At 39.0% G+C, this 57,671-nt stretch carries 50 protein-coding genes and 3 pseudogenes (1 of these 53 running past the window's edge); 42 read left to right on the forward strand and 11 right to left on the reverse strand.

Annotated features, from left to right (window positions below):
- Positions 1-475: 475 nt before the first annotated feature.
- The 8 genes and pseudogenes from HT711_RS11130 (at position 476) to HT711_RS00045 (ending at position 9,582) form a co-directional block, all read left to right on the forward strand.
- The gene (locus HT711_RS11130) at positions 476-1,390 is read left to right on the forward strand and encodes a hypothetical protein (protein ID WP_240148972.1); all 915 of its coding nucleotides are present in this window, start codon (positions 476-478) and stop codon (positions 1,388-1,390) included.
- Positions 1,391-1,488: 98 nt separating this feature from the next.
- Entirely contained in the window at positions 1,489-2,088 is a 600-nt protein-coding gene (locus tag HT711_RS00015; protein ID WP_173235054.1) for a DUF6088 family protein, read from the forward strand.
- A gap of 234 nt (positions 2,089-2,322) precedes the next feature.
- Positions 2,323-3,714 (forward strand): peptidoglycan-N-acetylglucosamine deacetylase PgdA, encoded by a 1,392-nt coding sequence (pgdA, locus tag HT711_RS00020; RefSeq protein ID WP_173235052.1) that lies wholly within the window; start codon positions 2,323-2,325, stop codon positions 3,712-3,714.
- A gap of 113 nt (positions 3,715-3,827) precedes the next feature.
- Complete coding sequence (locus HT711_RS00025; protein ID WP_173235050.1) at positions 3,828-4,670, forward strand: aldo/keto reductase; 843 nt, start codon at positions 3,828-3,830, stop codon at positions 4,668-4,670.
- A 272-nt stretch (positions 4,671-4,942) separates the two neighbouring features.
- Positions 4,943-5,704, forward strand: a pseudogene (locus HT711_RS11135) (elongation factor Tu).
- Between the two features lie 364 nt (positions 5,705-6,068).
- Positions 6,069-6,986 carry a glycine--tRNA ligase subunit alpha gene (gene glyQ / locus HT711_RS00035; protein ID WP_000038736.1) on the forward strand — a complete coding sequence of 306 codons (918 nt, stop codon included), beginning with the start codon at positions 6,069-6,071 and terminating at the stop codon, positions 6,984-6,986.
- Between the two features lie 259 nt (positions 6,987-7,245).
- Positions 7,246-9,282: a glycine--tRNA ligase subunit beta gene (glyS, locus tag HT711_RS00040; protein WP_173235048.1), complete on the forward strand. Its 2,037-nt coding sequence runs from the start codon at positions 7,246-7,248 to the stop codon at positions 9,280-9,282.
- A gap of 42 nt (positions 9,283-9,324) precedes the next feature.
- Positions 9,325-9,582: a DUF896 family protein gene (locus tag HT711_RS00045; RefSeq protein WP_119941992.1), complete on the forward strand. Its 258-nt coding sequence runs from the start codon at positions 9,325-9,327 to the stop codon at positions 9,580-9,582.
- Positions 9,583-9,697: 115 nt separating this feature from the next.
- On the opposite strand, the gene HT711_RS00050 is transcribed toward HT711_RS00045, so the two are convergent.
- Genes HT711_RS00050 through HT711_RS00060 form a run of 3 tightly spaced genes read right to left on the reverse strand, consistent with a single transcriptional unit; the run spans position 9,698 to position 12,543 of the window.
- Positions 9,698-10,936 carry an NAD(P)H-dependent oxidoreductase gene (locus HT711_RS00050; protein WP_173235046.1) on the reverse strand — a complete coding sequence of 413 codons (1,239 nt, stop codon included), beginning with the start codon at positions 10,934-10,936 and terminating at the stop codon, positions 9,698-9,700.
- Between the two features lie 18 nt (positions 10,937-10,954).
- Positions 10,955-11,560 (reverse strand): NADPH-dependent FMN reductase, encoded by a 606-nt coding sequence (locus tag HT711_RS00055; RefSeq protein WP_033677008.1) that lies wholly within the window; start codon positions 11,558-11,560, stop codon positions 10,955-10,957.
- A gap of 59 nt (positions 11,561-11,619) precedes the next feature.
- A complete protein-coding gene (locus HT711_RS00060) occupies positions 11,620-12,543 on the reverse strand; it encodes an FAD:protein FMN transferase (protein ID WP_173235044.1) in 924 nt (307 codons plus the stop codon).
- Between the two features lie 295 nt (positions 12,544-12,838).
- Between HT711_RS00060 and HT711_RS00065 the strand changes: the two genes are divergently transcribed.
- The 3 genes from HT711_RS00065 (at position 12,839) to pdxT (ending at position 15,828) form a co-directional block, all read left to right on the forward strand.
- The gene (locus HT711_RS00065; RefSeq protein WP_112444188.1) at positions 12,839-14,218 is read left to right on the forward strand and encodes an FAD-dependent oxidoreductase; all 1,380 of its coding nucleotides are present in this window, start codon (positions 12,839-12,841) and stop codon (positions 14,216-14,218) included.
- 152 nt (positions 14,219-14,370) lie between these two features.
- Entirely contained in the window at positions 14,371-15,246 is an 876-nt protein-coding gene (gene pdxS, locus HT711_RS00070; RefSeq protein ID WP_000138517.1) for a pyridoxal 5'-phosphate synthase lyase subunit PdxS, read from the forward strand.
- Positions 15,247-15,828 carry a pyridoxal 5'-phosphate synthase glutaminase subunit PdxT gene (pdxT, locus tag HT711_RS00075; RefSeq protein ID WP_112444186.1) on the forward strand — a complete coding sequence of 194 codons (582 nt, stop codon included), beginning with the start codon at positions 15,247-15,249 and terminating at the stop codon, positions 15,826-15,828.
- Positions 15,829-15,848: 20 nt separating this feature from the next.
- Here pdxT and HT711_RS00080 read toward each other — a convergent pair whose 3' ends face one another.
- The gene (locus HT711_RS00080; RefSeq protein WP_049509562.1) at positions 15,849-16,496 is read right to left on the reverse strand and encodes a hemolysin III family protein; all 648 of its coding nucleotides are present in this window, start codon (positions 16,494-16,496) and stop codon (positions 15,849-15,851) included.
- A complete protein-coding gene (locus HT711_RS00085) occupies positions 16,493-16,939 on the reverse strand; it encodes a DUF1836 domain-containing protein (RefSeq protein ID WP_112444184.1) in 447 nt (148 codons plus the stop codon). Before HT711_RS00085 ends, HT711_RS00080 begins: the two co-directional genes overlap by 4 nt.
- A 134-nt stretch (positions 16,940-17,073) precedes the next feature.
- Here HT711_RS00085 and HT711_RS00090 point away from each other — a divergent pair, with 134 nt between their 5' ends.
- The 7 genes from HT711_RS00090 to trxB all read left to right on the forward strand — a co-directional run bounded on the left by HT711_RS00090 (position 17,074) and on the right by trxB (position 21,428).
- A complete protein-coding gene (locus HT711_RS00090) occupies positions 17,074-17,568 on the forward strand; it encodes a GNAT family N-acetyltransferase (protein WP_112444182.1) in 495 nt (164 codons plus the stop codon).
- Complete coding sequence (locus HT711_RS00095) at positions 17,568-18,086, forward strand: methylated-DNA--[protein]-cysteine S-methyltransferase (protein WP_050971675.1); 519 nt, start codon at positions 17,568-17,570, stop codon at positions 18,084-18,086. Before HT711_RS00090 ends, HT711_RS00095 begins: the two co-directional genes overlap by 1 nt.
- Positions 18,087-18,091: 5 nt before the next feature.
- Positions 18,092-18,448 carry an arsenate reductase family protein gene (locus tag HT711_RS00100; RefSeq protein ID WP_000889091.1) on the forward strand — a complete coding sequence of 119 codons (357 nt, stop codon included), beginning with the start codon at positions 18,092-18,094 and terminating at the stop codon, positions 18,446-18,448.
- A gap of 157 nt (positions 18,449-18,605) precedes the next feature.
- Positions 18,606-19,406 carry an amino acid ABC transporter permease gene (locus HT711_RS00105; RefSeq protein ID WP_050313437.1) on the forward strand — a complete coding sequence of 267 codons (801 nt, stop codon included), beginning with the start codon at positions 18,606-18,608 and terminating at the stop codon, positions 19,404-19,406.
- A complete protein-coding gene (locus HT711_RS00110; RefSeq protein WP_000590982.1) occupies positions 19,406-20,149 on the forward strand; it encodes an amino acid ABC transporter ATP-binding protein in 744 nt (247 codons plus the stop codon). The genes HT711_RS00105 and HT711_RS00110 overlap by 1 nt, the downstream gene beginning before the upstream one ends.
- 77 nt (positions 20,150-20,226) lie before the next feature.
- The gene (locus HT711_RS00115) at positions 20,227-20,451 is read left to right on the forward strand and encodes a DUF4059 family protein (RefSeq protein WP_164226726.1); all 225 of its coding nucleotides are present in this window, start codon (positions 20,227-20,229) and stop codon (positions 20,449-20,451) included.
- A 65-nt stretch (positions 20,452-20,516) separates the two neighbouring features.
- Positions 20,517-21,428: a thioredoxin-disulfide reductase gene (gene trxB, locus HT711_RS00120; protein ID WP_112444175.1), complete on the forward strand. Its 912-nt coding sequence runs from the start codon at positions 20,517-20,519 to the stop codon at positions 21,426-21,428.
- A 39-nt stretch (positions 21,429-21,467) separates the two neighbouring features.
- Here the strand turns inward: trxB and rlmB are convergent, their stop codons facing one another.
- The gene (rlmB, locus tag HT711_RS00125; RefSeq protein WP_138703006.1) at positions 21,468-22,196 is read right to left on the reverse strand and encodes a 23S rRNA (guanosine(2251)-2'-O)-methyltransferase RlmB; all 729 of its coding nucleotides are present in this window, start codon (positions 22,194-22,196) and stop codon (positions 21,468-21,470) included.
- A 44-nt stretch (positions 22,197-22,240) separates the two neighbouring features.
- Positions 22,241-22,852 (reverse strand): peptide deformylase, encoded by a 612-nt coding sequence (gene def / locus HT711_RS00130; RefSeq protein ID WP_004260025.1) that lies wholly within the window; start codon positions 22,850-22,852, stop codon positions 22,241-22,243.
- A gap of 174 nt (positions 22,853-23,026) precedes the next feature.
- Between def and HT711_RS00135 the strand changes: the two genes are divergently transcribed.
- The 6 genes from HT711_RS00135 (at position 23,027) to HT711_RS00160 (ending at position 28,478) form a co-directional block, all read left to right on the forward strand.
- The gene (locus HT711_RS00135) at positions 23,027-24,346 is read left to right on the forward strand and encodes a CapA family protein (RefSeq protein ID WP_173249651.1); all 1,320 of its coding nucleotides are present in this window, start codon (positions 23,027-23,029) and stop codon (positions 24,344-24,346) included.
- Between the two features lie 21 nt (positions 24,347-24,367).
- On the forward strand, positions 24,368-25,195 hold the full coding sequence (locus HT711_RS00140; protein ID WP_173249652.1) for an HAD family hydrolase: 828 nt from the start codon (positions 24,368-24,370) through the stop codon (positions 25,193-25,195).
- A gap of 1 nt (position 25,196) precedes the next feature.
- Positions 25,197-25,832 (forward strand): GDSL-type esterase/lipase family protein, encoded by a 636-nt coding sequence (locus HT711_RS00145; protein WP_173249653.1) that lies wholly within the window; start codon positions 25,197-25,199, stop codon positions 25,830-25,832.
- Positions 25,833-25,915: 83 nt separating this feature from the next.
- Positions 25,916-26,641 (forward strand): CppA N-terminal domain-containing protein, encoded by a 726-nt coding sequence (locus HT711_RS00150; protein WP_050313441.1) that lies wholly within the window; start codon positions 25,916-25,918, stop codon positions 26,639-26,641.
- On the forward strand, positions 26,638-27,573 hold the full coding sequence (locus HT711_RS00155; protein ID WP_173249654.1) for a serine hydrolase domain-containing protein: 936 nt from the start codon (positions 26,638-26,640) through the stop codon (positions 27,571-27,573). Before HT711_RS00150 ends, HT711_RS00155 begins: the two co-directional genes overlap by 4 nt.
- Before the next feature lie 8 nt (positions 27,574-27,581).
- The gene (locus HT711_RS00160; protein ID WP_173249655.1) at positions 27,582-28,478 is read left to right on the forward strand and encodes a DMT family transporter; all 897 of its coding nucleotides are present in this window, start codon (positions 27,582-27,584) and stop codon (positions 28,476-28,478) included.
- 42 nt (positions 28,479-28,520) lie between these two features.
- Here the strand turns inward: HT711_RS00160 and HT711_RS00165 are convergent, their stop codons facing one another.
- On the reverse strand, positions 28,521-29,219 hold the full coding sequence (locus HT711_RS00165) for a GntR family transcriptional regulator (protein WP_000936191.1): 699 nt from the start codon (positions 29,217-29,219) through the stop codon (positions 28,521-28,523).
- 139 nt (positions 29,220-29,358) lie between these two features.
- Here HT711_RS00165 and guaA point away from each other — a divergent pair, with 139 nt between their 5' ends.
- Both guaA and HT711_RS00175 read left to right on the forward strand, forming a co-directional pair.
- On the forward strand, positions 29,359-30,921 hold the full coding sequence (gene guaA, locus HT711_RS00170) for a glutamine-hydrolyzing GMP synthase (protein WP_173249656.1): 1,563 nt from the start codon (positions 29,359-29,361) through the stop codon (positions 30,919-30,921).
- Between the two features lie 91 nt (positions 30,922-31,012).
- The gene (locus HT711_RS00175; protein WP_173233297.1) at positions 31,013-31,843 is read left to right on the forward strand and encodes a type II restriction endonuclease; all 831 of its coding nucleotides are present in this window, start codon (positions 31,013-31,015) and stop codon (positions 31,841-31,843) included.
- Positions 31,844-31,861: 18 nt separating this feature from the next.
- Here HT711_RS00175 and HT711_RS00180 read toward each other — a convergent pair whose 3' ends face one another.
- Positions 31,862-32,776, reverse strand: a complete 915-nt coding sequence (locus HT711_RS00180; protein ID WP_173233299.1) for a Dam family site-specific DNA-(adenine-N6)-methyltransferase — start codon at positions 32,774-32,776, stop codon at positions 31,862-31,864.
- Positions 32,777-33,874: 1,098 nt separating this feature from the next.
- Between HT711_RS00180 and HT711_RS00185 the strand changes: the two genes are divergently transcribed.
- The 9 genes and pseudogenes from HT711_RS00185 (at position 33,875) to HT711_RS00225 (ending at position 44,233) form a co-directional block, all read left to right on the forward strand.
- A complete protein-coding gene (locus tag HT711_RS00185; RefSeq protein ID WP_023934621.1) occupies positions 33,875-35,161 on the forward strand; it encodes a U32 family peptidase in 1,287 nt (428 codons plus the stop codon).
- A 357-nt stretch (positions 35,162-35,518) separates the two neighbouring features.
- A pseudogene (locus HT711_RS00190) lies at positions 35,519-36,389 on the forward strand (ABC transporter ATP-binding protein).
- Between the two features lie 15 nt (positions 36,390-36,404).
- Complete coding sequence (locus HT711_RS00195; protein ID WP_000773482.1) at positions 36,405-37,133, forward strand: ABC transporter permease; 729 nt, start codon at positions 36,405-36,407, stop codon at positions 37,131-37,133.
- Positions 37,134-37,518: 385 nt separating this feature from the next.
- Positions 37,519-37,728 carry a helix-turn-helix transcriptional regulator gene (locus tag HT711_RS00200; RefSeq protein WP_050201387.1) on the forward strand — a complete coding sequence of 70 codons (210 nt, stop codon included), beginning with the start codon at positions 37,519-37,521 and terminating at the stop codon, positions 37,726-37,728.
- Positions 37,718-38,206, forward strand: coding sequence for a DUF6773 family protein (locus HT711_RS00205; RefSeq protein ID WP_000247411.1), 489 nt, complete (start codon positions 37,718-37,720; stop codon positions 38,204-38,206). The genes HT711_RS00200 and HT711_RS00205 overlap by 11 nt, the downstream gene beginning before the upstream one ends.
- A 115-nt stretch (positions 38,207-38,321) precedes the next feature.
- Complete coding sequence (locus tag HT711_RS00210) at positions 38,322-39,782, forward strand: nicotinate phosphoribosyltransferase (RefSeq protein ID WP_173249658.1); 1,461 nt, start codon at positions 38,322-38,324, stop codon at positions 39,780-39,782.
- The gene (gene nadE, locus HT711_RS00215; protein WP_173249659.1) at positions 39,779-40,603 is read left to right on the forward strand and encodes an ammonia-dependent NAD(+) synthetase; all 825 of its coding nucleotides are present in this window, start codon (positions 39,779-39,781) and stop codon (positions 40,601-40,603) included. The genes HT711_RS00210 and nadE overlap by 4 nt, the downstream gene beginning before the upstream one ends.
- A 344-nt stretch (positions 40,604-40,947) precedes the next feature.
- Entirely contained in the window at positions 40,948-41,499 is a 552-nt protein-coding gene (locus HT711_RS00220) for a GNAT family protein (RefSeq protein ID WP_173249660.1), read from the forward strand.
- Between the two features lie 631 nt (positions 41,500-42,130).
- Complete coding sequence (locus HT711_RS00225) at positions 42,131-44,233, forward strand: PspC-related protein choline-binding protein 1 (RefSeq protein ID WP_173249661.1); 2,103 nt, start codon at positions 42,131-42,133, stop codon at positions 44,231-44,233.
- A 572-nt stretch (positions 44,234-44,805) separates the two neighbouring features.
- On the opposite strand, the gene queA is transcribed toward HT711_RS00225, so the two are convergent.
- On the reverse strand, positions 44,806-45,834 hold the full coding sequence (gene queA / locus HT711_RS00230; protein ID WP_173249676.1) for a tRNA preQ1(34) S-adenosylmethionine ribosyltransferase-isomerase QueA: 1,029 nt from the start codon (positions 45,832-45,834) through the stop codon (positions 44,806-44,808).
- A 150-nt stretch (positions 45,835-45,984) separates the two neighbouring features.
- On the opposite strand from queA, the gene HT711_RS00235 reads away from it, so the two are divergent.
- Together HT711_RS00235 and rpsU are read left to right on the forward strand one after the other, a co-directional pair.
- Positions 45,985-46,692, forward strand: a complete 708-nt coding sequence (locus HT711_RS00235) for a glucosamine-6-phosphate deaminase (RefSeq protein WP_173249662.1) — start codon at positions 45,985-45,987, stop codon at positions 46,690-46,692.
- A gap of 138 nt (positions 46,693-46,830) precedes the next feature.
- Positions 46,831-47,007: a 30S ribosomal protein S21 gene (gene rpsU, locus HT711_RS00240; RefSeq protein WP_000048054.1), complete on the forward strand. Its 177-nt coding sequence runs from the start codon at positions 46,831-46,833 to the stop codon at positions 47,005-47,007.
- A 61-nt stretch (positions 47,008-47,068) separates the two neighbouring features.
- On the opposite strand, the gene HT711_RS11140 is transcribed toward rpsU, so the two are convergent.
- Positions 47,069-47,239 carry a hypothetical protein gene (locus HT711_RS11140; protein ID WP_240148973.1) on the reverse strand — a complete coding sequence of 57 codons (171 nt, stop codon included), beginning with the start codon at positions 47,237-47,239 and terminating at the stop codon, positions 47,069-47,071.
- A gap of 96 nt (positions 47,240-47,335) precedes the next feature.
- Between HT711_RS11140 and hprK the strand changes: the two genes are divergently transcribed.
- The 5 genes and pseudogenes from hprK to HT711_RS00265 form a co-directional block, all read left to right on the forward strand.
- Positions 47,336-48,271: an HPr(Ser) kinase/phosphatase gene (gene hprK / locus HT711_RS00245; RefSeq protein WP_173249663.1), complete on the forward strand. Its 936-nt coding sequence runs from the start codon at positions 47,336-47,338 to the stop codon at positions 48,269-48,271.
- Positions 48,264-49,052 carry a prolipoprotein diacylglyceryl transferase gene (lgt, locus tag HT711_RS00250; RefSeq protein ID WP_173249664.1) on the forward strand — a complete coding sequence of 263 codons (789 nt, stop codon included), beginning with the start codon at positions 48,264-48,266 and terminating at the stop codon, positions 49,050-49,052. Before hprK ends, lgt begins: the two co-directional genes overlap by 8 nt.
- Positions 49,053-49,479: pseudogene (locus tag HT711_RS00255) on the forward strand (DUF948 domain-containing protein).
- A complete protein-coding gene (locus HT711_RS00260; protein WP_173249665.1) occupies positions 49,452-49,841 on the forward strand; it encodes a YtxH domain-containing protein in 390 nt (129 codons plus the stop codon). The pseudogene HT711_RS00255 and the gene HT711_RS00260 overlap by 28 nt, the downstream one beginning before the upstream one ends.
- 480 nt (positions 49,842-50,321) lie before the next feature.
- Positions 50,322-57,671 carry the 5' portion of a YSIRK-type signal peptide-containing protein gene (locus HT711_RS00265; protein ID WP_173249666.1) on the forward strand. 3,183 nt of this gene lie beyond the right edge of the window, so only the first 7,350 of its 10,533 coding nucleotides appear in the window; its start codon is at positions 50,322-50,324; its stop codon lies beyond the right edge, outside the window.

Here is a 57,671-nt window from a genome sequence, read left to right on the forward strand (position 1 = left end):
GAGAAGCTCTCGCTCAAGCGGTTGCCTTCCTAGCCAATGAGAAAGAGTCTGACCACACAGAAGATGAGTTGATTGAGAAACTCAAAGCTATTCTTGCTCAGTTAAGATAAGCGACATGTGAAATATCGCAGGCGACCATAGAAGTTACTATATTGCTGGATAATAACTATAGGAAAAGTTAGTCGCAAACCTGTAGTGGGAAGTTGCCAGCTTCTAGCGGGGAAGTGGTTCTGGGAACAGGACACCATCTTTTGGATGGGAATGCTTCCTCCTTTAGTACAAGTAGAAGTCTTCGATGGCAGAGTAAGATAAAGAAGAAACACGAGACAAGTAAGATAGTTCATGAAATGGAACTGAAAATTGCTGGTGTGGACTCTTGAAGGAAGTAATGGATAGAAAGAAGTTGAGAAGCGTCTTTCTATCCATCTTTCTTTAGAGTGTATGTAAGCGCTTTAAAAATAGAAAGGGTAATGGAATGGGGAAACATGAAAGTAGAAAAAACAAACCTATTTTATTAGTAGGGAATGGAATCAATAGATTATTTGCAAGCGAGCCAGAAAATGATGATTTCTTTAATGTCGACAAGTTTAGAGGTGAAAAAGAGGCGGAGAAACGTTCATTACATGCTGAGATAAGCGATTCTTTAAGTTTTCCGATGAGGATTTCAGTAAACTATGAGGGGAAAGAAGAAACTGTCGCAGAGGAACTAACTGATTTTTTGAAGGATAAGATGACGATTTCAAAAAGAAAGAAAGAGTTTCTTGAGGACTTATTAACGTTAGAAGTAGAGAATATTTTGACGACGAATTACAGCTTTGAATTTGAAAAAACAATCTGTACTAATCCATCTATTGGAAAAATCTTAAATCTATATGGATATGGGAAGGAGGGTGAAATCAGTAAAAAGGAAAAGGAGCTAGGAATTTACCAGTATATAAAATTAGGTGATCGAAAAAAACTATGGCATATACATGGAATAGCAACCAGAAAAAAGTCTATTATACTAGGACAATACTATTATGGCTATTTGCTTTCGCAGGTGATAGGATATACGTCTGAATTATTAAGGAGATGGAATTCTAAAAATGATTTTTATCATCATTCATGGATTGATTGTTTTGTAAGCAATGATGTTCATATCCTTGGTTTTGCTTTAGATTTAGCTGAAATCGATTTGTGGTGGCTACTCGCATACAAGAAGAAACATTTTGAATTTACAAAGGTATATTTTTACTCTAAAGTTGGAGACTTAGATGTTACTGTGAGAATACTCTTGTGTACATATGGCGGTATTATAAAAGAAATAAATACGGCTGACTATCATGATTTTTATAATCAAGCTATTACTGAAATAAGAAATAGGATAAAAATGGATAGAGATGTTACATAAGAAATTGTAAGAGGTCTGTTCCCTCTTGATAAAATGACTCTCATTTGACTTTTTGCACCAAAAATAGCATCATATTCGGTGCAAAGGAGGCGTGATAGATGAACTATAAGCAGGAAATAGTAAACAGGATAGAAAATTTTGAATCGAATCAAGTTTTTATAGCAAATGATTTCTTTGATATTGCAGGATATGAAACTGTTCGTAGTACATTAAATCGTCTTGTAAAAGACAAAAAGGTTACTCGCATTTTGAAAGGTATTTATTATAAACCAAAATATATAGAACTGATTGGAGAGTATGCAATGGCGTCTGTGGATGAAGTTGCTGATGCTATTGCTAGAAAATATAATTGGACCATTGCTCCATCGGGAAACACAGCCCTTAATTTACTTGGTTTATCTACGCAGGTACCAGCAAAATGGACCTATATATCAGATGGAAGGTATGCCAGTTTTAATGTTGGTAAGGCAAGGATAGAATTTAAGCATAGAAATAATGGAGATATTTCAAATATGTCAACCTTAACTGCAATGGTGATACAATCTGTCAAGGCAATGGGGAAAGAGAACATTACTTCTCAGCAGATTGACTACTTACGGAAAAAATTATCTGAAGAAGAAAAGTCAACATTACTAGCTGAAGGTAAAACTACAAGTGTCTGGGTATATAGTATTATCAAGAAAATATCAGAGGTGTAGGGATGTTTGAGGATAAATAGATTGAGAAAAATAAATCAATTTCTCAGAATGTTTTTAGAAGTCACGGTGTCTATTCTAGCTTCAATCCACTAGAAATTCCATAGATAGAAAACTACATAATCTCTACAGATAGGGCTGATCGAGTTGATGTGAGATGATTTGGCTTTCTAGGGGAATTGTGGATTGCCAAACTGTATCATTGAAATTATTGCTCAAATTTGTTATGATATAAATATGAATAAAAGTAGACTGGGACGTGGCAGACACGGGAAAAAGAGACATGTATTATTGGCTTTGATTGGTATTTTAGCAATTTCTATTTGCTTATTAGGCGGATTTATTGCTTTTAAAATGTATCAGCAAAAAAGTTTTGAGCAAAAAATTGAATCGCTCAAAAAAGAGAAAGACGATCAATTGAGTGAGGGAAATCAGAAGGAGCATTTTCGTAAGGGTCAAGCCGAAGTGATTGCCTATTATCCTCTCCAAGGGGAACAAGTGATTTCGTCTGCTAAGGAGCTGATAAATAAAGACATTAAGGACAAGCTAGAAAGTAAGGACACTCTTGTTTTCTACTATACAGAGCAAGAAGAGTCAGGTTTAAAGGGAGTCGTCAATCGTAATGTAACCAAACAAATCTATGATTTAGTTGATTTTAAGGTTGAAGAGACTGAAAAGACCAGTCTAGGAAAGGTTCACTTAACAGAAGATGGGCAACCTTTTACACTTGACCAACTGTTTTCAGATGCTAGTAAAGCTAAGGAACAGCTGATAAAAGAAATCACCTCCTTTATAGAGGATAAAAAAATAGAGCAAAACCAGAGTGACCAGATTGTAAAAAGCTTCTCTGACCAAGACTTATCTGCATGGAATTTTGATTACAAGGATAGTCAGATTATCCTTTATCCAAGTCCTGCGGTTGAAAATTTAGAAGAGATAGCCTTGCCAGTATCTGCTTTCTTTGATGTTATCCAATCTTCGTACTTACTCGAAAAAGACGCAGCCTTGTACCAGTCTTACTTTGATAAGAAACATCAAAAAGTTGTCGCTCTAACCTTTGATGATGGTCCAAATCCAGCAACGACTCCGCAGGCATTAGAGACTCTAGCTAAATATGGTGTTAAAGCCACTTTCTTTGTGCTTGGGAAAAATGTTTCTGGGAATGAGGACTTGGTGAAGAGGATAAAATCTGAAGGTCATGTTGTTGGAAACCATAGTTGGAGCCATCCGATTCTCTCGCAACTCTCTCTTGATGAAGCTAAAAAACAGATTACTGATACTGAGGATGTGCTAACTAAAGTGCTGGGTTCTAGTTCAAAACTCATGCGCCCGCCTTATGGAGCCATTACAGACGACATTCGCAATAGCCTCGATTTGAGCTTTATCATGTGGGATGTGGATAGTCTGGACTGGAAGAGTAAAAATGAAGCAGCTATTTTGACAGAAATTCAGCATCAAGTAGCTAACGGCTCTATCGTTTTGATGCATGATATTCACAGTCCGACAGTCAATGCCTTGCCAAGGGTCATTGAGTATTTGAAAAATCAAGGTTATACCTTTGTGACCATACCAGAGATGCTCAATACTCGCCTAAAACCTCATGAACTGTATTATAGTCGTGATGAATAAGCAAGAAAAAATAGGTCTGTCAGATATGTGATAGACTTATTTTTTACAAAAGATAGTACTAATTAGCAAAAAAATTATGCTATAAATGATAAAGAAAATAGAAGGAGAAGCATATGAATACCTATCAATTAAATAATGGAGTAGAAATTCCAGTTCTGGGATTTGGAACTTTTAAGGCTAAGGATGGAGAAGAAGCCTATCGTGCAGTGTTAGAAGCCTTGAAGGCTGGTTATCGTCATATTGATACGGCGGCGATTTATCAGAATGAAGAAAGTGTTGGTCAAGCAATCAAAGATAGCGGAGTTCCACGAGAGGAATTGTTCGTAACTACCAAGCTGTGGAATAGCCAACAAACCTATGAGCAAGCTTGTCAGGCTTTTGAAGAGTCTTTAGAGAAGCTAGGACTGGACTATTTAGATTTGTATTTGATTCATTGGCCGAACCCAAAACCGCTTAGAGAAAATGACCAATGGAAAATCCGAAATGCTGAGGTCTGGAGAGCGATGGAAGACCTCCATCAAGAAGGGAAAATCCGTGCTATCGGCGTTAGCAATTTTCTTCCCCATCATTTGGATGCCTTGCTTGAAACAGCAAAAATTCTTCCGGCGGTCAATCAGGTTCGCTTGGCACCAGGTGTGTATCAAGAGGAAGTCGTAGCTTACTGTCGAGAAAAAGGAATTTTGTTGGAAGCTTGGGGACCTTTTGGTCAGGGAGAACTGTTTGATAGCAAGCAAGTCCAAGAAATCGCAGCAAATCACGAAAAATCGGTTGCTCAGATAGCCTTGGCCTGGAGCTTGGCAGAAGGATTTTTACCACTTCCGAAATCTGTTACAGCCTCTCGTATTCAGGCTAATCTTGATTGTTTCGGAATTGAATTGAGTCAAGAGGAACGAGAAACTTTAAAAACGATAGCGGTTCAGTCGGGTGCTCCACGAGTTGATGATATGGATTTCTAGAAAATCATAAAAAGAATTGTACATTATTCTAATTTTTGATATAATAGTCAGCAGGAAAGAAAGTCTTATGGCGTTCTTCAAGCGAGCTTGGGATAGTGGGAGCCAAGTAGGGCAAAATAAAGAACTGGCGCTTTCTGTAGTATTTTCAAAAACAATGAAGTAATAAATTAGGGTGGAACCGCGTTTCTGACGCCCCTAGGTTAAGTCAACCTAGGATTGTCGGACGCGGTTCTTTTGCTTATTCAGTCTATTGTGTGAAAGAAAGGAGAGACGTGGAAAACCTTTATCTTGTAAAAGACGATAGTCAACTAGCTGCATTTCGTGATTTTGTAGTAAGAAATACTGAAAAGTTGAAAGATTATCAATCTTTTTTAAAGAATGAACTTGCAGTCTGTGATTTACCGCAAGCCGTTATTTGGTCAAGTTTTAATGCTGCTACACAGATTATTAGGGAAAGCGCTGTTCCAGCCTATACAAATAATAGACGAATGGTTATGACGCCTGAATTAGCTGTTTGGAAAGAGTTGTATTTGTATCAGTTGATGGACTACGAGTGTTCTCAGCAAACTCAAGCAATAGAAAGTCACTATCATTCTTTATCTGAAAATTTCCTCTTACAGATTGTAGGACATGAGTTAGCTCATTGGTCGGAGCATTTTTTAGATGATTTTGATGATTATGACTCTTATATCTGGTTCGAAGAGGGGATGGTTGAATATATTAGTCGCAAGTATTTCTTGACAGAAGAGGAATTTCAAGCGGAAAAAATTTGTAATCAATCTCTCGTAGAACTTTTTCAGAAGAAGTATGGTTGGCATTCATTGAATGATTTTGGTTCTTCGACTTATGATAAGAACTATGCAAGTATTTTTTACGAATACTGGCGTAGTTTTTTGACAATAGATAAGTTGGTAGAACATCTAGGTAGTGTATAAGCGGTCTTCGATTCTTATCATTTATGGGCAAATACAGATAAAACACTTCCCTTGTTAAATTGGTTTGTTCAGCAGAAGTTAATTGAAAAAGAAATATAAAAACTAAAGGAGTAAAAAATGTCTAAGAAAATAACATTTCACTGCGTCAGTGGCAGAGACCTCCTTACAGTCGGACTGCCCCACGCTCAGCACTAGAGTGCCTGAGCTAGACGCAGTACTAACTCGTCTTGCCTCGTATGATCGATGAGGCAGACTCGTGTCGCAAGTAATTTATAAAAAAGGAGTAAACAATGTCTAAAAAATTGACTTTCCACTGCGTCAGTGGCAGAAACCTCCTTCAGTCGGACTGCCCCACGCTCAGCACTAGAGTGCCTGAGCTAGACGCAGTACTAACTCGTCTTGCCTCGTATGATCGACGAGGCAGACTCGTGTCGCAAGTAATTTATATAAAAAGGAGTAAACAATGTCTAAGAAATTAACATTTCAAGAAATTATTTTGACTTTGCAACAATTTTGGAATGACCAAGGTTGTATGCTTATGCAGGCTTATGATAATGAAAAAGGTGCGGGAACGATGAGTCCTTACACTTTCCTTCGTGCTATCGGACCTGAGCCGTGGAATGCGGCTTATGTAGAGCCATCACGTCGTCCTGCTGACGGTCGTTATGGGGAAAACCCTAACCGTCTCTACCAACACCACCAATTCCAAGTGGTCATGAAGCCATCTCCATCAAACATCCAAGAACTGTACCTTGAGTCTTTAGAAAAATTGGGAATCAATCCTTTGGAGCACGATATTCGTTTCGTTGAAGACAACTGGGAAAATCCTTCAACTGGTTCAGCTGGTCTTGGTTGGGAAGTTTGGCTTGATGGGATGGAAATTACTCAGTTCACTTATTTCCAACAAGTCGGTGGATTGGCAACTGGCCCTGTGACTGCGGAAGTTACCTATGGTTTGGAGCGTTTGGCTTCTTACATCCAAGAAGTAGATTCTGTATATGATATTGAGTGGGCTGATGGTGTAAAATACGGAGAAATCTTCATCCAGCCTGAGTATGAGCACTCAAAATATTCATTTGAAATTTCAGATCAAGAAATGTTGCTGGAAAACTTTGATAAGTTTGAAAAAGAAGCTGGTCGTGCATTAGAAGAAGGCTTGGTGCACCCTGCCTATGACTATGTTCTCAAATGTTCACACACCTTTAACCTGCTTGATGCGCGTGGTGCCGTATCTGTAACAGAGCGTGCAGGCTATATCGCTCGTATCCGTAACTTAGCTCGTGTCGTAGCCAAAACCTTTGTCGCAGAACGCAAACGCCTAGGCTACCCACTTTTGGATGAAGAAACACGAGCTAAACTCTTAGCAGAAGACGCAGAATAGTGAGTAATACTGTGCTCTAAAATCGTTAGAGGCAAGTCGAAGACTTGCTAGAGGGATATGCACCGCCGTACTGTTATGTGGGGATTTTTGAAACCTTAGGTTCAAAAATCAGTCAGCTAAATCCACTTTGATGAGACTGTTGGAAATCTTGATCAATTTAGCATTAGATTTCCATACAGACTCACAAAGTTAGTTAGCGACGTCCCCAGTACCTAAGGTGCATATCAAAAAAGATTGAAGAAAATGTAAAGGAAAAAACATGACAAAAAACTTATTAGTAGAACTCGGTCTTGAAGAATTACCAGCCTATGTTGTCACACCAAGTGAAAAACAACTAGGCGAAAAAATGGCAGCCTTCCTCAAGGAAAACCGTCTGTCTTTTGAAGCCGTTCAAACCTTCTCAACACCACGTCGTTTGGCTGTTCGTGTAACTGGTCTTGCAGACAAACAGGCTGATTTGACAGAAGATTTCAAGGGTCCAGCAAAGAAAATTGCCTTGGATAGTGATGGAAACTTCACCAAAGCAGCTCAAGGATTTGTCCGTGGAAAAGGCTTGACTGTCGAAGATATCGAATTCCGTGAAATTAAGGGCGAAGAATATGTCTATGTCACTAAGGAAGAAATTGGTCAAGCAGTTGAAGCCATTGTTCCAGGTGTTGTAGATGTCTTGAAGTCATTGACTTTCCCTGTCAGCATGCACTGGGCTAACAACACCTTTGAATACATCCGCCCTGTTCACACTTTAACTGTTCTTTTAGATGAAGAAGAGTTTGATTTGGATTTCCTTGATATCAAGGGAGGGCGTGTGAGCCGTGGCCATCGTTTCTTGGGAAAAGAAACTAAGATTCAGTCAGCATTGAGCTATGAAGAAGATCTTCGTACACAATTTGTAATAGCAGATCCACGTGAACGAGAGCAAATGATTGTTGACCAAATCAAAGTAATCGAAACTGAGCATGGTGTACATATCGAAATTGATGCGGACTTGCTTAATGAAGTCTTGAACTTGGTTGAATACCCAACTGCCTTTATGGGAAGTTTTGATGCCAAATACCTTGAAGTTCCAGAAGAAGTTTTGGTGACTTCAATGAAAGAACACCAACGTTACTTTGTTGTTCGTGATCAAGACGGTAAACTCTTGCCAAACTTCATTTCTGTTCGTAACGGAAACGCAGAGCATTTGGAAAATGTCATCAAAGGAAATGAAAAAGTCTTGGTAGCTCGCTTGGAAGACGGAGCATTCTTCTGGCGTGAAGACCAAAAATTGGTGATTTCTGACCTTGTTGAAAAATTAAACAATGTAACCTTCCATGAGAAGATTGGTTCCCTTCGTGAACACATGATTCGTACTGGTCAGATTGCTATTCTCTTGGCAGAAAAAGCTGGTTTGTCAGCGGATGAAACGATTGACCTAGCCCGTGCAGCAGCCATTTACAAGTTTGACTTGTTGACAGGTATGGTTGGTGAATTTGACGAGCTCCAAGGAATTATGGGTGAAAAATATGCCCTTCTTGCTGGGGAAACTCCAGCGGTAGCAGCTGCTATTCGTGAACACTACATGCCTACATCAGCCGAAGGAGAACTTCCAGAGAGCAAGGTTGGAGCCATTCTAGCCATTGCAGACAAATTGGATACGATTTTGAGTTTCTTCTCAGTAGGCTTGATCCCATCAGGTTCTAATGACCCTTATGCCCTTCGTCGTGCGACCCAAGGTGTGGTTCGTATCTTGGATGCCTTTGGTTGGTACATTGCTATGGATGAGCTGATTGATAGCCTTTATGCTTTGAAATTTGACAGCTTGACTTATGAAAATAAGGCAGAAGTGATGGACTTTATCAAGGCTCGTGTTGATAAGATGATGGGTTCTACTCCAAAAGATATTAAGGAAGCAGTACTTGCAGGATCAAACTTTGTTGTGGCGGATATGTTGGAAGCAGCAAGTGCTCTTGTAGAAGCAAGCAAGGAAGAAGACTTTAAATCATCAGTTGAATCACTTTCTCGTGCCTTTAACTTGGCTGAGAAGGCAGAAGGAGTTGCTACAGTTGATTCAGCTCTCTTTGAGAATGAAGAAGAGAAAACCTTGGCAGAAGCAGTAGAATCACTCGTTTTGTCAGGGACTGCCAGTCAGCAATTGAAACAGCTCTTTGCTCTTAGCCCAGTCATTGATGCCTTCTTTGAAAATACTATGGTAATGGCTGAAGATCAGGCTATCCGTCAAAATCGTTTGGCAATCTTGTCGCAATTAACCAAGAAAGCAGCTAAACTTGCACGTTTTAACCAAATCAATACCAAATAAAATTTGTTAAACGAATTAAATCTTATCATAAAGGAGAGAAACATGGATCCGAAAAAAATTGATCGTATCAACGAGCTTGCTAAAAAGAAAAAAACAGAAGGCTTGACCTCAGAAGAAAAAGTAGAACAAGCCAAACTACGTGAGGAGTACATCGAAGGTTATCGTCGCACTGTTCGTCACCACATCGAAGGAATTAAAATTGTGGACGAAGAAGGAAACGATGTTACACCAGAAAAACTACGCCAAGCCCAACGTGAAAAAGGCTTACATGGCCGTAGTCTTGATGACCCAAATTCATAATGAGTATTCTTTCTTTTAACAAAGATAGATGAACTAATACCAAAAGACTAGCAGACACAAACTGCTAGTCTTTTGTCACTTAAAAAGGAACCATAAAGGTTCCTAAAAACTATCATTAGTAACTTGCACCGGCTGTAGCGTCTGCGCCACCACCGTGACCCCCAGCATCACCTGCATCAGAAGCTCCAGATGTAGCATCTGCGCCACCATGTCCTCCAGCAGGAGCTGCAGTATTTCCACCAACTAGACGTTGACCAGTTGTTTCCAAGTACCAATCGAGCCATGGTTGGAAATTGAAGATGATTTCATTGATTCCAGCATATGAACCATCTGGATAGTACATTGCCTTGTAGTTATGTGTATTGATAACACCTTCAGGTGTTCCCGGCACAATTGTACGGACATATTCTTGATCTCCGTTACGTAGTACACCGACAACCCATTCAACGTTTTTCATTCTTTCAGGTGGTAGGGAAGCATGTACTGTTCCTAGTCGGCTACCTGCTTGAACGCGCACACGTTTACCATACATTGTATTTGGATCTTGGTGGGCGTTATTATAGTACAAGAATTGGTTATTATCATCAGCATATGTCAACTCAAATGGCATTGCTTTCAAGAACATATCAATTTGGTTAACTGTCAAGATACCGTGGTCTAATTTAACGTAAGTATCACCAGAAACAGCTCCAACAAGCTCAGCTGCTTTTTCTACCCATTCAGGATCATCAGGGTCAACACCTTGAATGGTAGTTGCGATTGGATTTGTACAATATAAATCTTCTGGTGCAATTGGTTTTGGTTTTTTCAATTTTGAAACGACTCCCACATATTTTACAAAGTTGTCTAAACATGTTTCAAGGAAATTAACAGTTCCTTCATTTGTGATATTCCCATTAACATCAAAAGCTTCTTTGGCTTTACCAAGAAGGAATTCATTTCCTGGAAGCGTATAGGCATTGACACCTGGAGCGTCAAGAATCTTACGAAGGTGAACTTGGGCACGAGAAGTACCTTGGTCATAGTAAGAAGCTCCTACAATCATAACTGGTTTGTTTTCAAATGGATGAACTTCGTATGAAAGCCATTCAAGAACAGATTTTAGAGATGCTGAGATTGTGTGGTTGTGCTCAGGAGTAGCGATGATGACACCATCAGCACGAGTAATTTTGTTATATAAATAACGCAATTGGAAACTTTCATCCCATTTTTCGTCTTGGTTGAATATTGGAACTTCGTCAATTTCGAGAACTTCTAATTCAAATTTGAGTTTGAAGTGGCGACGGATAAATTCCAAGAGCTTACGGTTATATGATTGATCGTAGTTTGATCCTACAAGTCCAACAAATTTCATTCTTTTTGGTCTCCTATCTTACAAATTTTCCCAGTCAAAGTCTTCAGCATCTTTGCGAAGTAGGGCTTGTGCGTTGCGCAATTTTTCTGTGATTTTTACAAAGATACGGAAGTCGTCAAAAGTAGCATCCAGTTTTTTAATAACATCAAGATCTACTAGATCTCCACTTGGGTTAAAAGCTTGAAGAGAATGTGAAAGCAAGAATTCATCTGGAAGGACACTTGCTTTGATTTCTGGAGCATTCAAGATTTGGCGAAGTTGCATTTGAGCACGTGATGAACCAAGCGTACCGTAAGAAGCACCTGTAATCATGATTGGTTTGTTCAAGAGTGGGTAAATACCATAAGACAACCAAGCAAGAGCGCTCATCAAAACAGCTGGGATAGAGTGGTCGTACTCAGGAGTACCGATAATAACACCATCTGCCTCTTCAATTTTAGCAGCAATTTCCAGAATTTCAGCAGGTACTTGCTTGTCAGCTGGTTTGTTGAAGACAGGAATGTCTTTAATTTCAACAAGTTCAATTTCAGCTTTGTCAGCAAAGTGTTTTTGCATGTATTGAAGCAATTGACGGTTTGTAGAACGTTTTGAATTTGTTCCAACAATAGCAATAAGTTTTAACATGAGATTTCCTTTCTCTTTTTACATAATACGATTTTAAAACTCCATTGAAACAGTTGTCTCTATAGAGTAGGAATTCCTGAAGAACAGCTTAGGTGGCCTTTTTTATCGATGAGGATGGCTTCGATGCCCTCCAAACTTTCGACTTGCCAGAGGATAGAAGCAGGTCTTTCTCCAAAGAGTCGAGTCGTCCAGATTTCGCCATCGACTGATTTATCAGAGATGATTGTTAGACTCGCTAGTTCCGTTTCAACAGGATATCCTGTCTGGCTGTCAAAAATATGATGGTAATCTTTTCCATCGACTGTCAGGTGACGTTCATAAATGCCTGAAGTCACGACAGATTGATTGACAACAGGGATGGTCATTAAGTGATTTCCCCTCGGATTGTCTGGGTCTTGAATCCCGATTTGCCAAGGCTGATTTCCTCTTGCCTGATTTTTTCCAATGGTCAGGATATTCCCTCCCAGATTGATTAAGGCAGATGTCACTCCCTCTTCTCTCAGAAATTGGGCAACCTTATCCGCACTGTATCCTTTGGCTAAACAACCAAGATCGATCTTCATTCCTTTCTGTTTTAAAAACACAGTAGAAGTAGAAGAATCTAACTCGATAAAATGAGGATTGATTAGAGGCAGAACCGATTCAATTTCTTGAGGTTGGGCGACTTTGGCATCTGAAAAACCGATGCGCCAGGTTTGAATTAGGGGACCAATGCTGATATTGAGATAGCTAGAGGGTGCTAGGCTATGCTCTAACCCAAGTGAAATCAATTTAAACAGGTCTGGATGAACTTTGACTGGAGCTATTCCAGCTTGATGATTGATTTCCATCAACTCCGATTTCTGACTATTGGCATTGAAGCGGTATTCTAGCTCTCTGAGTAAATCAAAGGATTTTTGGAGCAAGCCATCGGCTCGCTCATCTACTAATGAAATAGTGATAGTAGTCCCCATTAGCCGTTCGGAATGTGAACTTAGAGGCAAGCTACCAACTCCTTTCTCTTATAGAAAATAAGTTGTAATATCAAGTAATTATCTAAATTGAAGCCCTTACATTTTATTTTCATGTTATTAGAATACCATAAAGTTAGACTTTTCACAAATAAAATTTGGAAAAAGTCAAGAAATATGCTCATAAAATTCATGAGGCTTGAAAACAGGATAAATGGAGAATTATTTTTGATAAAAAATCCTGAAATAATAGTAAACCACTTGTAAACGCTAACAGTAAATGTTATACTAGTAGAGTAAATTTAAAATTGAAGGTAGGAATTTTTCTATGAGTAAAATCGTTGTAGTCGGTGCTAACCACGCTGGTACAGCATGTATCAATACCATGTTGGATAATTTTGGAAATGAGAACGAAATTGTTGTATTTGACCAAAACTCTAACATCTCTTTCCTAGGATGTGGAATGGCCCTTTGGATTGGGGAACAAATTGACGGTGCTGAAGGCTTGTTCTATTCTGATAAAGAAAAATTGGAAGCTAAAGGTGCTAAGGTTTATATGAATTCACCAGTTCTTTCAATCGACTATGATAACAAAGTAGTTACAGCGGAAGTTGAAGGAAAAGAGCACAAAGAATCATACGAAAAATTGATTTTCGCTACAGGTTCTACACCAATCTTGCCACCAATCGAAGGTGTTGAAATTGTTAAAGGAAACCGCGAATTTAAAGCAACTCTTGAAAACGTACAATTCGTGAAATTGTACCAAAATGCAGAAGAAGTCATCGAAAAACTTGCTGACAAGAGCAAGCACCTAGAGCGCATCGCTGTTGTTGGTGGTGGTTATATCGGTGTTGAACTTGCTGAAGCCTTCGAGCGTCTTGGAAAAGAAGTTATCCTTGTTGATATCGTAGATACTGTCTTGAACGGTTACTATGACAAGGACTTCACACAAATGATGGCTAAGAACTTGGAAGACCACAACATCCGCTTGGCGCTTGGTCAAACAGTAAAAGCTATCCAAGGTGATGGAAAAGTAGAACGTTTGGTAACAGACAAAGAAACATTTGATGTGGATATGGTTGTTCTTGCGGTTGGTTTCCGTCCAAATACAGCTCTTGCTGATGGTAAGATTGAACTCTTCCGCAACGGTGCCTTCCTTGTAGACAAGAAACAAGAAACATCAATTCCAGGTGTATTTGCAGTTGGTGACTGTGCGACTGTCTATGATAATGCTCGTAAAGACACTAGCTACATTGCCCTTGCTTCAAATGCTGTTCGTACTGGTATTGTTGGTGCCTACAATGCTTGTGGACATGAATTGGAAGGAATCGGTGTGCAAGGTTCAAACGGTATCTCAATCTATGGTCTTCACATGGTTTCAACTGGTTTGACTCTTGAAAAAGCGAAAGCTGCAGGTTACAATGCGACTGAAACAGGCTTTAACGATCTTCAAAAACCAGAATTCATGAAACATGATAACCATGAAGTAGCAATCAAGATTGTCTTTGATAAAGATAGTCGTGAAATTCTTGGCGCTCAAATGGTATCACGTGATTCTGCTATCAGTATGGGAATCCATATGTTCTCACTTGCTATCCAAGAGCATGTTACAATTGATAAATTGGCATTGACAGACCTCTTCTTCTTGCCACACTTCAACAAACCATACAACTACATCACAATGGCTGCCCTTACAGCTGAAAAATAAAATTTGATGAGCTATCTGGCCTTAAGTTAAGGTCAGATAGTTTTTTTAGTCAATGTGTACCCATACAATTATCCATTTTTTATCTTGTGATTCCTTCTAATCTAACTTAAAATGAAATAGTAGCTACCAATACAAATGATGAGGATAAAGAAATGACTGAAAATCGTTATGAATTAAATAAAAACTTGGCACAGATGCTCAAGGGCGGTGTAATCATGGACGTTCAGAACCCTGAACAGGCCCGTATTGCAGAGGCTGCTGGTGCGGCAGCTGTGATGGCCTTGGAACGGATTCCAGCTGATATTCGTGCAGCTGGTGGCGTTTCCCGCATGAGTGATCCAAAGATGATTAAGGAAATCCAAGAAGCGGTTAGTATTCCAGTAATGGCTAAGGTCAGAATCGGGCATTTTGTGGAAGCTCAGATTTTAGAGGCTATTGAAATTGACTATATCGATGAGAGTGAAGTTCTATCGCCAGCTGACGACCGTTTCCATGTGGACAAGAAAGAATTCCAAGTTCCTTTTGTCTGTGGGGCTAAGGACTTGGGTGAAGCCTTGCGTCGTATCGCTGAAGGTGCTTCTATGATTCGTACAAAAGGAGAACCGGGGACAGGGGATATCGTCCAAGCTGTTCGTCATATGCGTATGATGAATCAGGAAATTCGCCGAATTCAAAACCTACGTGAGGACGAACTTTATGTTGCTGCCAAGGACTTGCAAGTTCCTGTAGAATTGGTTCAATATGTCCATGAACATGGGAAATTGCCAGTTGTAAACTTCGCAGCTGGAGGCGTTGCAACGCCAGCAGATGCTGCGCTGATGATGCAATTAGGGGCAGAGGGCGTCTTTGTCGGTTCAGGTATTTTTAAGTCAGGAGATCCTGTTAAACGAGCGAGTGCCATTGTCAAAGCAGTAACCAATTTCCGAAATCCTCAAATCCTAGCTCAAATCTCTGAAGATTTAGGAGAAGCCATGGTTGGTATTAATGAAAATGAAATCCAAATTCTCATGGCTGAGAGAGGAAAATAGATGAAAGTCGGAATATTGGCCTTGCAAGGTGCCTTTGCAGAACATGCAAAAGTGCTAGATCAATTAGGTGTCGAGAGTGTTGAAATCAGAAATTTAGAGGATTTTCAGCAGTATCAGAATGGTTTGTCGGGTTTGATATTACCTGGTGGTGAGTCTACAACCATGGGCAAGCTCTTACGAGACCAGGACATGCTGATTCCCATTCGAGAAGCCATTCTTTCTGGATTACCAGTATTTGGAACCTGCGCGGGCTTAATTTTGCTGGCTAGGGAAATCACTTCTCAGGACGAGAGTCATCTTGGAACCATGGATATGGTGGTCGAGCGCAATGCCTATGGGCGCCAATTAGGAAGTTTCTACACGGAAGCAGAATGTAAGGGAGTCGGTCAGATTCCAATGACCTTTATCCGTGGTCCGATTATCAGTAGTGTTGGAGTGGGTGTAGAAATTCTAGCAAGAGTTGATAATCAAATCGTTGCAGCCCAAGAAAAAAATATGCTGGTAACTTCTTTTCATCCAGAATTGACTGATGATGTGCGCTTGCACCAGTATTTTATTAATATGTGTAAAGAAAAAAGTTGAGATTGAATTTCTCAACTTTTTTACATGTAATAAACAATGGCGATGTATTGGAGTGCGGACGCAGCTAGGATAAAGAGATGCCAAATCATGTGGAAATAAGGTTTTTTCTTGGCATAAAATCCAGCTCCAACTGTATAAGAAAGTCCGCCAGTTACCATGAGGCTCCAAAAGATTGGTGTTGTTTGACTGATAATGGCAGGAATGATAGCCAGAACCAACCAGCCCATAATCAGGTAAAGAGCAAGGCTGAATTTCTCATTGACCTTTTTAGCAAAGATTTTATAGAGAATACCAAAGATGGTCGTTCCCCATTGGATGGCAATAATTAGATAGCCAAACCAGTTATTCATCAAGGTTAAGACGACTGGCGTATAAGAGCCTGCGATAGCCACATAAATCATCGAATGGTCGATGATTCTCAAGACGTATTTGTGGGTTGAACCGTAGGCCATAGAGTGGTAAATGGTGGATGATAGGAACATGAGAAAGAGACTGATGACGAAAATGGAAACGCCGATAGAGGATAAAAATCCGTGTGCTTCATAACTATAGGTGGATGAAATAGGGAGCAAGATGAGCATGATGACTGCCCCCACAGCATGGGTCACGCTATTAGCAATCTCCTCTCCAAAACTGAGTTGTTTGCTGAGTTTAAGACTAGTGTTCATCGGCTTACCTCCTCTTGAGTATGATGGATTAAGTCTAGAGTTTGATGATAGAGTTTAACTGTTTGGCAGCTACTTTGGATAATAGGGTTTGCTGGGTCAATCTCTTGGTTCATGTAATCTACAAAGGCGTCGTAGAGTTGCTCTGAACTAGCCTGACTTTGTAGAGTATTCAGTGTCTGGGCTATTTCTTGAATAGAAAATACAGACTTGAGGGTTGTGATAGCAATCAGACGGGCAATCTGTTGGCGTTGGTATTTTTTCTTGTCAGGCTTTGTAAGATAACCATGTTTGACATAGTTATTGACCATGGATGCTGTTAGCCCCTTATCTTTATCTGGAGAGACAGGAGCGCAGACCTGATTGACATAGAGCAAAACCTGGTCCAGATAGAGGTCAATGTTTGGAATTTCTGCCCATTTTGGGTAGGAAAAGGTAGTTTTCATTTTAAACTCCTTATAATCTAGTTTTAATAACTAGATTATAAAATAATAAAAACAGAAAGTCAAGTTTTAACTGCTTGTGAAAAGGCTTGAATTATGCTATGATGGGAGAAACTAGTCAGAAATGAGGAGAAAAGATGGAGATTCGTTTAGCTTTTCCAAATGAAGTAGATACCATCATGCAGGTGATGGAGGAAGCCAAGAAATGTTTAGCAGATGCTGGTAGTGACCAGTGGCAAAATGGTTATCCAAATGCGGACATTATTATCGATGATATTATCTCAGGTCAAGCCTACGTAGCCTTGGAAGAGGGAGAACTACTAGCCTATGCAGCTGTGACCAAAAGTCCAGAGGCAGCCTATGAAGCTATTTATGAAGGAAAATGGCAAGCTGGAGAGTCAGAGTACCTAGTCTTTCACCGTATTGCTGTGGCAGCAGATGTGCAGGGACAAGGAGTTGCTCAAACCTTCTTAGAGGGCTTGATTGAAGGATTTGATTATCTAGATTTTCGCTCAGATACGCATGTTGCAAACAAGGTCATGCAACATATTTTTGCAAAACTTGGTTTTAGACAAGTTGGTAAGGTGCCGGTTGATGGCGAACGCCTGGCCTATCAAAAATTGAAGAAATAATGAAAAAGAAGTACGCAAAAATGCTCTACTTTTCGCCAATAGGAACCTTGTCTTTGGTTGCCGACGAGCAATATCTGTATGGCGTTTGGGTGCAGGAGCAGAAGCATTTTGAGAGGGGACTAGGAGATGAGACGATAGAAGCAGTTGTTAGTCATCCCATTTTAGACCCAGTTATTGCTTGCTTAGATGCTTACTTTAAAGGCAAGTCTCAGGATTTATCCGACTTGCCCTTGGCTCCAATCGGAACGGATTTTGAAAAGCGAGTTTGGTCCTATTTACAGGAAATTCCTTATGGTCATACAGTGACCTATGGACAAATAGCCCAAGAGCTACAAGTGGATTCTGCTCAAGCAATTGGCGGAGCGGTGGGACGCAATCCGTGGTCTGTTCTAGTACCTTGTCATCGTGTGCTGGGAGCAGGCAAGCGTCTGACAGGTTATGCTGCAGGAGTGGAAAAGAAAGCCTGGCTCTTGGATTATGAAGGCGTAGATTTTAAAGATATAAATAATAGAAAGTGAAAGACATGTTAGAATTTATCGAATACCCAAAATGTTCAACTTGTAAAAAAGCAAAACAAGAATTAAACCAACTCGGTGTGGACTACAAAGCCGTCCATATCGTGGAAGAAACACCTAGTCAAGAAGTCATTTTAAACTGGCTAGAGACTTCAGGTTTTGAGTTGAAGCAATTTTTCAACACCAGTGGGATCAAATACCGTGAATTAGGGCTGAAAGATAAGGTAGGAAGCCTGTCAAACCAAGAAGCAGCTGAGTTACTAGCAAGCGACGGTATGTTGTTAAAACGGCCCATTTTAGTAGAAAACGGGACTGTTAAGCAAATCGGTTATCGAAAAGCTTATGAAGAATTGGGATTGAAATAGTTTTTACTTATCTCTTTGATAGATAAAATATATAACCTCCCTGTTTCAAAGTATGATAAACTAGTAGGTAGACAAAGTCTGTATCTGACCGTAGCAAATAATTTCATTGACGGCAGAAGTATGGTAGAATGAATCATTATCAGGAGAGGATGTTTTTATGAATGTTACAACGATTTTAGCATCAGATTGGTACCAAAACTTGATGCAATTGATTCCGGATGGCAAGCTGTTTAGCCTGCGTTCGGTCTTTGATGGGATTCCAAGAATTGTCCAACAACTTCCAACAACGATTATGTTGACAATTGGTGGTGCCTTTTTTGGCTTGGTTTTGGCGCTTCTTTTTGCCATTGTGAAAATCAATCGTGTCAAGATTTTATATCCCTTGCAGGCCTTCTTCGTTAGTTTCTTAAAAGGGACACCGATTTTGGTGCAACTCATGTTGACCTACTACGGAATTCCTTTGGTTTTGAAAGCCCTCAATCAGCAATGGGGAACTGGTCTCAATATCAATGCCATTCCAGCTGCTGCTTTTGCCATTGTTGCCTTTGCCTTTAATGAGGCAGCTTATGCTAGTGAAACCATTCGTGCAGCCATTCTCTCAGTCAATCCTGGTGAGATTGAGGCGGCACGCAGTCTGGGCATGACCCGAGCACAAGTTTATCGTCGCGTGATTATTCCAAATGCGGCCGTTGTGGCGACTCCAACCTTAATCAATTCCCTAATCGGCTTGACCAAGGGAACTTCCCTAGCCTTTAGTGCGGGTGTTGTGGAAGTATTTGCCCAAGCTCAGATTTTGGGTGGTGCCGATTATCGTTACTTTGAACGCTTTATCTCCGTTGCCCTTGTTTATTGGGTAGTCAATATCGGAATTGAAAGCCTCGGTCGTTTCATCGAGAGAAAAATGGCTATTTCTGCACCCGATACAGTGCAAACAGATGTGAAAGGAGACCTTCGTTAATGATTAAGATTTCGAATTTAAGCAAATCCTTTTCAGGACAGACTGTCTTGGATCATCTGAACTTGGATATTCAAAAAGGGGAAGTTGTAGCCTTGATTGGTTCTTCAGGAGCTGGAAAATCAACTTTCCTTCGCAGTCTCAATTATCTTGAAACACCTGACAGTGGCTCTATTCAGATTGATGATTTCTCAGTTGATTTTTCTAAGATTACTCAAGAAGAAATACTTGCCCTACGCCGTAAGCTGTCCATGGTTTTCCAACAGTTTAATTTGTTTGAACGCCGAACAGCACTTGATAATGTGAAAGAAGGCTTGGTTGTTGTTAAGAAATTATCCGACCAAGAAGCGACTAAGATTGCCAAGGAAGAGTTGGCTAAGGTTGGGCTTTCGGACCGTGAAAACCATTATCCTCGCCATTTATCAGGTGGACAGAAGCAACGGGTTGCCTTGGCGCGTGCGCTTGCTATGAAACCAGATGTCTTGCTCTTAGATGAACCAACTTCAGCCCTTGACCCAGAATTGGTCGGTGAAGTAGAGAAGTCTATTGCAGATGCTGCTAAGTCAGGTCAGACCATGATTTTGGTCAGTCATGACATGTCCTTTGTAGCCCAAGTAGCTGATAAGATTCTCTTCTTAGATAAGGGGAAAATCATTGAGTCTGGAACACCGGATGAGATTATCCACCATCCTAAAGAAGAGCGGACAAAAGAATTCTTTGCTAGTTACAAACGGACTTATATTTGATATAATAGATAAAGGAAAACTCAGTTAGCTGGACTAGCTGAGTTTACTCTTTAAAAAAGATAGAAATGAGAGAAATCATGCTACTGCAACTATTTTCTTTATATTTCGAGAGTTTGATCTTGACCACCATCCTCGTCCTGATTTTTTTAGGGATTTGGATTGGACTAAGAGCCATGTCGGGAGTTGATAAGACAGCCAAGGCTCGCCAAGCCCATCTCTATGATATGATTATGATTGGAGTCTTGGTTGTTCCAGTATTATCCTTTGCGGTTATGAGTTTAATTCTTGTTTTCGAAGCATAATCCTTGCATGATTGACAAGAAAGAGTTAGAATAAAGATAGTTACAACAAGAAAGAAGGAAACTATATGTACGATACTATTATTATCGGTGCTGGACCTGCAGGGATGACTGCAGCCTTATACGCTGCTCGAAGCAATCTGAAAGTAGCCTTGATTGAAGGTGGTTTACCAGGTGGTCAGATGAATAATACATCTGATATTGAAAATTACCCAGGATACGCTAATATTAGTGGGCCAGAATTGGCAGAAAAGATGTTTGAACCGCTTGAAAATCTTGGTGTTGAGCACATTTATGGCTATGTTGAAAATGTCGAAGATCATGGTGATTTTAAGAAAGTGATGACTGATGACCAAACATATGAAACACGTACAGTTATCGTAGCAACTGGTTCTAAACACCGTCCTTTGGGAGTACCTGGAGAAGAAGAACTGAACAGCCGTGGTGTTTCTTATTGTGCCGTATGTGATGGTGCTTTCTTCCGTGACCAAGATTTGTTGGTAGTTGGTGGTGGAGATTCAGCTGTTGAAGAAGCCCTCTTCTTGACTCGTTTTGCCAAGACTGTTACCATTGTTCACCGTCGTGACCAACTTCGTGCTCAAAAGGTTTTACAAGACCGCGCCTTTGCGAATGAGAAAATCAGCTTTATCTGGGATTCTGTAGTTAAGGAAATCAAAGGTGAAAACCGAGTAGAATCTGTCGTATTTGAAAATGTGAAAACAGGTCAAGTGACAGAACAAGCCTTCGGTGGCGTCTTTATCTATGTTGGATTGGACCCTCTTAGCGATTTTGTTAAAGAATTGAATATCCAAGATCAGGCTGGCTGGATTGTGACAGATAACCACATGAAAACTGCAGTTGACGGTATTTTTGCAGTTGGAGATGTTCGCTTGAAAGACCTTCGCCAAGTAACAACAGCAGTTGGAGATGGGGCCATCGCCGGTCAAGAAGTTTACAAGTTTATCACCGAACATAGTTAATCATAAAAAAAGTTTCCAATCAGATGACTGGAAACTTTTTTATAGTCTATTTCGGAAAACTTCGTACATGAGAATGGCTGCAGCAACACTGGCATTGAGACTTTGAACATGTCCATTCATCGGAATGGTAATCATCTCATCAACCTGTTTTTTGATGTTGCTAGAGATGCCTTTTCCTTCATTTCCGATGATGAGGGCAATTTTCCCTTTTGTATTCCACTTGTGGCAAGGAGTCCCATTCATATCTGTTCCAAAGGTCCAGAAGCCTTCATCCTTGAGTTTATCTAAGGTTTGACTGAGGTTGGTTACTCGGGCAATCGGAACGTGTTCAATAGCACCTGTGGCCGTTTTGGCAACGACAGGAGTTACTCCCACAGCACGGTGCTTGGGAATGATGACACCTGAAACATTGGTCGCATCAGCGGTTCTTAAGATGGAGCCTAAGTTGTGAGGATCAGTTAACCCGTCCAGAATTAATAGCAAAGGATTTTCTTCTTGGCGTGTTTTGGCAAGGATGTGATTCAGCTCGCTATAGGCAAATTCAGACACTCGTAGAACAAAACCTTGGTGGACAGCACCTTCAGTCATCTCAGAGAGGGATTTTTTTGAAGTCCAAGAAATGGATACCTTCTTTTCTGTAGCTAGTTCCTTGACTTTCTCAACGTTCTTACCTCGGAGATCTTCTTGGAGGTAGAGTTTGTTTCCAGTGTTTGCAAGGAGGGCTTCGGTAACGGCGTGGACGCCATAGACAATATCATTTGTTTTCATGCCTCTATTATAACACAAAACCCCGTCTTGCAACGTGATTTTCTTTATTCTAGAATTAGTAAACCATCTTTAACTGCAAATGGGTCTTTTTCATTGATGCGATCGTAAAACATGATTCCGTTAATGTGGTCAATTTCATGCTGAACAACGATGGAGTTGTAGCCTTTGAGCTTGATACGGTGTTTTTCGCCATCCTTGTCAAAGTAGTCAACAGTAACGCGAGCATGGCGAACAACATAGCCAGGCACGTTGCGGTCAACAGAGAGGCAACCTTCTCCTTCACCAAGAGCAGCGTCTTGAACAGAGTGAGAGACGATTTTGGGATTGTACATAATGGCTTGCAAATCGTAGGCTTCCTCTGGAGTTTCACCTTCTTCAACAATATTAGGTACCAAAACAGCGATAATGCGTTTTGAGATATCTAACTGGGGAGCAGCCAGTCCAACCCCCCCGCGTAACCCCATCTTTTCAGCCATGACAGGATCTTGGGAATGTTTGAGGAATTGCATCATCTTTTCGCCAAGGATGATTTCCTGGTCAGACAAGGGAAAAGTGACTTCCTCAGCAACCGCGCGTAGAGTAGGATTCCCTTCGCGGATAATATCGTTCATATCAATTAAGTGAGCAGCTTTTGTAATACGTTCTATAGCAGACATTTTCTCTCCTTTCATTACCTCTACATGATAACACAAAATGACAAGGATTGAAAGTATTATAGCCTTTAGGATTTATAGAAAATAGATAGGATGTTCAATTCAATTGTGAAAGAAATACTTATCTGTGATATAATAAAAAGAAAAGGCTTGCATAAGAAAGTAGGGAGAATGAAGATGCAAAGAAGACAAGATAGAAATCAGGGTGGTTTAGCTTTTCGTTTTATGAAGGGCTTGGTAAACTTTTTTAGGAGTTATCGCAAGTGGAGCAATAAAGGATTTGTGGCGGTACTCTTGCTAGCAGTTGCTTTATCAATGGGCTTGGTCTTGTTGTTTGAAAGTTTCCAAGGCATGCCTCTGACCAGTCAAAAACGAGATACTATTTCTCAAGAGGGGACTAAGCAAAAGTCTCAGGAGCAGGAAGAGGAAAAAACTGCCAGAATTATGGCCAACGGAGATTTGCTCTACCACGATGGACTTTTCTTTTCAGCTAAAAAAGAAGACGGTACCTATGACTTTCATGAGAATTTTGAGTATGTGACGCCTTGGCTCAAGCAAGCAGATTTAGCTATTGGTGATTTTGAAGGAACCATCAATAAGGATCATTATTTAGCGGGTTATCCTCTCTTTAATGCTCCTGCTGAAGTTATGGATGCCATTAAGGATGCAGGTTATCATGTGCTGGATTTAGCTCATAATCATATTTTGGATTCGCAAATTGAGGGAGTTATTTCAACGGCCGATATTATTGAGAAAGCTGGAATCACTCCAATCGGAGTTTATACGCATGAACCACGTGATCAGGCTCCGCTGGTCATTAAGGAAGTGAATGGTATCAAGGTTGCTCTTTTGGCCTATTCCTATGGTTTCAATGGAATTGAGCAGTATATTTCTCAGGAAGACTATAATCGTTATCTTTCAGATTTAAACGAAGATAAGATGAAGGATGAAATTGAACGGGCAGAGAAGGAAGCAGATATCACCATTATCATGCCTCAGATGGGTGTGGAGTATCGCTTGGAACCAACTGAAGAACAAAAAGCTCTTTATCACAAGATGATTGATTGGGGAGCGGATATTATCTTTGGAGGGCATCCTCACGTTGTGGAACCATCTGAAACGGTTGAAAAAGATGGAGAAAAGAAACTTATTATCTATTCAATGGGGAACTTCATTTCCAATCAACGGATTGAATCTATGGGAGATGAAGAGAATGCTAAGTGGACTGAACGTGGCGTTCTCATGGACGTGACCATTAAGAAGAAGGATGGAAAAATAACTATCGGAACAGCTAAAGCTCATCCTACTTGGGTCAATCGAACACCAAAGGGAACTTTTTCACCAGAAGGATATCCCCTATATCATTATCAAACCTATATCTTGGAAGATTTTATCGAGGGTGGCAGTCATCGTGACCAATTAGATGAAGCGACTAAGGAACGAATTGATACAGCCTATAAAGAAATGAACGAACATGTGGGATTGAAGTGGGACTAGCTTGAATCCAAAGGAAAGTAAATGATGATTAAAGTAATTGCGACAGATATGGATGGGACCTTACTGGATGCTAGAGGCCAGCTTGATATCCCACGATTGGAAAAGATTTTAGATCAGTTGGATCAAAGGGGGATTCGTTTTGTCATCGCGACGGGCAATGAAATTCACCGCATGAGGCAACTATTGGAGCACTTGGTGGATCGAGTGGTTCTGGTTGTTGCTAATGGTGCTCGTATTTTTGAAAACAATGAACTGATTCAGGCCCAGACTTGGGATGATGCCATTGTTGATAAGGCTTTGGCTCATTTCAAGGATCGAGCGTGTCAGGACCAGTTTGTTGTAACGGGGATGAAGGGTGGTTTCGTCAAAGAAGGTACGATTTTTACAGACCTTGAAAGTTTTATGACTCCAGAAATGATTGAAAAATTCTACCAACGGATGCAATTTGTGGATGAATTAACCTCTGACCTCTTTGGTGGTGTGCTCAAGATGAGTATGGTTGTTGGTGAGGAACGTTTGAGTTCGGTTTTGGAAGAAATCAATGACCTCTTTGATGACCGTATTCGGGCTGTATCGAGTGGCTATGGTTGCATTGATATCCTTCAAGCTGGGATTCATAAAGCATGGGGCTTGGAAGAATTACTCAAGCGCTGGTACTTGAATCCTCAACAAATCATGGCTTTTGGTGACAGTGAAAATGATGTTGAAATGCTTGAAATGGCTGGAATTGCCTATGCGATGGAAAATGCTGATGACAAGGCCAAAGCTATGGCGACTGCTCTAGCGCCAGCCAACAGCCAAGGAGGAGTTTACCAAGTCTTGGAAAACTGGTTAGAAAAAGGAGAATGAAGTGGCAGTACAGTTATTAGAAAATTGGCTCCTAAAGGAACAAGGCAAAATTCAAACCAAGTATCGTCACTTAAATCAGGTTTCCATTGTAGAGCCCGATATTCTCTTTATTGGGGACTCCATTGTCGAATATTATCCTCTACAGGAATTATTTGGGACTTCGAAGACGATTGTCAATCGAGGCATTCGAGGTTATCAGACAGGGCTGTTATTAGAAAATCTAGATGCGCATCTGTACGGTGGAGCAGTAGATAAAATTGTCCTTTTAATTGGGACAAATGATATCGGAAAAGATGTGCCTGTGAATGAGGCTCTCAATAATCTCGAAGCTATCATACAATCCATTGCTCGCGATTATCCATTGACAGAGATGAAATTGCTTTCCATTTTGCCAGTCAATGAGGGAGAGGAGTACAAGCAGACTGTCTATATCCGCACAAATGAAAAAATTCAGGAGTGGAATCAAGCCTATCAAGAGCTTGCTTCTGCCTATATGCAGGTAGAATTTGTGCCAGTTTTTGATAGTTTGATAGACCAAGCAGGCCAACTCAAAAAAGACTATACAACTGATGGGCTGCACCTCAGTGTTGCTGGTTATCAGGTTTTGACAAAAACCTTGAAAGACTATCTTTACTAAATAGCTAAATAATGTTAAATTTGAGCATAATATCTTGTAAAAAATTCTAAAATCCTTTAAAATAAAAAGTGACGGAGGAATTTATGAATGTAAATCAGATTGTACGGATTATTCCTACTTTAAAAGTTAATAATAGAAAATTAAATGAAACATTTTATATTGAAACCCTTGGCATGAAGGCCTTGTTAGAAGAATCAGCCTTTCTGTCACTAGGCGACCAAACAGGTCTTGAAAAGCTGGTTTTAGAAGAAGCTCCAAGTATGCGCACTCGTAAGGTAGAGGGAAGAAAAAAACTAGCTAGATTGATTGTCAAGGTGGAAAATCCCTTAGAAATCGAGGCCTTATTAACTAAAACAGATTCGATTCATCGATTATATAAAGGTCAAAATGGCTACGCTTTTGAAATTTACTCTCCAGAAGATGATTTGGTTTTGATCCATGCAGAAAATGATAGAGAAAGTCTAGTCGAAGTAGTAGAAAAACCTGAATTTCAAACAGATCTGGAGTCAATTTCTTTAAGTAAATTTGAGATTTCTATGGAATTACACCTCCCAATGGATGTAGATAGTTTCTTGGAACTATCTGAAATTGGGGAATCCCTTGATTTTATTCCAACTCAGGGGCAGGATTTGACTGTGGACAATACGGTTACTTGGGACTTATCTATGCTCAAGTTCTTGGTTAATGAATTAGACATAGCAAGTCTGCGCCAGAAATTTGAGTCTACCGAATATTTTATTCCTAAGTCTGAAAAATTCTTCCTTGGAAAAGATAGAAATAATGTTGAATTGTGGTTTGAAGAAGTATGAAGTGGACCAAGATTATTAAAAAAATAGAAGAACAAATCGAGGCAGGGATTTATCCCGGAGCCTCTTTTGCATATTTTAAGGACAATCAATGGACGGAGTTCTATTTAGGCCAGAGTGATCCAGAGCGTGGCTTGCAGACTGAGGCAGGACTAGTTTATGACCTAGCTAGTGTCAGCAAGGTTGTTGGGGTTGGTACCGTTTTTACCTTCTTGTGGGAAAACGGTCAATTAGATATTGACAGACCGGTAATAGATTTTTTAACTGAGAGTGATTATCCAGACATTACTATTCGCCAGCTCTTAACTCACGCAACAGATCTTGATCCGTTTATTCCCAATCGAGACCTTTTAACAGCTTCTGAATTAAAGGAAGCGATGTTTCATCTCAATAGACGAAGTCAGCCAGCCTTTCTTTATTCGGATGTCCATTTTTTGCTGTTAGGTTTTATCTTGGAAAGAATCTTTAATCAAGATCTGGATGTGATTTTGCAGGAGCAAGTTTGGAAACCTTGGAAAATGAAGGAAACCCAGTTTGGACCTGTTGAGCTTGCTGTTCCAACAGTTAGAGGTGTAGAGGCAGGCATAGTGCATGATCCTAAGGCTCGTCTTTTGGGCAGACATGCAGGTAGTGCTGGTTTGTTTTCGACTGTAAAGGATTTACAAATCTTTTTAGAACACTATTTAACAGATGATTTTGCAAGAGATTTGAGTAAAAATTTTTCACTTTTGGATGACAAGGAACGTTCTTTAGCATGGAATTTGGAAGGAGAATGGCTAGACCATACGGGCTATACGGGTACCTTTATCATGTGGAATCGTCAGAAGCAAGAAGCGGCCATTTTCCTATCGAATCGTACCTATGAAAAGGATGAGAGGGCTCAGTGGATTGTAGACCGTAATCAAGTGATGGACTTGATTCGTAAAGAAGAGTAAGGAGAGACATGTCAAATAGTTTAAAAGGGACTTTACTAACAGTTGTGGCTGGTATTGCTTGGGGCTTGTCAGGAACGAGTGGCCAATATCTGATGGCACACGGAATTTCGGCTCTGGTTTTGACCAACTTGCGTCTTTTAATCGCTGGTGGAATTCTCATGCTCTTAGCTTATGCTACTGCAAAGGATAGAATGCTGGCCTTTTTAAAGGATAGAAAAAGTTTGCTGTCTCTTCTTATTTTTGCTCTAATTGGTCTATTCCTCAATCAATTTGCCTATCTAACTGCTATTCAGGAGACCAATGCAGGAACCGCAACAGTGCTTCAGTATGTTTGTCCTGTCGGGATTTTGATTTATAGCTGTATCAAGGATAAGGTGGCGCCAACACTGGGAGAGATTGTTTCTATCATATTAGCCATTGGAGGAACCTTCCTGATCGCCACTCATGGGCAGTTAGACCAGTTATCTATGACACCTTCTGGCTTATTCTGGGGGCTCTTTTCTGCTCTGACTTACGCCATGTATATCATTTTGCCCATAGCCTTGATTAAGAAGTGGGGGAGCAGTTTGGTCATTGGTGTGGGAATGGTCATAGCAGGTTTGGTCGCCCTTCCTTTTACAGGGGTTCTACAGGCCGCTATCCCGACTAGTCTTGATTTTCTCCTTGCTTTTGCGGGCATTATCCTTATCGGGACTGTCTTTGCCTATACAGCTTTCCTTAAAGGAGCCAGTCTGATTGGGCCGGTCAAGTCAAGTTTGTTGGCTTCAATTGAGCCAATTTCGGCTGTATTCTTTGCCTTTCTAATCATGAATGAACAATTTTATCCTATTGATTTTCTTGGCATGGCAATGATTTTAATTGCAGTAACACTGATTTCTTTGAAAGATTTACTCTTAGAAAAATAAAAAAGACTCTTTGTCCGTGACAGAGAGTTTTTGCCTAGTAATCTAATTATTTTCAAGATAAAATTCAAAACGTTCGCCTACATATTGACTTTTTACGTATTCAAAAGCTGTCCCGTCTTCTAGGTAGGAAACCTGAGTCAAACCAAGAATAGCATGTCCTTTTTCAACTTCCAAATAGTGGGCAATTTTTTCTTTAGCAAGGCGAGCATAGATGGTCTGCTGTGATTTACCAATACGGTAGCCATGTTTTTGCAAGGTTTGGAAGAAATGACTGGTGATTTCTTCTTTTTTAAAGTCCTTAATGAATTTTTCAGGAATAGAAGCAACTTCATAAACCAGAGGAACTTGGTCGGCATAGCGAACACGTTCCATTCGGATAATATTCTCCGTTGGAGAAATTCCTAGCTTGGCAACTTCCTGTTCATTAGGAATAGTTTTTCTGTAGGAAATGAGCTGGCTAGAGGGAACTTTACCTTGGGACTTAACAATTTCAGTAAAACTGGTTGTCCCTCGCATCTTCTCTTGTACTCGAGTACTGGAAACAAAGGTGCCGCTTCCTACACGACGCTCTAAAACGCCTTCTTCGACTAATAGAGATACAGCTTGGCGAAGGGTCATACGACTGACCGCAAACTGCTCTGCTAAATCTCGTTCACTGGGAAGTCTCTCACCAATAGCCCAACGGTGCTCGTCAATATCCTTTTTAATCTGATCATGGATTTTCATATAAGCGGGTAGCATATTTTCACTTCATTTCTATCTTTTCTCTATTGTACCTTAATAAACAAGAAAAAGTCAATCTTCGCCTTGTTTAGTTGGTAATTCGACCTTATTTGTGATAGAATATTGGAAAAGATATTTCTTTTGAGAAAGGAAAAAGATGAGCAACATTTCAACTGATTTGCAAGATGTAGAAAAAATCATCGTATTGGACTATGGTAGCCAATACAACCAGCTGATTTCACGCCGTATCCGTGAGATTGGCGTTTTTTCAGAACTAAAGAGCCATAAAATTTCAGCTGCTGAGGTTCGTGAAATCAATCCTGTAGGAATTATTCTATCAGGTGGTCCAAACTCTGTATATGAAGATGGTTCATTTGATATTGACCCAGAAATCTTCGAACTCGGAATTCCTATTTTGGGAATCTGTTACGGTATGCAGTTATTGACCCATAAACTTGGAGGAAAAGTTGTTCCTGCAGGTGATGCTGGAAATCGTGAATACGGTCAATCAACCCTAACACACACACCATCAGCTCTTTTTGAATCAACACCAGACGAGCAGACTGTTTTAATGAGCCATGGTGATGCGGTTACTGAGATTCCTGCTGACTTTGTTCGTACTGGAACATCAGCTGATTGCCCATATGCAGCCATTGAAAACCCAGATAAACACATTTACGGTATCCAATTCCACCCAGAAGTTCGTCATTCTGTATACGGAAATGATATCCTTCGTAACTTTGCCCTTAACATCTGTAAGGCTAAAGGCGACTGGTCAATGGATAACTTCATTGATATGCAGATCCAAAAAATTCGTGAAACCGTCGGTGATAAACGTGTCCTTCTTGGCCTTTCAGGTGGGGTTGACTCATCTGTCGTTGGGATTCTTCTCCAAAAGGCTATTGGCGATCAATTGATCTGTATCTTCGTAGACCACGGTCTTCTTCGTAAAGGAGAAGCGGACCAAGTTATGGACATGCTTGGTGGTAAGTTTGGTTTGAATATCGTCAAAGCAGACGCTGCTAAACGTTTCCTTGATAAACTTGCTGGCGTTTCTGACCCTGAACAAAAGCGTAAAATCATTGGTAATGAGTTTGTCTATGTATTCGATGACGAAGCAAGCAAGCTCAAAGATGTGAAATTCCTTGCTCAAGGTACGCTTTACACCGACGTGATTGAGTCTGGTACAGATACAGCCCAAACTATCAAGTCACACCACAACGTGGGTGGTCTTCCAGAAGACATGCAATTTGAACTGATTGAACCACTCAACACTCTTTATAAAGACGAAGTTCGTGCCCTTGGTACAGAGCTTGGTATGCCAGACCACATCGTATGGCGCCAACCATTCCCAGGACCAGGACTTGCGATCCGTGTCATGGGTGAAATTACTGAAGAGAAGCTAGAAACTGTTCGTGAATCAGATGCTATCCTTCGTGAAGAAATTGCTAAAGCAGGTCTTGACCGTGATATCTGGCAATACTTCACTGTTAACACAGGCGTTCGTTCAGTTGGTGTTATGGGTGACGGTCGTACGTACGACTACACGATTGCAATCCGTGCCATCACCTCTATTGATGGTATGACTGCTGACTTTGCCAAAATTCCTTGGGAAGTCCTTCAAAAAATCTCAGTACGTATCGTAAACGAAGTGGACCACGTTAACCGCATCGTCTACGATATTACAAGTAAACCACCTGCAACAGTTGAGTGGGAATAAGAAAAATTACAATAAAAAGGCTTTGAAATCAATGTTTCAGAGCCTTTAATTAAATAATCGCAAACAATTCGCAAACAAAGGAGCTGAGTAAATGACACCTTATACAGATAAAATAATTGATACTATTGCTAAGTATTTACCAAAAAATGAAAATGAATGGGAACTCGTTGGTTTTATAAACAAAAAGAAGGAAATCTACACGTTTGGGAGTGATTCAAAGATTATAGGTAGATTGTTTGAAGTTATAGCTTTTGAAGCATTGCAACGTTCAGCCAATGAATTGGGCTATACTTTACATGAATCTGAAAAACAAACTGTATACCCTGATTTTTATTTTAAAAAGCAAGATGGGCGAAAAATTGCCATCGATATAAAAACTACTTACAGAAGAAGCGAAAATACGAAATTTGGCTTTACTGGAGGTAGTTTTACAAGTTTTATGAGAAATGGAACAAAGAATATTGTAGGTCATTACTCTGATTATGACGGTCATTATATTTTAGGTGTTGTCTATACTCGAGAGACGAAACCAACTACTGGAAAAGTTAATTTTGAGAAATTAGATTCTATAATTCCTGCATATAAAAATATAGAAATGTTTGTTCAAGAAAAGTATAGAATATGTGGTGATAAGAAAGGTAGTGGAAACACTGATAATATTGGAACAATTACTTCAACATCCATTAATCCTTTTGATTATGGTGCAGGCCCTTTCTCCGTTTTAGGAGATGATGTGTTTAACGATTATTGGAAACATTACCCAAGATATACTGATACCCAAAAGGTAAAACAATCTTTATATAATAATCTTGAAGGATATTTTGAGTGGATTGCTAAAACTGATAAAACTAAATCGTTAGAATTAAAGAAACTGTATTCTAATTATTTAATTCAATATGATAAAACATTTAATAAAAAATAGAGCAGTTCGCTCTATTTTTTATATTTCAAAAAGACTAATTTGCTTCTGTTCAAAATGAACTTCTTCTAAATTCAAATTTTGTTCACTTATTACTAAAGCCTCTATCATTTTATTTCGATTAGATTCTTTTGCTCCTAAGTGATAAAAATGTTCAGTAGTCAATAACTTCCCGTCGTTCCATTTTTCCATATGTGTATTTTTTCTGTATTGATTTTCGTACCACATACTAAAGGCGTATCCAGCTTTTCCTTTTTGAGTAAGTTCTGCGAGTAATACCGCATATTCTTCACTCCAAGAATCATAATATCCATCATAACGATCAATATACGGAGGGTCTAAATAAACAAAGTCATTTTCTCCCATCATTTCAAATGCTTTAGTGAAAGGCATACAGATAAATTCCCAATCTTTGCCCTCTATTATTTCTTCAACCCATGAAACTTGATTTACAATTTTTGTAATCAATGCTTTTTGAAATCTCTCTGGTTTTCGTCCAAAAGGAACATTATAATTCCCTTTATTATTAAAACGTATCATTCCATTAAAATTGGAACGTTGTAAAAATAAAAAATCTAAAGAGCTATGTTCTTTATTAAATCTATCTCTAACTTCATAGTAATAAGATGTCTTATCAGCCGGTGTACTAGATAATTTAGTTGCTTCATTTTCTAAAAAAGTTCTAACTGTTTGAGCAGTAATCTTCTTTGATTGAATATCTTTGTAAAATTGAATGATATAGGGATTGGTATCACTAAAAATAGCCTTCTGGGGTTCTAAATTAAAACCTACTACACCAGAACCCATAAATGGTTCAAAGTATGTTCCTTGACCATCCCATTTTATTGATTCGGCAATAAATGGAACTAATTTAGTTTTTATTCCTTGGATTTTGATAGGTGGTACTTTAGGTGTGATAATTTTTTTAGGTAACAATTGTAATTCTCCTTTCTTACTATATATATTCTATTATAGCATTTTTTATACTTTTTTCTTCAGAAACTGATTATAAACTTCTCCTCTTCCTAAAATGTAAAGTTAAACACATAAAATATTTAACACTACAAAAAATAGTCAAATAAATGTATTCTGCATTAAAAATTGATCTAAGCATTGTTGAACCTTCTTTATATAATTTCAGTGTTGTAATTATTTCACGCCACTGTTATAAAATAAGTGTCGTGTTTTGTCGACACATAAAATTGAAATAAAAAAAATAGGCTTGAAGCCTAAATTTTTCCGTGACGCACTAAAAGAGAACCCCTCACTATCATTCTGATAACAAAAGAAGTGGTTACATAATTTGTTTCTGTATATAGAGGTAAAATCTTTTTTAACTCAGCAATATCATCAATAGTAGTTTGATTTACTTGTAAATCAGTTCGAGTTTTTGGGGCACTTCGTTCTTCAACTTGAGACCCAAATTTTAATACTTTATCCCAGTTTTGTTCAGCAGTAATTTTTTTAGAATCTAAATAAGCTTGATTTACGACAAACCCATTAGTAAGATGAAGATTATCAAATTCTCCAGTTGCTTTTATTTCTTTTTTTAGAGCATCGATACTATTTCGTGTTTCTATTGCTAGTCTAACAGCTAATCTTACTATATCACCACCTTTTTATTACTAATACTATTATATAAAAAATGTTGTGTTTTTGTTACACATTAATTTCAACTCTGCAAACAATAGAAATTAATTCTAATAAATTCTTATAAAAATAACTAGTATAAATCCTTAATTTTAAACTATATCAAACCTTATCAATTTAGAAAACAATAGAATGGGAATAGTCATCTAAGGACTAATTTATGTAGTTTAATGAGCCAGTATCTTTGGGTACTGGTTTTTACTTTTCTAGACTTTTTGACTACCTGTTAAAACTGGGTTAATTTTCGACAGTTTAACAGTTATTATGCAAAGTTTAAAAGATTAGAATTGTCAAAACAATCTGTCTAGGCTTGATTTTATGGCTTATTTACTATAAAATGAGAAGGAAAAACGTCAAACTTTTATATTGCAAATAGGAGAAAACATGACAAAAACATTAAAACGTCCTGAGGTTTTATCACCTGCAGGGACTTTAGAGAAGCTAAAGGTAGCTGTTCAGTATGGGGCAGATGCTGTCTTTATTGGTGGTCAGGCCTATGGTCTTCGTAGCCGTGCCGGAAACTTTACCTTTGAACAGATGGAAGAAGGTGTCCAGTTTGCGGCCAAGTACGGTGCCAAAGTCTATGTAGCTGCCAATATGGTTATGCACGAAGGAAATGAAGCTGGTGCTGGTGAGTGGTTCCGTAAACTACGTGATATCGGGATTGCCGCAGTTATCGTATCTGACCCAGCCTTGATCATGATTGCAGCGACTGAAGCGCCTGGTCTTGAAATCCACCTCTCTACCCAAGCAAGTGCAACTAACTATGAAACCCTTGAGTTCTGGAAAGAACTGGGCTTGACTCGTGTCGTTTTGGCGCGTGAGGTTTCGATGGAAGAATTAGCTGAAATCCGCAAACGTACAGATGTTGAGATTGAAGCCTTTGTCCACGGAGCCATGTGTATTTCTTACTCTGGTCGTTGTACTCTTTCAAACCACATGAGTATGCGTGATGCCAACCGTGGTGGATGTTCTCAGTCTTGCCGTTGGAAATATGACCTTTACGATATGCCTTTTGGGAAAGAACGTAAGAGCCTTAAGGGAGAGATTCCAGAAGAATTTTCGATGTCAGCCGTTGATATGTCTATGATTGACCATATCCCAGATATGATTAAAAATGGTGTGGATAGTCTTAAAATTGAAGGACGTATGAAGTCTATTCACTATGTTTCAACTGTAACCAACTGCTACAAGGCGGCTGTTGATGCTTATCTAGAAAGTCCAGAAAAGTTTGAAGCTATCAAACAAGATTTGGTGGACGAGATGTGGAAGGTTGCCCAACGTGAATTGGCAACAGGTTTCTACTACGGTACACCATCTGAAAATGAGCAGTTGTTTGGTGCTCGTCGTAAAATTCCTGAGTACAAGTTTGTCGCTGAAGTGGTTTCTTATGATGATGCGACACAAACAGCAACCATTCGTCAACGGAACGTCATTAATGAAGGCGACCAAGTTGAGTTTTATGGCCCAGGTTTCCGTCATTTTGAAACGTATATCGAAGATTTGCATGATGCCAAAGGTAATAAAATCGACCGCGCTCCAAATCCGATGGAACTCTTGACAATCAAAGTCCCACAACCTGTTCAAGCTGGAGATATGGTTCGAGCTCTCAAAGAAGGTCTCATCAATCTTTATAAGGAAGATGGAACCAGCGTCACAGTGCGTGCTTAATGTAGTTGTTTAGTTTTAAAAAATTATGCAAAGCTCCATATACAACACTTAAACGAGATTAAAGAATGGCGAAATCCCTTGATGTGCAAGGGATTAGCTGTCCTTTTTTATTTTTAAGTGATAAAGTCGGAGCTTAGGTATCAAAGTTTATCAAATTAAACAAAGAAGCGATGCCGTCGATATTTTGAAATTATATATTTAAACTAAAAACTCTCTATCTTTTTGTGGTAGAGAGTTTTTTTGTTAATAAAATTTTACAAAATGACATTTATATATTGCATTAAGTTAGATATATGATATAATGTTGTTAAAAAGAGGCGCAACTTTTTAAACTCAATAAGAATCAAAGAGCAAACAATGAATATTAATGGAGGAATAAAAAATGGAAGTTATAAATGTAAGTAAGCATTATGGCCATTCAATCATTCTCAAAGGTATAAATTTTGCACTTAACAAGGGTGAAATTGTTGGTCTAGTAGGGAGAAACGGAGTTGGCAAGAGTACGTTGATGAAAATTCTTGTTCAGAATAATCAACCGACTTCAGGGAATATTATAAGTAGTAATAATGTTGGCTATTTAATCGAAGAACCAAAATTATTTTTATCTAAAACAGGTTTAGAGAATTTAAAATATTTGTCAAATTTATATGGTGTTGACTACAATCAAGAAAGATTTGGAAGTTTGATCCAAGAGTTAGATTTGACTCAGTCTATTAATAAAAAAGTAAAGACCTATTCTTTGGGTACAAAACAAAAATTAGCTTTGCTTCTAACTCTTGTTACGGAACCTGATATATTGATTTTAGATGAACCGACTAATGGTTTAGATATTGAATCATCACAAATAGTTTTAGCGGTTCTAAAAAATTTAGCTTTACATGAAAATGTGGGAATTTTAATATCGAGTCATAAATTAGAAGATATTGAAGAAATTTGTGAAAGGGTTCTTTTCTTGGAGAACGGGCTTTTGACATTTCAAAAAGTAGGAAGAGATAGTCATAATTGCTTGTTTGAGATAGCTTTTTCATCAGTTACAGATAGAGACATTTTCATTAGCAAACAAGAATTTGGGGATATTGTTCAGGAAGAGGGACTGAAAATTACTATGTCTGGGAATATTCAAAGTAGTGAGCTTTTTAAATTTTTTAACGAAAACTCTATTAAAGTAGTTGATTTTGAAACTAAAAAAGAGACGCTTAAAGATATTTATCTAAATCGTTCAAAATAAAGGAAGGATATAATCATGAAATTAAATAAATTGAATTTTCTTAAGGAAAATATAAGGGATTTATATTCATCAGGCGTAATATATCTTGGTTTGATTATCTCGTTTATACCGCCGATACTGGTTACATTCTTTATTCTAAAGACTCAAGGGACATCACTTGGTATTAAGCATATTTCAAATTTTTATGCTATGCTCGGTATGTTAATGGCTGTTATACATGCTAACCGAATTATTAGCAGGGATTTTTCCCACAATACGATAAGTTTATTTTATAATCAACAGAAAAATCGGATGATTTACGTCTTGTCTAATTTTATATATGCCATCTCAGTTTCCATTATTTATGCTTTGAATGGCATTGTGCTACTAGTCATCGTAAGTAAATTGGGTGTTCCAGGTGATTTAGGATTAGATTTTATAGCAGCCATTGTAGTCAATACAATTTTGTTAGTCCTATTTTATTTTCTATTATCTTACATTTTTTATTTATACAAATTGAAAAGTGGCTTGGTATTTGGTATTTTAGTAGCTTTACTACTCTTTATCCCTAATATATTAAATACGATTATGATGAATACTAGTAATGATTTGTTTATCAAAGCGATTGAACTTCTTCCTTTTTATTCCTTACCTGTATTTGTTGCTTCAAATACGATGTCTATTAGTCAGTATCTTGTGGTAATCACTACAATCATTTTATTGTACTTGTTCACTCTCAAGAAAAGCAAGGAGTATTCATTTTAGCTTTATTTAGTATTATTTTGCAGACTTAAAATCCAGCAAAAAATCAGTCATCTTGCTATGCTCCTGCTCTTGCTGTTTACCACGTTTTTGTCTTATGCTAGACTCATTTCCAAAAGCATTATATAATAGTGATATGAAAGCAACTAAACTAAACAAGAAATACAAGCAATCAAAACTCGTTTAAAAGACCCTACTAAAGCTAATACTAAACAAAAAATCAAATAGCAAACTAGGAAGTTTATTTCAAACAATCCAACATACTGATTTTAGGCTGAAGATAATATTGGAGTGCTAATTAATGAGGTTATAATAAATAGCTGACAACTTGTGTTGGTTTTGGATTTTTTAAGAGTAGATGAGTATTAAAACTATAAGGAGGACGCAGGTGGCTAAAAATTTAAAATTAAAATTAGCTCGTGTTGAGCGTGATTTAACACAAGGTCAACTGGCAGAGGCTGTCGGGGTGACACGCCAGACTATTGGTTTGATAGAGGCGGGGAAATACAATCCCAGTCTCTCGCTCTGCCAGTCCATTTGCAGATGTTTAGGGAAAACCCTAGACCAACTATTTTGGGAGGAAGAAGATGGTAAATAAATTCATTCATTATCAATTACTTGACGAAAGAGAAGAACAGCTAATCAATAAAGCTGGAGCGGAATCCTTTACCCTCTTCATTGGGCTTGTGCTTCTAAGCTATTTAGTGGCTGTATTAGCTCCCTCTCTTTTTAATCCGAATTTTCTAGTCTATACTCTGATAGTAGGAATTTTCTTCTTTTTCAATCGTGCCCGTTATCTGGGAGTGACCTACTATAGTCGTTTTCATTTTACGATTTTGGGTTGTTTTTTCCTAACATTGGCTATTACGGCTCTTTTGATGTTACAGAATTATCAATTCAACATAGAAATTTATCAGCACAATCCTTTGAACGTTAAATACCTGTCTGCTTGGGCAATTACTTATGTCATTTACCTTCCTTGGGTTTTTATCGGCAATCTTGGTCTGAAGAGCTATGGCGAATGGGCTCAGAAAAAATTTGAGCAAGACATGGATGAACTGGAGAGTGGTGAATAGCTTGTTACTCTTTTCTCAATCCAGCTAAAATGTGATATAATAGTACTAATTTATTGGAATACATGAAAGTTTTTGAAAATTTTCATGTATTTCTAGTTAAGGAAGTAGGAAAAGTATGTATTCAGATGATAGTTTGACATTGCACACGGACTTGTACCAGATTAACATGATGCAGGTTTACTTTGACCAAGGGATTCACAATAAAAAGGCGGTCTTTGAGGTTTATTTCCGCCAACAGCCTTTTAAAAATGGCTATGCAGTTTTTGCAGGTTTGGAAAGAATTGTGAACTATCTTGAAGATTTGCGTTTTTCAGATAGTGATATTGCCTATTTGGAGTCGCTAGGCTATCATGGGGCATTCTTGGACTATCTCCGCAATTTCAAGTTGGAGTTGACCGTTCGTTCTGCCCAAGAAGGGGATTTGGTTTTTGCTAATGAACCGATTGTGCAAGTTGAAGGCCCTCTAGCCCAATGTCAGTTGGTCGAAACGGCTCTTTTGAACATCGTCAACTACCAGACCTTGGTAGCGACTAAGGCAGCTCGTATTCGTTCAGTTATTGAAGATGAACCTTTGATGGAGTTTGGGACACGTCGGGCGCAAGAGATGGATGCGGCTATCTGGGGAACACGCGCAGCGGTGATTGGTGGTGCCAATGGAACTAGCAACGTGCGTGCTGGTAAACTCTTTGACATTCCTGTCTTGGGGACCCATGCCCATTCCTTGGTACAGGTTTATGGCAATGACTATGAGGCTTTCAAGGCTTACGCTGCGACCCACAAAAATTGCGTTTTTCTTGTGGATACCTATGACACCCTTCGTATTGGTGTGCCAGCTGCCATTCAGGTGGCGCGTGAGCTGGGTGACCAGATTAACTTTATGGGTGTCCGGATTGACTCTGGGGATATTGCTTACATTTCCAAGAAAGTCCGTCAGCAACTGGACGAGGCTGGATTTACAGAGGCTAAGATTTATGCTTCTAATGATTTGGACGAAAATACTATCCTCAACCTCAAGATGCAAAAGGCCAAGATTGATGTCTGGGGCGTGGGTACCAAGCTGATTACGGCCTATGACCAGCCAGCTCTTGGTGCAGTTTACAAGATTGTTGCAATCGAAGATGAAAATGGCCAGATGCGCAATACCATTAAGCTGTCTAATAATGCTGAAAAAGTGTCGACACCAGGTAAGAAGCAGGTGTGGCGCATTACCAGTCGTGAAAAAGGCAAGTCAGAAGGCGACTACATCACTTATGATGGTGTGGATGTGAGCGACATGACAGAAATCAAGATGTTCCATCCGACTTATACCTACATCAAGAAGACCGTTCGTAATTTTGATGCTGTTCCTCTATTGGTGGATATCTTCAAAGACGGAAAATTGATTTACAACCTGCCTAGCTTGACTGAGATTCAGGACTATGCCCGTAAGGAATTTGACAAGCTTTGGGATGAGTACAAGCGTGTGCTTAATCCGCAGCACTATCCAGTGGATTTGGCGCGTGATGTATGGCAGGATAAGATGGACTTGATTGATAAGATGCGCAAGGAAGCCCTTGGTGAAGGAGAAGAAGAATGAGTTTGCAAGAAACGATTATCCAAGAATTGGGTGTCAAACCAGTGATTGATACCCAGGAAGAAATCCGTCGTTCTATTGATTTCTTAAAGAGATACCTGAAAAAACATCCCTTCCTTAAAACCTTTGTACTAGGGATTTCTGGAGGGCAGGACTCGACTTTGGCAGGTCGTTTGGCTCAACTAGCTATGGAAGAACTGCGAGCAGAAACGGGAGACGACAGCTACAAATTTATCGCTGTCCGCCTGCCATATGGAGTGCAAGCTGATGAAGCAGATGCTCAAAAAGCCTTAGCATTTATCCAGCCAGATGTCAGCTTGGTTGTGAATATCAAGGAATCAGCCGATGCCATGACGGCAGCAGTCGAAGCGACAGGTAGTCCTGTTTCAGACTTTAATAAGGGCAATATCAAGGCACGTTGCCGTATGATTGCTCAGTATGCCCTTGCTGGTTCCCATAGCGGAGCGGTCATTGGAACAGACCACGCTGCGGAAAATATCACAGGCTTTTTTACCAAGTTTGGTGACGGTGGTGCGGATATTCTCCCTCTTTTCCGCCTCAATAAACGCCAAGGAAAACAACTCTTGCAGGAACTTGGTGCAGACCCAGCCCTTTATGAAAAAATCCCAACGGCAGACCTAGAAGAAGACAAACCAGGCCTAGCTGACGAAGTAGCCCTCGGAGTCACTTATGAAGAGATTGACGACTACCTAGAAGGCAAAACAATCAGTCCAGAAGCCCAAGTAACAATCGAAAACTGGTGGCACAAAGGCCAACACAAACGCCACCTACCAATCACCGTATTTGATGACTTTTGGGAGTAAAAAGGTCCGGGGGACCTTTTTAGCCCGAGTTTAGAAATAAGAAAACGAGGCAGATTCGGTAACTCAAGAGTTCGATTTCGTCTTCTCACCCTCGCAACGATGACTAGGTTTGAAAAAGCTTGCTAGAGCGCATTTCAAACCAGACAGCGACTGCGTCAAGGAACTAGATAAAAAACTTGTTTTTTAGTTGTTACTGAGTTTAGTCTTTTTACCCCGAGCATGAAAACAAGTAAGTGAAGAAGGTCCGGTTGACCTTCTTCGCTTATTACCTTGAAATTCAAAAGCAAAGTAAATTTAAATTGAGGTTGGGCAGAGAATCATCTATCAGAAAGCGAGGTAGTGTCATGAAATTAATCGGTACGCAAACGTTACAGACAGATCGTTTAATCTTGCGAAGATTTGTGGAGAGTGATGCAGAAGCTATGTTTCAAAATTGGGCTTCGTCTACTGAGAATCTAACCTACGTCACTTGGGATCCCCATCCTGATGTCGAGGTCACTCGAAACTCCATTCGAAATTGGGTTGCTTCCTATACCAGTCCCAACTATTACAAATGGGCCATTTGTCTCAAAGAAAACCCAGAACAAGTGATAGGAGATATCAGTATCGTTGCAATAGATGAGAACGATTCTTCTTGTGAAATTGGCTATGTGTTAGGCAAGGCTTACTGGGGGAATGGTATGATGACAGAGGTCTTGAAAGCTGTCTTGGACTTTTGTTTTACTCAAGTAGGCTTTCAAAAAGTCAAGGCACGTTATGCCAGTCTCAACCCAGCTTCAGGTCGTGTCATGGAGAAAGCAGGGATGTCCTATCTACAAACCATTGTTAATGGTGTAGAGAGAAAAGGCTATCTTGCGGATCTTATTTATTATCAGATAAGTAGGGAAGAATGTTGAATTCTCTTTTCTGTTTTCATTGAAGTCAACTATTTATTGTAAATATAATAATTGGCATCCCAAGTTTATTTGCAACTTTAAAATAGCATATTGATTAGCACAAGACAGATGTTCTAGTTCCTTCTTTAATCTTGTTTAGTATTAGTTAAAAAATCGCTTTAAGCTTGTAACTAAGAGGGAGCTAATCGACTAGATTCTCCAGCCGAACAGGTGGTAATATGTTTTTTATAGTGTAATCCTAGCTGTTGTTAAATTTAAAATAGAATCCTCTATCGAGTTAGGGAATTAAATTCCACCAATTTTATTTATGTTTCTCTATCGAAATATCTAACATTAAAATAGTCTCATTCTAATGAGCAAACTATTCGATTGTTATTGCATAGTTGTATAAGGAATGATGAAAGATGAGTGAAAATTATCAAGTTGGAATGTTTGTATTTAAATATATTAGCATGTATTTAGATAAGATGTCTGCAATCCTCTATATATGAGATTGATTACGATATAGTTAAAGTGTTAGTTCAATAATCAATATATCATTCTAAGTTTATTTGATATATTAAACATATTATTTAACATTTGCCAGAAAAGATGCTATACTAGAAGTAGTAACTTTTAGAAGGAGGATGTAATGGCAAAATCTAATACCAATAAGCGCTATGCATTACGTAAACTCGGAAAGATTTTTGGTTCTGTGATAATCGGGCTAACTTTATTTTTAGGAGGAGTCCTGAATACAAGTTTTGTTCATGCTGATGGGGCAGATGTGACAAGTGAATTGGATGATAATTTTGAAACCCAAGATAACCGAAAAGATATCCCCTATGAAACAATATACGAAAGAGATGACAATCTTCCTAAAGGAACGAAAGAAACAAAAACACCTGGTAAAAAAGGAATAAAAGCTACCGTAAAAACATATTCATCTACAACTTTACAGTTGGTCAGCGAGAAATCTGACGTTGTTATTCTTCAACCTCAAACAGAAGTTATCAAAGTGGGAACAAAGCCTACTGTAGTTACCGAAACGATTAGCTCTCTTATTAGATATATAAAAGATGCCACTCGCCCTGTTGGAAGTAATGTTTTAACAGAAAGTGATGGAGAAGATGGACTTAGAAAAATTACTACAACATATGATGTAAATGATAAAACAGGTGAGGTAACAATTAGAGAAACAACATCTACCATTGAAAAAGAATCAAAGGATATTATCTATAAAGTTGCAGCTAAAGATAAGGTAGAAAAACGCATCACCGAAAAAAGTACAAATATCCGTTTTGAAAAAGATGAAACTAAAGACCGTAGTGAAAATCCTGTTACAATTGACGGAGAGGACGGAACTATAACCACGACAACGACCTACGATGTTAATCCAGAGAATGGTCATGTTACCGAAAAGGTTACCGTAGAGAAAAAAGAAGCCACGGATACAGTTATCAAAGTTCCAGCTAAAAGTAAGGTTGAGCATAAAGTCCTTCCTACAGGTATCATCCGTTTTGAAAAAGATGAAAGTAAAGCTCGTAGTGAAAATCCTGTTACAATTGACGGAGAGGACGGAACTGTAACCACGACAACGACCTACGATGTTAATCCAGAGAATGGTCATGTTACCGAAAAGGTTACCGTAGAGAAAAAAGAAGCCACGGATACAGTTATCAAAGTTCCAGCCAAAAGCAAGGTTGAGCGTAAAGTCCTTCCTACAAGTGTCATCCGTTATGAAAAAGATGAGAGTAGAGACCGAGGAGCTTCTATTGAGATGGTTGACGGAGAGGATGGCTATGTAACCACGACAAGAACCTATGATGTTAATCCAGAGACTGGTAAGGTCACAGAAAAGGTTACTGTAGACAGAAAAGAACCGACAGACACAGTTATCAAAGTTCCAGCCAAAAGCAAGGTTGAAGAAGTTCTTGTTCCATTTGCTACTAAATATGAAGCAGACAATGACCTTTCTGCAGGACAGGAGAAAGAGATTACTCTAGGAAAGAATGGGAAAACAGTTACAACGATAACTTATGATGTAGATGGAAAGAGTGGACAAGTAACTGAGAGTACTTTAAGTCAAAAAGAAGACTCTCAAACACGAGTTGTTAAAAAAGGAACCAAGCCCCAAGTTCTTGTCCAAGTAATTCCAATCGAAACAGAATATCTCGATGACCCAACTCTTGATAAAGGTCAAGAAATAGAAGAAGCAGGAGAAATTGGTGAAATTACGCTTACTACAATCTATACTGTAGATGAACGTGATGGAACAATTGAAGAAACTACTTCTCGTCAAATTACTAAAGAGATGGTAAAAAGACGTATAAGGAGAGGAACGAGAGAACCTGAAAAAGTTGTTGTTCCTAAGAAATCATCTATTCCTTCGTATCCTGTATCTGTTACATCTAATCAAGGAACAGTAGAACCAGCTAAACCAGTTGCTCCAACAACAGGCTGGAAACAAGAAAATGGTATGTGGTATTTTTATAATACTGATGGTTCCATGGCAACAGGTTGGGTACAAGTTAATGGTTCATGGTACTATCTAAACGATAATGGTTCTATGGAGACAGGTTGGCTACAAAATAATGGTTCATGGTATTACCTCAACAGCAACGGTTCTATGAAAGCCAATCAATGGTTTCAAGTTGGTAGTAAATGGTATTATGTAAATGCATCGGGTGAGCTAGCGGTCAATACAAGTATAGATGGCTATAGAGTCAATGATAATGGTGAATGGGTGCGTTAACAGATTCCTCCCTGCTACACAATTGATAATAGTATGTCTGAATATATAATTATGTATAAAAAGCTATAGATAAGCTCATCTTATAGCGACTATAAAAAAGTGAACAAGCCTAGTCTTCTGTACATTAGAATTCAGGTTTGTTCACTTTTTGTTTAATACTCAATGAAAATCAAAGAGCAAACTAGGAAACTAGCCGCAGGTTGCTCAAAGCCCTGCTTTGAGGTTGTGGATAGAACTGACGAAGTCAGTAACCCTACCTACGGCAAGGTGACGTTGACGAGGTTTGAAGAGATTTTTGAAGAGTATAAGTCTTTGATTTTGAGACTAAGGAGAGTCAGGGTCAAAGTAGTGAATGATTCTGAAATAACTCATAATAGTCTCTTGAGAGGACAGATAAGAGTAACAAATATGGTGCTACTCATGTGTCTTGCATTTTGATTTACAAACAGCGAAGAAAATATAGGAAGCTGAAATAAAATATAGATGAATCAATTTGGAGAGTCAACGCAATCTATTGTAGATATAATATCTTAGCGATTTATTGGTATTAGAAGATTTAGAGAAATTCCTTCTCAATAAATAAACATGGCATCGCCAAAACTAAAGAAGCGATAGTGTTCTTGGATGGCATGGTGGTAGGCATCTAAGACTAATTCACGGCCAGCAAAGGCAGAAACCAACATGACCAGAGTTGATTTTGGCAGATGGAAGTTGGTTGAGAAGGCATCCACGACCTTCCACTCATACCCAGGTTTGATAAAGATATTGGTCCAGCCAGAATCTGCTTGGATTTGCCCGTCAAACTTGGAACCAATAGTTTCCAAGGTACGGATAGAAGTGGTTCCAACAGCGATGACGCGACCACCATTTTCCTTAACAGAGCGAAGGGTGCTAGCAGCCTCCTCAGAAAGCTGGTAGAATTCTGAGTGCATTTCGTGTTCGTCCAGATTGTCAACTGAAACGGGTCTAAAGGTTCCGAGTCCGACATGAAGAGTCAGATAGACTAGATGAACACCCTTAGCTTGGATTTCTGCCAGTAGTTCTTTGGTGAAGTGAAGACCAGCAGTCGGTGCAGCAGCAGAGCCACTTTCCTTGGCGTAAACAGTTTGATAGCGTTCACGGTCATCCAGTTTTTCATGGATATAAGGTGGTAATGGCATTTCTCCTAGACTTTCCAAGACTTCTAGGAAAATTCCTTGGTACTCAAAGCGGACAATGCGGCCTCCGTGAGTCAATTCTTCCGTAACGACAGCGCTGAGACGGCCGTCACCAAAGCTAACACGAGTACCAATCTTGAGGCGTTTGGCAGGTTTAGCCAGAACTTCCCACTCATCACCAGCAGTATTTTTTAGCAGGAGAAGCTCTACATGGCCTCCTGTCTCCTCTTTTTGACCATAGAGGCGGGCAGGAAGAACACGGGTGTCATTCATAACAAGAGCATCACCAGGTTCCAGCATATCAATAATAGAGTGGAAGTGCTTATCCTGCATTGCTCCCGTCTCACGGTTGACAATGAGGAGTTTAGAAGCATCCCGTTTTTCAAGGGGCGTTTGGGCAATCAATTCCTCGGGTAAGTGGAAATCAAAATCAGCTGTATTCATATATCTGTTCATTCTTTCTAAGTTCTAATCCTATCCATTATAACATGTTTCAAGTTTGGACGCTCTTTTTTTGAAAATTAAATCGTTTTCACTTGACAAAAATTGGTCTATACCATATAATAAATATAGATAGAAATGGAGGATGAAAAGATGAAAGTTATTAAAGTTGAAAACCAAATCGAAGGTGGAAAAGTTGCTTTTGAGATTTTGAAGGAAAAATTGAACAACGGCGCTCAAACTCTAGGACTTGCGACAGGAAGCAGTCCACTTGAATTTTACAAGGAAATTGTTGAGAGTGACCTTGATTTTTCAAATCTAACCAGTGTCAACCTTGATGAGTATGTAGGCCTTGATGGCGACAATCCTCAGTCTTATCGTCACTTCATGCAAGAAAACTTGTTCAACCAAAAACCATTTAAAGAAAGTTTCTTGCCTCGTGGTGTTAAGGATTATGCTGAAGCTGAAGTTGACCGCTACAACCAAATTTTGGCTGACCATCCAGTTGATCTGCAAATCTTGGGAATCGGTCGCAATGGACATATCGGATTTAATGAACCTGGTACTCCATTTGACAGTCAAACGCATTTAGTAGAACTTGACCAGTCTACTATTGAAGCCAATGCGCGCTTTTTTGACAAGATTGAAGACGTCCCAACCCAAGCCATTTCAATGGGGATTAAAAACATTTTGGATGCCAAGTCAATCCTTCTCTTTGCTTACGGTGAGTCGAAAGCAGAAGCCATTGCCGGAACAGTGTCTGGTCCAGTGACTGAGAACTTACCAGCAAGTAGCCTCCAAAATCACCCTGATGTGACCATTATCGCAGATGCTGAAGCGCTCAGCTTACTTGAAAAATAAAAAGCAATGTTCTGTTGAACGCTTTCAACTCTTGTATAAATGTAAGAAAAAATCAAAATTAAACCGCATTTTTGCTTGACAATTATTCCTTTTACGTGTAGAATGAAATAGATATTGAACTTGAAGGGAGTGAAAAAAATGTCTAAAACAGTAGTACGTAAGAATGAATCTCTTGACGACGCACTTCGTCGTTTCAAACGTGCGGTTACTAAAGCTGGTACTCTTCAAGAAACACGCAAACGTGAATTCTATGAAAAACCTTCTGTAAAACGTAAACGTAAATCAGAAGCAGCTCGTAAACGTAAAAAATTCTAATTTGAAATGAAAGGCTAGAGAAATCTAGTCTTTTTTCTTTTAATACTCTTCGAAAATCTCTTCAAACCACGTCAACGTCGCCTTGCCGTATGTGTAGGATACTGACTACGTCAGTTCCATCTACAACCTCAAAACAGTGTTTTGAGCTGACTTCGTCAGTCTTATCCACAACCTCAAAACCGTGTTTTGAGCAACCTGCGGCTAGTTTCCTAGTTTGCTCTTTGATTTTCATTGAGTATAAATAAATACTCCAAAGCCTGCAAAAATCTGAAACTTCTAAGGACAATTTGATATAATAGTAAAAAGAACTCATTTGAAGGAGGAAATGATGTCGGTTTTAGTAAAAGAAGTGATTGAAAAGCTTAGACTAGACATTGTCTATGGCGAACCAGAATTGCTTGAAAAGGAAATCAATACAGCGGATATTACACGACCTGGTCTTGAAATGACAGGCTACTTTGACTACTATACGCCAGAGCGAATCCAGCTCTTGGGAATGAAGGAGTGGTCTTATCTGATCAGCATGCCTTCTAATAGCCGTTATGAAGTTTTGAAAAAAATGTTTCTACCTGAGACACCTGCGGTCATTGTTGCCCGTGGTTTGGTGGTTCCAGAGGAGATGTTAAAGGCTGCTAGAGAATGTAAGATTGCTATTTTAACCAGCCGTACGGCTACTAGTCGTTTGTCTGGAGAGTTATCTAGCTATCTGGATTCTCGTTTGGCAGAACGTACCAGTGTGCACGGTGTCTTGATGGATATCTATGGGATGGGTGTATTGATTCAGGGAGATAGTGGAATCGGTAAGAGTGAGACAGGTCTGGAGCTTGTCAAACGTGGTCACCGTTTGGTAGCTGATGACCGGGTCGATATCTTTGCCAAGGACGAGATTACTCTTTGGGGTGAACCAGCTGAAATTTTGAAACACTTGATTGAAATTCGTGGGGTTGGGATTATCGATGTTATGAGTCTCTACGGTGCCAGTGCTGTCAAGGATTCTTCACAGGTTCAGCTTGCTGTCTATTTGGAAAATTACGATACGCATAAAACTTTTGATCGTCTTGGAAACAATGCAGAGGAATTAGAAATTTCTGGTGTAGCCATTCCTCGTATCCGTATTCCAGTGAAAACAGGTCGTAATATTTCTGTCGTGATTGAGGCAGCTGCCATGAATTATCGTGCCAAGGAAATGGGCTTTGATGCGACTCGTTTGTTCGAAGAACGGCTGACAAGTCTCATCGCTCGAAATGAGGTGCCTAATGCTTGATCCAATTGCTATTCAACTAGGCCCTCTAGCCATTCGTTGGTATGCCTTGTGTATTGTGACAGGCTTGATTCTTGCGGTTTATTTGACCATGAAAGAAGCGCCTAGAAAGAAGATCATACCAGACGATATTTTAGATTTTATCTTGATAGCCTTTCCCTTGGCTATTTTAGGAGCTCGTCTCTACTATGTCATTTTCCGTTTGGATTATTATAGTCAGAATTTAGGAGAGATTTTTGCCATTTGGAATGGTGGTTTGGCCATCTACGGTGGTTTGATAACTGGGGCTCTTGTACTCTATATCTTTGCTGATCGCAAACTCATCAACACTTGGGATTTCCTAGATATTGCGGCGCCTAGCGTCATGATAGCCCAAAGTTTGGGTCGCTGGGGCAATTTCTTTAACCAAGAAGCTTATGGTGCAGCAGTGGATAATTTGAATTATCTACCTGCCTTTATCCGTGACCAGATGTATATTGAGGGGAGCTACCGTCAACCGACCTTCCTTTATGAGTCTCTATGGAATCTGCTTGGCTTTGCCTTGATTTTGATATTCAGACGAAAATGGAAGAGTCTCAGACGAGGTCATATCACGGCCTTTTACTTGATTTGGTATGGTTTCGGTCGTATGGTCATCGAAGGCATGCGGACAGATAGCCTCATGTTCTTTGGTCTTCGAGTGTCCCAATGGCTATCATTTGTCCTTATTGGTCTCGGTATTTTTATCATTCTATATCAAAATCGAAAGAAGGCCCCTTACTATATTACAGAGGAGGAAAACTAAATGTTAGAAGTTGCATATATTCTTGTAGCCCTTGCTTTGATTGTCTTTTTGGTTTATCTGATTATCACTGTACAAAAGCTTGGTCGTGTTATTGACGAAACAGAGCAGACGATTAAAACCTTGACTTCAGATGTGGATGTGACCTTGCATCACACCAATGAGTTGCTGGCTAAGGTCAATGTCTTGGCAGATGATATCAATGTCAAGATGGCAACGATTGATCCACTCTTCACTGCAGTTGCCGACTTATCTGTATCCGTATCAGATCTCAATGGTCAAGCGCGTGTCTTGAGCAAGAAAGCTTCATCAGCTGGTTCAAAAACACTCAAGACTGGGGCAAGTTTGTCAGCTCTTCGTCTTGCAAGTAAATTTTTCAAAAAATAAAAAAGGAGAATCCTTATGGGTAAATTATCCTCTATCCTTTTAGGAACCGTTTCAGGTGCAGCTCTTGCCTTGTTTTTAACAAGTGACAAGGGCAAACAAGTTCGCAGTCAGGCTCAAGATTTTCTAGATGATTTGCGAGAAGATCCAGAGTATGCCAAGGAGCAGGTCTGTGAAAAACTGACAGAAGTTAAGGAGCAAGCTACAGATTTTGTTCTTAAAACCAAAGAACAGGTTGAGTCAGGTGAAATCACTGTGGACAGTGTACTTGCTCAAGCCAAATCATGTGCTCGCCAAGCGACTGAAGCATCAAAAGATCGATTCAATAATCTCAAGGAGCAATGGCAAGAAAAGGCCGAAACTCTTGATGAATCAGAAGAGATTGTGATTGACATAACAGAAGAATAAAAGAAATAATAACTATTCTAGGTCCTATAAACTCTCTAGTGGATTATACCTCTATAGAGCTTATAGGTTTTTTTTATGTGGATAAAACCTTAAATAAAAAGAAATTTAATGATTTTTGAAAATAGATAAGTATAATCTATTTTTTTGTGAATAGAGTTGTTTTTAAAAAATATCAATATATTCACAATGTTATACTTAAATATACAATATTTTTCGAATTTTAAAGAATATAAGGCCAAATATTTGATTAAGTATGTAGAAAATAGTATAATTGAGCTGTGATAGCTGTGATAGCTGTGATAGCTGTGATAGCTGTGATAGCTGTGATAGCTGTGATAGCTGTGATAGCTGTGATAGCTGTGATAGCTGTGATGTTATTTGCCTATAGCAATCATCATAGTGATTTTTGTATCTTAACTCTTTTTAAGGAGTTGAAGTTATAAAGATTGCTTTTTTATTATATTTTCCTTAGGAGGAGAAATGGAACACAAATCGAATTCATATAAAGTAAATCGACAGCAACGTGAAAAGGTACTGCGCTTTTCGATTCGTAAATATAGCTTTGGTGCAGCTTCAGTAGCTGTTGCGGCATTGATGTTTTTAGGTACGCATGCCGTTAGTGCGGATGCTGTAGATACTAAAAACCAACCTACCATAGGCGCACCGAATCCAAATGAGGAGGAAGCGCCTCTGATAGAGCCTGCTCCAACATCAAAAAATGAGGAAATCAAGGAAACTGAGAAAATAGAAGAACCAGCTAAAAATCAAGAATCCTTAGAGGCTAATCCTCTAACTAACGGCACATCTACTAGCGCCATAACTGTAACGAAAGATGCTAGTGGTGATGAAGTGACGGAGAAACAAACATTAGATAAGTCTCAGTTACAAGCTAGTATCACAAGCGTTCAAGAACTCTTAGATAAAGTCAACAAAGAAAAAGCTCCAGCTTCGACCCTTGCTGCAATCCAAGCAGATTTAGAAGCAGCTAATAGTGTGCTTAATAACAATAGTCTTGAGTTAACACAAGCTGAAGTAGATGCGGCATCTAAAACGCTTAGCGGTAAATTGTTTGTATTATCTTCAATGCCGAAGGCTAATGCTCCTGAAAAAGTAGTAAAAGAAGGCAAAAATACGATTGCTAATACTGGGTCTCGTGATTCACGTAATGGCGAAACCATGGAAGAAGGATCTGATCTTCGCTCAGCACCTATTGATAAAAATACCAAACGTGGTGAATTAGGAATCGTTGTAGCCAACTCTGGATTTATTACAGGATATGCAATACCATCTTCAAAAATTGAGATTAAGAGAAATGGTACAACTGTGCTGACTTCTAAATTAGATGACACAGGAGCCTTCAAATTAAATGCTCCAGGTATTGAAGTTGGAGATGTGGTTGAATTAGTGGTTAATGGCCAAACTGTTACTACTACTACAGTAAAACAAACAGACACAGTAGCTTTTAATGATAGTTTAGCAGGAATTGCTCAAGTTGATGGATACACAGCGGCAGAAGCAGATGTTGAAGTAACAGTCGGAGGAAAAACTTATACTACCAGATCGCAAACAAATGGTTACTTTACAGTGAATGTTGATACGAACTTAATGGTAAACGATGCGGTTGTTACAACTGTTATCAAAAAGAATGGTCAAGAAGTTGGTCGTGGAACAAGTACAGTACGTAACACGAAAGTAACAGACTTCGGGGTTGGTTGGATTAAAAACCCTATGATTAACTATTCACATCGTGACGTGTTCTCTCCAGATACAAAACAATATGCCTTCGTAAGTAAGGGAACTGCTGATCAAGCCTATGACAATATTCGTGTTTACCGTGAAATGCGTATTGAAAATAATGGGGATAAATATTATTACTGGATATTAGATTCAGGGCCAAGACCAAATGGATTGGCTGGTGTTTCTAAAAAAATTTCACTTGCGATTCCACGTACGGTTGGAGATCCTTATGAATTTACGTATACAAAATACCAAGATGGAAAACAGACCTTCCATAAGGATTATGTTAGTGCATCAGCATGGGAGTATGAACACTCTGCTTTTCGTGCTTATGTAAAAGATGGCGTCCGACGTTCAGGGGCGGCTTATACTGAAAATGTAGACGGATGGCTTAAATATATAAACCCAGAGGCTGGTACTAGACTGAATAATTGGAGGTTTAATATTTATCGTAAAAATAGCGGAGATGGTACAGAACCTAACAACGATGCCTTTTCTCGTGTTAGTGATATATTGGGGATTCGTAAAGATGGTCTTGAATACAATCTTGTTCGAGGTGTTATAGAAGACAGAATGAACGTAGTTGCAGGGCAACGTTCAATTATTACTTTCAAGACGAAAATTCTTGAAGGAAAAGAGCTAAATGATAGTATTATGTCGGATTGGGGAGATAAAAACACTAATAACCCTATGCTTGACGAAATAAAAAAACGTCTAGCCAATGACCCATTCCTTGCTTATGGAGGATATACAGAGGGTGGATATAGACGCTATAGAACTGGTGAAAATGCAATTATCGGTGTATTACCGTTGAAACCAGACGAAGCAGCTAAATATAATCTTAAACCAGTATCTAAAGAGCAAACAACTAATAAAGGTGTCGTTCCAGATGCAATTAATAGTATTGCTAATACAAAAGACTTACCTGCTGGTACAACATACCGTTGGTTTAAAGATCCAGATGTATCAAGACCTACAGCACCAAATGTACCTGTGTATGGTAAAGTGGAAGTCATTATTCCAGAACGTGGAACATTTATTGTAGATGCACCTGTGCATGTTTTAGAAGATAAGGAAAAAACACCAGAAGCTCCATCGGCAACAGCAAAAGAAGATGGATCTGTAACAGCGAAACCACAAGATTCAACGAAAGTAGATAAAATTAAAGTTAGCTACACAGATGAGGATGGTTCGAAAAAGACGGCTGAAGGAAATAAAGGAAAAAATGGAACGTGGACTGTTACGAATAATCCAGAAGTCCAAATTGATGCAAATACAGGTGCAATCACAATTCCAGCTGATAAAGTCAAAGACAATACAGAAGTAACAGCAGTTACAACAATGGGAAACAGTGATGAATCAACTCCAGCAACAGCAACTGCAAAAGCACCAAAACCTGAAAAACCAATTGTAACGGCACCAAACACTGGTGATGTAACAGCAAAACCACAAGATTCAGCTAAAGCAGATAAAATTACGGTTACTTATAAAGACGAAGATGGAACAAATGTAACGGTAGTAGGTAATAAAGGAAATGATAACACATGGACTATTGAGAATAATCCAGGTGTAACTATTGATGCAAATACAGGTGCAATCACAATTCCAGCTGACAAGGTGAGAGATAATACCGTAGTAACAGCCATCACAAAAAATGGCAATAGTGTTGACTCAGATCCTGCATCAGAAACTGCAAAAGCACCAAAACCAGCAACTCCAACAGTAGTAGCAAAAGAAGATGGATCTGTAACAGCAAAACCACAAGACCCTGAAAAAGCAGATAAAATAACGGTTACTTATACAGGAGAAGATGATTCACCAAAAACAGTAGTAGGAACGAAAGACAAATTTGGTCAATGGACTTCAGATGATACAGAAATCAAAATCAATGCAGACACAGGTGAAATTACAATCCCTGCTGAAAAAGTAAAAAATGAAACAGTTGTAAAAGCTATCACGAAAAACGGAACGAGTGATGATTCAGATCCTGCAACAGACAAGGCGAAAACACCAGATAATGAACCACCTATTTTAACACTATCTGCTAACAACCTAAAAGTAGTAGAAGGCGAAACTATAACATTTAGAGTAAAAGCAAAAGATGATAAAAATGTTACTTTTGAAGCGACTGAATTTTTAGCTAAATATTTTAAGAGGTACAATGTTGGAACAACAGGAGTAGTGTCGTCTAGATATGTGAAAAATACAGAAAAAGAAAAAGAAATAGAGATTACAATTAATACTATAGCTGAAGATGTTGGTAAACAAAATACAATTATATTTAACGCAACAGATGATGCAGGAAATAAAGCTACACCAGTGATTTTCTCGTTTGATGTAACACCACGAGATAAGACAGCACCAACTATTTCAGCGGGTGGAGCAACAGTTACAAGTCATGAGGAAATTACGCCAATTCCAGTAACAGCTACAGATAACGATGGCGGAGTTGGAATGCGTGAAGATACTCCAATCGAAGTAACAGGATTACCAGAGGGATTGAAATTTGAAAATAATCAAATCGTAGGAACTCCAACTGGAGCCCCAGGAGTAACAAAAGTAACGATTACAGCTTATGATAAGAATGATAATAAGGCTGAAAAAACAATTGAAATTGTAGTTAAAGGACAAAATGACAAGTATAACCCAGTAGGAATCAATCGAACAGTTCCTAAAAACTCAACACCTAACGCAGAAGATAGTATTGGAAACAAACAAGATTTGCCACAAGGAACAAAATATCATTGGTTAACGCCACCAGATACGAGCCAAGGTGGACAAACTGTCTCGGCAGTTGTTGTGGTAGAGTATCCAGATAAAACAACAGATAACGTTAGTGTAAATATTAGTGTACCTACGAATTTGACAGCAGAAGTTACGAAACCAAATGAAGTTTTGGAGAAACGTGCAGTTGACTCTAAAAAAGTTGTCACACCAAATAAAGAGGGTTCAACGATTGCAACGCCAGATGAAGTGAATGGATTAACAGTTAATGGAGAAGGTAAATTAACAGGAACGCCAAAAGTAGAAAATTGGGGCAAAGACGAAGAAAAACGTGCTATCACAATTCCAGTTAAAGTTACGAATGGAAACGAAGAAATCACAGTAAGCGTACCAGTTACAATTTTACGTGATACGGATGGAGATGGAGAACCAGACACTACAGATTCAGATGATGACGGTGACAAAATTACGGATGAGGAAGAAAAGGCAAAGGGAACAGATCCAAAGATTTTTGATAAACCAGACAAGCCAACCTCATATGGTCTAACAGGAGCAGTAAAACCATCTACTGTTACTGAGAATAAACAAGTGACTGAACCAGGAGTTGTTACACCAAATAAGACAGGATCAACGATTGAAACACCAGCTTCTGTAAATGGATTAACCGTTGATAATAATGGAAGTTTAACAGGAACTCCAAAAGTAGACTCTTGGGGTGAAGGTGAAGAAGAACGTGATATTACTATCCCAGTAAAAGTTAAGAAGGATTCGGAAGAAGCTAATGTAAGTGTACCGGTTAAAATCCAACGCGATACAGACGGAGATGGCAATCCAGATGTGACAGATACAGATGATGATAACGATGGAATTTCAGATGACGATGAAAAGAGAAATGGAACAGATCCAAAAGTAGCAAATGGTCTGACAGGAATCGTTACAGCTCCAGCTAAAGTGAAAGAAAAAACTCCAGTACCGACGACTTTACCAAAAGTTGTAACGCCAAATAAAGAAGGTTCAACAATTACAACAGAAAATCCAGTAAATGAATTGAAAGTGAATGGAGAAGGTAAATTAGAAGGAACACCAACCGTAAATGATTGGGTTGGCGGAGAAGAAGAACGTAATATCACAATTCCTGTTAAAATTACGAGAGAAAAAGATGGAACTCCAAAAGAGGAAGTTACGGTACATGTTCCAGTGACAATCCAACGTGATACAGATAACGATGGAACTCCGGACGTTGACGATTTAGATGATGATAACGATGGAATTTCAGATGAAGATGAAAAGAATAATGGAACAGATTCAAAAACTGCAGACGGACTAAGTGTGAAAGTTACAAAACCGAATGTAGTGCTGGAGAAAAAAGAAGTTACTCCAAAAGAAGTTGTCACTCCAAATAAAAAAGATGCAACAATTACTACAACTACGCCAGAAGTGAACGGTCTGACAGTTAATGGAGAAGGAAAATTAACAGGAATTCCAACAGTGGAAAATTGGGGTAATGATGAAGAAGAAAAAACTATCAGTATCCCAGTTAAAGTAACGAGAGAAAAAGATGGTAAAAAAGAAGAAGTTGAGGAAAACGTTCCAGTCACAATCCAACGTGATACAGATGGAGATGGAATTCCAGATGTTTTAGATACAGATGATGACAATGATGGCATTCCAGATGATGTGGAGAAAAGTAATAAAACAAATCCAAAAGTTCCTGATAATCTAACAGCAATAGTTGCTGCACCAACTAAAGTTAAAGAGAAAAGCCCAGTTACTCCAACAAGAGTTGTTACACCGAATATGCCAAATTCAGCAATTACGACAGAAAATCCAATGAATGGCTTGAAAGTCAATAATGAAGGCAACTTAGAAGGAACACCGTCAGTAGATAATTGGAAAAAAGACGAAGAAGAACGTCATATCTTAATTCCGGTTAAAGTAAAAAATGGTGATAAAGAAATCATAGTAAAAGTTCCAGTCACAATCCAACGTGATACAGATGGTGATGGAATACCAGATGTTGAGGATACAGATGATGATAACGATGGAATTCCAGACACTGTAGAGGATACAAACGGAACAGATCCAAAAGTTGCAAATGATTTAGAAGTAGCAGTTACAAATCCAGACAAAGTGAAGGAGAAACAACCAGTTACTCCAATAAAAGTTGTAACTCCAAATAAAGAAGGTTCAACGATTGTAACAAACGCCCCAAATGGAACAGTGAACGGTCTAAAAGTCAATGATAAAGGCGAACTGGAAGGAATCCCAACAGTAAATGATTGGGATAAAGAGGAAGAAGAACGCCCTATCGATATCCCTGTTAAAGTTACTAAAGTTGTAGAAAAATTCACAGAAAATGGTAAACAAGAAGTAAGGGAAGAAAAAGACGTAACAGTTCGAGTAACAATCCAACGTGACACAGATGGAGACGGAGATCCAGATGTTACAGATACAGATGATGATAACGATGGAATTCCAGATGAAGTTGAAAAAGCAAATGGAACAGATCCAAAAAATGCAGACAATCTAACTGCAAAAGTTTCAGATCCAGTTAAAGTTACAGAAAAGACACCAGTTCCTTCAACATTACCGAGAGTTGTCACACCGAATAAAGACGGTTCAACAATTACAACAGAAAACCCAGTAAATGGATTAAGTGTTGGTGAAGATGGTAAATTAACAGGAAGACCAAGCGTAACGGATTGGGGTAGTGATGAAGAACGTAAAGTAAACATTCCAGTTAAAGTGAAGAATGGGGATGAAGAAATACGTGTAGAAGTACCAGTTATTATCCAACGTGATACAGATGGAGATGGAGATCCAGATGTGACAGATACGGATGATGATAATGATGGAATTTCAGATGAGGAAGAAAAGAAAAACGGAACAAATCCAAAAGTTGCTACGACACAAACTCCTAAGATAGGAATGACTCGTAAGGACAATGGTGATGTAGTAGTGACACCAACGAAACCAGACGGAACACTTTACCCTAAAGATACGAAGGTAGAAATTCCAGGAGAAAATGGAACAACAATAGTAGTAATGATAGGTGAAAATGGCTCAGGAACTGTACCAAATGACAATCTTCCAAAGGGTGAAGTACCAGGACAAGGTGTCGTAACAGAGCCAAATAAAGAACCATCAAAACCAGTAGACGTAACAACACCAGCTCGTAAGACACCAACGGTAGACTTGACTCAAAATCCAAGCACTGGAGATGTGACAGTAACACCGAAGAAACCAGACGGTTCCCCATATCCAACAGGAACTATTGTAACAATCCCAGGAAAAGATGGAAAAACGATTGAAGTAACAATTGGTGAAAATGGTTCAGGAACAGTTGCAAATGGTGATTTACCAGAAAGA

The organism is Streptococcus sp. 1032, from assembly GCF_013277015.1.
Taxonomy (GTDB): domain Bacteria; phylum Bacillota; class Bacilli; order Lactobacillales; family Streptococcaceae; genus Streptococcus.

What these genes read in the sequence shown, in the direction of transcription:
- HT711_RS11130 (WP_240148972.1), top strand. Translation starts at nt 476, where the DNA reads ATGGGGAAACATGAAAGTAGAAAAAACAAACCTATTTTATTAGTAGGG.
- HT711_RS00015 (WP_173235054.1), top strand. Translation starts at nt 1,489, where the DNA reads ATGAACTATAAGCAGGAAATAGTAAACAGGATAGAAAATTTTGAATCG.
- pgdA (WP_173235052.1), top strand. Translation starts at nt 2,323, where the DNA reads ATGAATAAAAGTAGACTGGGACGTGGCAGACACGGGAAAAAGAGACAT.
- HT711_RS00025 (WP_173235050.1), top strand. Translation starts at nt 3,828, where the DNA reads ATGAATACCTATCAATTAAATAATGGAGTAGAAATTCCAGTTCTGGGA.
- glyQ (WP_000038736.1), top strand. Translation starts at nt 6,069, where the DNA reads ATGTCTAAGAAATTAACATTTCAAGAAATTATTTTGACTTTGCAACAA.
- glyS (WP_173235048.1), top strand. Translation starts at nt 7,246, where the DNA reads ATGACAAAAAACTTATTAGTAGAACTCGGTCTTGAAGAATTACCAGCC.
- HT711_RS00045 (WP_119941992.1), top strand. Translation starts at nt 9,325, where the DNA reads ATGGATCCGAAAAAAATTGATCGTATCAACGAGCTTGCTAAAAAGAAA.
- HT711_RS00050 (WP_173235046.1), bottom strand. Translation starts at nt 10,936, where the DNA reads ATGAAATTTGTTGGACTTGTAGGATCAAACTACGATCAATCATATAAC.
- HT711_RS00055 (WP_033677008.1), bottom strand. Translation starts at nt 11,560, where the DNA reads ATGTTAAAACTTATTGCTATTGTTGGAACAAATTCAAAACGTTCTACA.
- HT711_RS00065 (WP_112444188.1), top strand. Translation starts at nt 12,839, where the DNA reads ATGAGTAAAATCGTTGTAGTCGGTGCTAACCACGCTGGTACAGCATGT.
- pdxS (WP_000138517.1), top strand. Translation starts at nt 14,371, where the DNA reads ATGACTGAAAATCGTTATGAATTAAATAAAAACTTGGCACAGATGCTC.
- pdxT (WP_112444186.1), top strand. Translation starts at nt 15,247, where the DNA reads ATGAAAGTCGGAATATTGGCCTTGCAAGGTGCCTTTGCAGAACATGCA.
- HT711_RS00080 (WP_049509562.1), bottom strand. Translation starts at nt 16,496, where the DNA reads ATGAACACTAGTCTTAAACTCAGCAAACAACTCAGTTTTGGAGAGGAG.
- HT711_RS00085 (WP_112444184.1), bottom strand. Translation starts at nt 16,939, where the DNA reads ATGAAAACTACCTTTTCCTACCCAAAATGGGCAGAAATTCCAAACATT.
- HT711_RS00090 (WP_112444182.1), top strand. Translation starts at nt 17,074, where the DNA reads ATGGAGATTCGTTTAGCTTTTCCAAATGAAGTAGATACCATCATGCAG.
- HT711_RS00095 (WP_050971675.1), top strand. Translation starts at nt 17,568, where the DNA reads ATGAAAAAGAAGTACGCAAAAATGCTCTACTTTTCGCCAATAGGAACC.
- HT711_RS00100 (WP_000889091.1), top strand. Translation starts at nt 18,092, where the DNA reads ATGTTAGAATTTATCGAATACCCAAAATGTTCAACTTGTAAAAAAGCA.
- HT711_RS00105 (WP_050313437.1), top strand. Translation starts at nt 18,606, where the DNA reads ATGAATGTTACAACGATTTTAGCATCAGATTGGTACCAAAACTTGATG.
- HT711_RS00110 (WP_000590982.1), top strand. Translation starts at nt 19,406, where the DNA reads ATGATTAAGATTTCGAATTTAAGCAAATCCTTTTCAGGACAGACTGTC.
- HT711_RS00115 (WP_164226726.1), top strand. Translation starts at nt 20,227, where the DNA reads ATGCTACTGCAACTATTTTCTTTATATTTCGAGAGTTTGATCTTGACC.
- trxB (WP_112444175.1), top strand. Translation starts at nt 20,517, where the DNA reads ATGTACGATACTATTATTATCGGTGCTGGACCTGCAGGGATGACTGCA.
- rlmB (WP_138703006.1), bottom strand. Translation starts at nt 22,196, where the DNA reads ATGAAAACAAATGATATTGTCTATGGCGTCCACGCCGTTACCGAAGCC.
- def (WP_004260025.1), bottom strand. Translation starts at nt 22,852, where the DNA reads ATGTCTGCTATAGAACGTATTACAAAAGCTGCTCACTTAATTGATATG.
- HT711_RS00135 (WP_173249651.1), top strand. Translation starts at nt 23,027, where the DNA reads ATGCAAAGAAGACAAGATAGAAATCAGGGTGGTTTAGCTTTTCGTTTT.
- HT711_RS00140 (WP_173249652.1), top strand. Translation starts at nt 24,368, where the DNA reads ATGATGATTAAAGTAATTGCGACAGATATGGATGGGACCTTACTGGAT.
- HT711_RS00150 (WP_050313441.1), top strand. Translation starts at nt 25,916, where the DNA reads ATGAATGTAAATCAGATTGTACGGATTATTCCTACTTTAAAAGTTAAT.
- HT711_RS00155 (WP_173249654.1), top strand. Translation starts at nt 26,638, where the DNA reads ATGAAGTGGACCAAGATTATTAAAAAAATAGAAGAACAAATCGAGGCA.
- HT711_RS00160 (WP_173249655.1), top strand. Translation starts at nt 27,582, where the DNA reads ATGTCAAATAGTTTAAAAGGGACTTTACTAACAGTTGTGGCTGGTATT.
- HT711_RS00165 (WP_000936191.1), bottom strand. Translation starts at nt 29,219, where the DNA reads ATGCTACCCGCTTATATGAAAATCCATGATCAGATTAAAAAGGATATT.
- guaA (WP_173249656.1), top strand. Translation starts at nt 29,359, where the DNA reads ATGAGCAACATTTCAACTGATTTGCAAGATGTAGAAAAAATCATCGTA.
- HT711_RS00175 (WP_173233297.1), top strand. Translation starts at nt 31,013, where the DNA reads ATGACACCTTATACAGATAAAATAATTGATACTATTGCTAAGTATTTA.
- HT711_RS00185 (WP_023934621.1), top strand. Translation starts at nt 33,875, where the DNA reads ATGACAAAAACATTAAAACGTCCTGAGGTTTTATCACCTGCAGGGACT.
- HT711_RS00195 (WP_000773482.1), top strand. Translation starts at nt 36,405, where the DNA reads ATGAAATTAAATAAATTGAATTTTCTTAAGGAAAATATAAGGGATTTA.
- HT711_RS00205 (WP_000247411.1), top strand. Translation starts at nt 37,718, where the DNA reads ATGGTAAATAAATTCATTCATTATCAATTACTTGACGAAAGAGAAGAA.
- HT711_RS00210 (WP_173249658.1), top strand. Translation starts at nt 38,322, where the DNA reads ATGTATTCAGATGATAGTTTGACATTGCACACGGACTTGTACCAGATT.
- nadE (WP_173249659.1), top strand. Translation starts at nt 39,779, where the DNA reads ATGAGTTTGCAAGAAACGATTATCCAAGAATTGGGTGTCAAACCAGTG.
- HT711_RS00220 (WP_173249660.1), top strand. Translation starts at nt 40,948, where the DNA reads ATGAAATTAATCGGTACGCAAACGTTACAGACAGATCGTTTAATCTTG.
- HT711_RS00225 (WP_173249661.1), top strand. Translation starts at nt 42,131, where the DNA reads ATGGCAAAATCTAATACCAATAAGCGCTATGCATTACGTAAACTCGGA.
- queA (WP_173249676.1), bottom strand. Translation starts at nt 45,834, where the DNA reads ATGAATACAGCTGATTTTGATTTCCACTTACCCGAGGAATTGATTGCC.
- HT711_RS00235 (WP_173249662.1), top strand. Translation starts at nt 45,985, where the DNA reads ATGAAAGTTATTAAAGTTGAAAACCAAATCGAAGGTGGAAAAGTTGCT.
- rpsU (WP_000048054.1), top strand. Translation starts at nt 46,831, where the DNA reads ATGTCTAAAACAGTAGTACGTAAGAATGAATCTCTTGACGACGCACTT.
- HT711_RS11140 (WP_240148973.1), bottom strand. Translation starts at nt 47,239, where the DNA reads ATGAAAATCAAAGAGCAAACTAGGAAACTAGCCGCAGGTTGCTCAAAA.
- hprK (WP_173249663.1), top strand. Translation starts at nt 47,336, where the DNA reads ATGTCGGTTTTAGTAAAAGAAGTGATTGAAAAGCTTAGACTAGACATT.
- lgt (WP_173249664.1), top strand. Translation starts at nt 48,264, where the DNA reads ATGCTTGATCCAATTGCTATTCAACTAGGCCCTCTAGCCATTCGTTGG.
- HT711_RS00260 (WP_173249665.1), top strand. Translation starts at nt 49,452, where the DNA reads ATGGGTAAATTATCCTCTATCCTTTTAGGAACCGTTTCAGGTGCAGCT.